The sequence below is a fragment of the Sporomusa malonica genome (assembly GCF_900176355.1).
In the GTDB taxonomy this organism is placed as follows: domain Bacteria; phylum Bacillota; class Negativicutes; order Sporomusales; family Sporomusaceae; genus Sporomusa; species Sporomusa malonica.
On sequence record NZ_FWXI01000016.1, the window covers coordinates 56369 to 114039 of the forward strand.

At 40.3% G+C, this 57671-nt stretch carries 47 protein-coding genes (1 of these 47 cut by a window edge); 46 read left to right on the forward strand and 1 reads right to left on the reverse strand.

Annotation, left to right across the window (positions count from 1 at the left end; genetic code table 11):
• From B9A22_RS16865 to B9A22_RS17075, 42 genes are all read left to right on the forward strand, one after another.
• Positions 1–243, forward strand: partial view of a molybdopterin-dependent oxidoreductase gene (locus B9A22_RS16865; protein WP_084577120.1) — the end only. Its footprint begins 1785 nt before the window's first position; 243 of the gene's 2028 nt are visible here — the last part of the coding sequence; the start codon falls outside the window, past its left edge; its stop codon occupies positions 241–243.
• A gap of 43 nt (positions 244–286) precedes the next feature.
• Positions 287–1150, forward strand: a complete 864-nt coding sequence (locus B9A22_RS16870) for a fumarylacetoacetate hydrolase family protein (RefSeq protein ID WP_084577121.1) — start codon at positions 287–289, stop codon at positions 1148–1150.
• Positions 1151–1681: 531 nt separating this feature from the next.
• On the forward strand, positions 1682–4630 hold the full coding sequence (locus B9A22_RS16880) for a chemotaxis protein CheB (RefSeq protein WP_245824030.1): 2949 nt from the start codon (positions 1682–1684) through the stop codon (positions 4628–4630).
• Positions 4631–4737: 107 nt separating this feature from the next.
• Positions 4738–5949, forward strand: a complete 1212-nt coding sequence (locus B9A22_RS16885) for an ATP-binding protein (protein WP_245824031.1) — start codon at positions 4738–4740, stop codon at positions 5947–5949.
• 64 nt (positions 5950–6013) lie between these two features.
• On the forward strand, positions 6014–7462 hold the full coding sequence (locus tag B9A22_RS16890; RefSeq protein WP_217805974.1) for a sigma-54 interaction domain-containing protein: 1449 nt from the start codon (positions 6014–6016) through the stop codon (positions 7460–7462).
• 395 nt (positions 7463–7857) lie between these two features.
• Positions 7858–9135 carry an L-cysteine desulfidase family protein gene (locus B9A22_RS16895; RefSeq protein ID WP_084577123.1) on the forward strand — a complete coding sequence of 426 codons (1278 nt, stop codon included), beginning with the start codon at positions 7858–7860 and terminating at the stop codon, positions 9133–9135.
• Positions 9136–9490: 355 nt separating this feature from the next.
• Complete coding sequence (locus B9A22_RS16900; protein ID WP_084577124.1) at positions 9491–11272, forward strand: PocR ligand-binding domain-containing protein; 1782 nt, start codon at positions 9491–9493, stop codon at positions 11270–11272.
• 18 nt (positions 11273–11290) lie between these two features.
• Positions 11291–13462 (forward strand): PAS domain S-box protein, encoded by a 2172-nt coding sequence (locus B9A22_RS16905; RefSeq protein ID WP_084577125.1) that lies wholly within the window; start codon positions 11291–11293, stop codon positions 13460–13462.
• A 167-nt stretch (positions 13463–13629) separates the two neighbouring features.
• On the forward strand, positions 13630–14229 hold the full coding sequence (locus B9A22_RS16910; RefSeq protein WP_176215562.1) for a TetR/AcrR family transcriptional regulator: 600 nt from the start codon (positions 13630–13632) through the stop codon (positions 14227–14229).
• Positions 14230–14253: 24 nt separating this feature from the next.
• Complete coding sequence (locus tag B9A22_RS16915) at positions 14254–14616, forward strand: response regulator (protein ID WP_084577127.1); 363 nt, start codon at positions 14254–14256, stop codon at positions 14614–14616.
• Positions 14617–14631: 15 nt separating this feature from the next.
• The gene (locus tag B9A22_RS16920; protein ID WP_084577128.1) at positions 14632–16674 is read left to right on the forward strand and encodes a chemotaxis protein CheA; all 2043 of its coding nucleotides are present in this window, start codon (positions 14632–14634) and stop codon (positions 16672–16674) included.
• Positions 16675–16690: 16 nt separating this feature from the next.
• A complete protein-coding gene (locus tag B9A22_RS16925) occupies positions 16691–17182 on the forward strand; it encodes a chemotaxis protein CheW (RefSeq protein ID WP_084577129.1) in 492 nt (163 codons plus the stop codon).
• 18 nt (positions 17183–17200) lie between these two features.
• Positions 17201–18916: a methyl-accepting chemotaxis protein gene (locus B9A22_RS16930; RefSeq protein ID WP_084577130.1), complete on the forward strand. Its 1716-nt coding sequence runs from the start codon at positions 17201–17203 to the stop codon at positions 18914–18916.
• Between the two features lie 41 nt (positions 18917–18957).
• The gene (locus B9A22_RS16935) at positions 18958–19788 is read left to right on the forward strand and encodes a CheR family methyltransferase (protein ID WP_245824032.1); all 831 of its coding nucleotides are present in this window, start codon (positions 18958–18960) and stop codon (positions 19786–19788) included.
• Between the two features lies 1 nt (position 19789).
• Positions 19790–20818, forward strand: coding sequence for a protein-glutamate methylesterase/protein-glutamine glutaminase (locus tag B9A22_RS16940; RefSeq protein WP_084577131.1), 1029 nt, complete (start codon positions 19790–19792; stop codon positions 20816–20818).
• 49 nt (positions 20819–20867) lie between these two features.
• A complete protein-coding gene (locus B9A22_RS16945) occupies positions 20868–23930 on the forward strand; it encodes a PAS domain-containing hybrid sensor histidine kinase/response regulator (RefSeq protein WP_084577132.1) in 3063 nt (1020 codons plus the stop codon).
• A gap of 2 nt (positions 23931–23932) precedes the next feature.
• The gene (locus tag B9A22_RS16950) at positions 23933–24328 is read left to right on the forward strand and encodes a response regulator (protein ID WP_084577133.1); all 396 of its coding nucleotides are present in this window, start codon (positions 23933–23935) and stop codon (positions 24326–24328) included.
• A 727-nt stretch (positions 24329–25055) separates the two neighbouring features.
• Positions 25056–25760, forward strand: coding sequence for a LytR/AlgR family response regulator transcription factor (locus B9A22_RS16955; protein ID WP_084577134.1), 705 nt, complete (start codon positions 25056–25058; stop codon positions 25758–25760).
• 193 nt (positions 25761–25953) lie between these two features.
• Complete coding sequence (locus B9A22_RS16960) at positions 25954–26586, forward strand: polysaccharide biosynthesis/export family protein (RefSeq protein ID WP_084577135.1); 633 nt, start codon at positions 25954–25956, stop codon at positions 26584–26586.
• Positions 26587–26630: 44 nt separating this feature from the next.
• Entirely contained in the window at positions 26631–28076 is a 1446-nt protein-coding gene (locus B9A22_RS16965; protein ID WP_084577136.1) for a GumC family protein, read from the forward strand.
• 68 nt (positions 28077–28144) lie between these two features.
• Positions 28145–28840, forward strand: a complete 696-nt coding sequence (locus B9A22_RS16970; protein WP_084577137.1) for a CpsD/CapB family tyrosine-protein kinase — start codon at positions 28145–28147, stop codon at positions 28838–28840.
• 19 nt (positions 28841–28859) lie between these two features.
• Positions 28860–30776, forward strand: coding sequence for a polysaccharide biosynthesis protein (locus B9A22_RS16975; RefSeq protein ID WP_084577138.1), 1917 nt, complete (start codon positions 28860–28862; stop codon positions 30774–30776).
• Positions 30777–30830: 54 nt separating this feature from the next.
• Positions 30831–32066, forward strand: coding sequence for a nucleotidyltransferase domain-containing protein (locus B9A22_RS16980; protein WP_084577139.1), 1236 nt, complete (start codon positions 30831–30833; stop codon positions 32064–32066).
• A 21-nt stretch (positions 32067–32087) separates the two neighbouring features.
• Positions 32088–32825: a sugar transferase gene (locus B9A22_RS16985; RefSeq protein WP_217805975.1), complete on the forward strand. Its 738-nt coding sequence runs from the start codon at positions 32088–32090 to the stop codon at positions 32823–32825.
• Entirely contained in the window at positions 32797–33738 is a 942-nt protein-coding gene (locus tag B9A22_RS16990) for an aldo/keto reductase (RefSeq protein WP_084577141.1), read from the forward strand. Before B9A22_RS16985 ends, B9A22_RS16990 begins: the two co-directional genes overlap by 29 nt.
• Positions 33731–34612, forward strand: a complete 882-nt coding sequence (locus B9A22_RS16995) for a beta-1,6-N-acetylglucosaminyltransferase (protein ID WP_084577142.1) — start codon at positions 33731–33733, stop codon at positions 34610–34612. The genes B9A22_RS16990 and B9A22_RS16995 overlap by 8 nt, the downstream gene beginning before the upstream one ends.
• Positions 34613–34628: 16 nt before the next feature.
• The gene (locus tag B9A22_RS17000) at positions 34629–35441 is read left to right on the forward strand and encodes a transketolase (protein ID WP_084577143.1); all 813 of its coding nucleotides are present in this window, start codon (positions 34629–34631) and stop codon (positions 35439–35441) included.
• Positions 35438–36361: a transketolase family protein gene (locus B9A22_RS17005; RefSeq protein WP_084577144.1), complete on the forward strand. Its 924-nt coding sequence runs from the start codon at positions 35438–35440 to the stop codon at positions 36359–36361. The genes B9A22_RS17000 and B9A22_RS17005 overlap by 4 nt, the downstream gene beginning before the upstream one ends.
• On the forward strand, positions 36354–37541 hold the full coding sequence (locus B9A22_RS17010) for a glycosyltransferase family 4 protein (RefSeq protein WP_084577145.1): 1188 nt from the start codon (positions 36354–36356) through the stop codon (positions 37539–37541). Before B9A22_RS17005 ends, B9A22_RS17010 begins: the two co-directional genes overlap by 8 nt.
• Entirely contained in the window at positions 37528–38895 is a 1368-nt protein-coding gene (locus B9A22_RS17015) for a nucleotide sugar dehydrogenase (protein ID WP_084577146.1), read from the forward strand. Before B9A22_RS17010 ends, B9A22_RS17015 begins: the two co-directional genes overlap by 14 nt.
• Complete coding sequence (locus tag B9A22_RS17020; protein ID WP_084577147.1) at positions 38895–39869, forward strand: NAD-dependent epimerase/dehydratase family protein; 975 nt, start codon at positions 38895–38897, stop codon at positions 39867–39869. The genes B9A22_RS17015 and B9A22_RS17020 overlap by 1 nt, the downstream gene beginning before the upstream one ends.
• A 55-nt stretch (positions 39870–39924) precedes the next feature.
• On the forward strand, positions 39925–40749 hold the full coding sequence (locus B9A22_RS17025; RefSeq protein ID WP_084577148.1) for a glycosyltransferase: 825 nt from the start codon (positions 39925–39927) through the stop codon (positions 40747–40749).
• Positions 40750–40760: 11 nt separating this feature from the next.
• On the forward strand, positions 40761–41798 hold the full coding sequence (locus B9A22_RS17030; protein ID WP_084577149.1) for an EpsG family protein: 1038 nt from the start codon (positions 40761–40763) through the stop codon (positions 41796–41798).
• 25 nt (positions 41799–41823) lie between these two features.
• Positions 41824–42750 carry an ATP-grasp fold amidoligase family protein gene (locus B9A22_RS17035; RefSeq protein WP_084577150.1) on the forward strand — a complete coding sequence of 309 codons (927 nt, stop codon included), beginning with the start codon at positions 41824–41826 and terminating at the stop codon, positions 42748–42750.
• Positions 42747–43907, forward strand: a complete 1161-nt coding sequence (locus tag B9A22_RS17040) for a glycosyltransferase (protein ID WP_084577151.1) — start codon at positions 42747–42749, stop codon at positions 43905–43907. The genes B9A22_RS17035 and B9A22_RS17040 overlap by 4 nt, the downstream gene beginning before the upstream one ends.
• Positions 43897–45042 carry a CapA family protein gene (locus tag B9A22_RS17045; RefSeq protein WP_084577152.1) on the forward strand — a complete coding sequence of 382 codons (1146 nt, stop codon included), beginning with the start codon at positions 43897–43899 and terminating at the stop codon, positions 45040–45042. The genes B9A22_RS17040 and B9A22_RS17045 overlap by 11 nt, the downstream gene beginning before the upstream one ends.
• Positions 45043–45065: 23 nt before the next feature.
• A complete protein-coding gene (locus tag B9A22_RS17050) occupies positions 45066–46181 on the forward strand; it encodes a polysaccharide pyruvyl transferase family protein (RefSeq protein ID WP_084577153.1) in 1116 nt (371 codons plus the stop codon).
• Between the two features lie 21 nt (positions 46182–46202).
• A complete protein-coding gene (locus B9A22_RS17055) occupies positions 46203–47219 on the forward strand; it encodes a glycosyltransferase family 2 protein (protein ID WP_084577154.1) in 1017 nt (338 codons plus the stop codon).
• Between the two features lie 4 nt (positions 47220–47223).
• Positions 47224–48231: a glycosyltransferase family 2 protein gene (locus B9A22_RS17060; RefSeq protein ID WP_084577155.1), complete on the forward strand. Its 1008-nt coding sequence runs from the start codon at positions 47224–47226 to the stop codon at positions 48229–48231.
• 4 nt (positions 48232–48235) lie between these two features.
• Positions 48236–49768 (forward strand): lipopolysaccharide biosynthesis protein, encoded by a 1533-nt coding sequence (locus B9A22_RS17065; protein ID WP_084577156.1) that lies wholly within the window; start codon positions 48236–48238, stop codon positions 49766–49768.
• 273 nt (positions 49769–50041) lie between these two features.
• Positions 50042–53092, forward strand: coding sequence for a right-handed parallel beta-helix repeat-containing protein (locus B9A22_RS17070; RefSeq protein WP_084577157.1), 3051 nt, complete (start codon positions 50042–50044; stop codon positions 53090–53092).
• A gap of 219 nt (positions 53093–53311) precedes the next feature.
• Positions 53312–54460, forward strand: a complete 1149-nt coding sequence (locus B9A22_RS17075; protein ID WP_176215563.1) for an acyltransferase family protein — start codon at positions 53312–53314, stop codon at positions 54458–54460.
• Between the two features lie 52 nt (positions 54461–54512).
• Here B9A22_RS17075 and B9A22_RS17080 read toward each other — a convergent pair whose 3' ends face one another.
• Complete coding sequence (locus B9A22_RS17080; RefSeq protein ID WP_084577159.1) at positions 54513–55061, reverse strand: metal-dependent hydrolase; 549 nt, start codon at positions 55059–55061, stop codon at positions 54513–54515.
• A gap of 564 nt (positions 55062–55625) precedes the next feature.
• On the opposite strand from B9A22_RS17080, the gene B9A22_RS17085 reads away from it, so the two are divergent.
• Genes B9A22_RS17085 through B9A22_RS25530 form a run of 4 tightly spaced genes read left to right on the forward strand, consistent with a single transcriptional unit; the run spans position 55626 to position 57550 of the window.
• Positions 55626–56630, forward strand: coding sequence for a hypothetical protein (locus B9A22_RS17085; protein ID WP_084577160.1), 1005 nt, complete (start codon positions 55626–55628; stop codon positions 56628–56630).
• A gap of 20 nt (positions 56631–56650) precedes the next feature.
• Positions 56651–56941, forward strand: a complete 291-nt coding sequence (locus B9A22_RS17090; protein ID WP_139796291.1) for a lasso peptide biosynthesis PqqD family chaperone — start codon at positions 56651–56653, stop codon at positions 56939–56941.
• Positions 56934–57416 carry a lasso peptide biosynthesis B2 protein gene (locus tag B9A22_RS17095; RefSeq protein ID WP_084577161.1) on the forward strand — a complete coding sequence of 161 codons (483 nt, stop codon included), beginning with the start codon at positions 56934–56936 and terminating at the stop codon, positions 57414–57416. Before B9A22_RS17090 ends, B9A22_RS17095 begins: the two co-directional genes overlap by 8 nt.
• Positions 57413–57550 carry a hypothetical protein gene (locus tag B9A22_RS25530; protein WP_176215564.1) on the forward strand — a complete coding sequence of 46 codons (138 nt, stop codon included), beginning with the start codon at positions 57413–57415 and terminating at the stop codon, positions 57548–57550. The genes B9A22_RS17095 and B9A22_RS25530 overlap by 4 nt, the downstream gene beginning before the upstream one ends.
• Positions 57551–57671: the final 121 nt, after the last annotated feature.

Below are 57671 nucleotides of genomic sequence, written 5' to 3' on the forward strand. Positions count from 1 at the left end.
TTAGTTACTGCCTATAATGAACGCGGTGAAGTAACTTTTATTCTGGAAGTTACAACAAGCGTGCCGGCAGGTGTTGTTGTTACTGAAGGCGTATGGTGGCTGGAACATGCCCCCGGTAATCGCTCGGTCAATGCACTTACCTCGCAACGTCTCACCGATCAGGGGCGGGGTAGTACTTTTTATGATGTTAAAGTTAATGTCCGGTCAGCGGACAATGATAAGTCTGATAAATGTGCTGGATAATTGAGTCAACAATTAAGATATAGTAAAAGGAGATGAGCCATCCATGAAATTCGTTAATTTTAAGGTTGGAGACCAAATTCACCTGGGAATTAAGGGTGAGCGTGGGATTATCGATGTACAAGCAACTGCCGCCGCTCAGGGCCTCAAAGTGCCTGGCACGATTGAACAGGTCATTGCCGCCGGTGAGGCAGGACAGTCGCAGTTGGCTGCTTTAATTGAGCAGCAGCCTATGGTCATCCCCGAAGACAAGCTGGTCTATGCTCCTTGTGTTACCAATCCCGAAAAAATTATTTGCGTTGGCTTAAATTATGTCAGTCATCGCGATGAATGCCAGATCGAGACGCCGGCAGCACCGGTCTTATTCAGCAAATTTAATAACGCGCTGGCTGCCCATAAAGAAATGATTACCCTGCCGAAAACGGCCGTGAAATTTGATTATGAGGCTGAGTTAGTTATTGTTATCGGTAAGCAGGCAGCCAGTGTTTTAACTGATGATGCTTTGTCTTACGTGTTCGGCTACACTATTGGCAATGATCTAAGCGCCCGAGATCTTCAATTTCGTACCGGGCAATGGCTGCTAGGCAAGACGTGCGACCAGTTTGCTCCTATTGGCCCTTGCCTGGTAACGGCTGACGAGGTAGACCCGCGTAATCTGGATATTAGCTGCAGCGTAAACGGTGTTGTCCGCCAGTCGGCTAATACCCGGGATATGATTTTTGACTGTGCCACTATTGTCAGTTATCTATCAACCTACATGACCTTACAGCCAGGCGATATTATTTTCTCCGGCACCCCTGGCGGTGTAATTCTGGGTTATCCCGAAGACCAGCAACAGTGGCTGAAAGCCGGTGATACGGTAACTGTCACTATTGAAAACCTAGGCTCTTTAGTAAACACACTGGCGTAGAGACTGTAAATGTTGCCATGAACGATAAACCGAGATGCATAAAATGCCAGCATTATCAGATTACCTGGGATAAGACTTTCCCTTATGGTTGTAAGGCAATGGGCTTCAAGAGCTACAAAACTCCCTCGGCTGTTGTCCTGGAATCATCTGGCCGGCCATGCCTGGCCTTTACGCCGAAGGGCAGTTCCTAACCTGCTATGAAGCCTTTGGAGACTAAAACTGATAGCGATAAAGAAGTGGAATAGATTTGCTTATCTCAAATAATTACTACCGCTGGCGGCAGTGAAAGATGACCGGAAGCCTTGATGGTTCCAGGTCATTTTTACTTTGGGGTATAATTTTGATATTAACGGAAAACAAGGAGGAATCGTCCTTAGGTCGTTGAATTACAAATACTTACAGAAGAAATTTAAAATTGACATTTTGATTGTTTGCTTTCAGATGTAAAGCTATGGCATAGAGATTTGTTTAGCTGCCGCTGTTTGGCATTGGTGTGTAGTGGCGCTTGGATTTATACCAGTGGAGGTTAATTTGGAAAAGAATAATTCCGGCTCGGAATGGCAGGACTGTCCGATAGTCGGTGTAGGGGCCTCGGCCGGCGGTCTGCAGGCCCTGTTGCAGATGTTTGAAAGTGTGCCGGAAGTGACAGGCATGGCTTTTGTAGTCATTCAGCATCTGGATGCGAAAAATGAAAGCACGTTGGCCAGCAATTTGGCCAACGTTACAAGTATGGCTGTTAGTGAAGCAGAAGATGGCACGGTCGCGAGGCCGAATCACGTTTACGTTATTGCACCCGGCTCCGAGTTAACTATCGCTCACGGGGTTCTGACCGTCGGGCCGCAAAATAATGGAGTGAGACGGTATACGCCAATTGACACTTTCCTGGAATCGCTGGCCGAGTATAAGGGAAGCAAGGCAATCGGCGTGATTTTATCGGGAAACGGAGCAGACGGTTCGCGTGGATTAAAGGAGATAAAAGCAGCAGGCGGTTTTACGTTTGCCCAGGAGCCGCAGTCAGCGGGATACGAAGGCATGCCGCTCAGTGCAATAGCTACCGGCATGGTGGATTTTGTGCTAACGCCACCGGAGATCGCCGGTGAAATTTCGCGGATTAGCCGATCACGAATTATTGCCAGCTCAATAACGGGAGCTCGGGAGTTGTTCCCAGACGGGGCTGGCGTGCTTGACGGGATTATTGGTCTACTACGTAAGGCCTGCGGCATTAATTTTGCCGAATATAAGCAACTTACCGTAAAACGGCGTATTTTGCGCCGGATGGTCTTACACAAGCTGGACAAGCTCGAGGATTATGCTGCTTATCTGCGGCAAAATGGCGCAGAGCTTGCCGCATTGCAGCAAGATATGCTGATCAATGTTACGAATTTTTTTCGTGACCCACAAGCTTTCGGTACCCTGAAAACTACGGCTTTTCCATTAATCGTTAGTAATACTACTTCCAGCACGCCCATCCGGTTGTGGGTGCCCGGATGTGCAACCGGTGAGGAAGCCTATTCACTGGCAATCGCTTTGTTGGAGTTTTTGGAGGACAATGCCCTCAATAGGCCAATCCAGATCTTTGCCACCGATATTAACGAAACGGTTATCGAGAAAGCCCGGGCCGGTATATATCCGAAAAGTATCATGACAGATGTTTCTCTGGCGCGGCTCAGTCGCTTCTTTGTCGAGGTGGAACAAGGCTGGCAAGTCAGCAAGACCATCCGCGACATATGCGTATTTGCCAGGCAAGACATGGGACAGGACCCGCCCATTTCCAGGGTGGACCTTATCAGTTGCCGCAATGTAATGATCTATTTTGGGCCGGCATTGCATAAAAGAATGTTTCCGATGTTCCATTATGCTCTGAATCCTGGCGGGTTTCTTATCTTGGGGGCATCGGAGTCCATAGGTGTGTTTGCCGACTTGTTTGACTTGGTGGATAAAAAATACAGGATTTATACGAAAAAGGCGGTAGCCACCCCGTTAATGTCTGACTTTGCCATTGCTGAACATGCGGCGTCGGCACAAAACAATGACAAAGACGATCAAGGCAGTCCGAACGGCGGGTCCTGGTTGGACATTCAAAAAGAGGCTGATCGGATCGTTGTGAATAAGTATGCTCCGCCTGGTGTCATTATCAACAGCAAGCTGGACATTATCCAGTATCGGGGACGTACCGGCGTTTATCTTGAACCGGCGCCCGGAATGCCGAGCGTGAACCTCTTAAAGATGGCCCGGGATGGGCTGTTTCTCGCACTGCGGGCAGCCGTCAACCAAGCCAGAAAAGAGAATGTACTTGTCAGAAAAGAAGGATTACACGTCATGAAGAATGGTCATTCTCTCCCGGTCAACGTAGATGTTGTTCCTATCAATGGGCCATTTCAAAAAGGCGAATACTTCCTGGTATTGTTCAGAGATGCTGTTTCGCATCATCTGACTGAGAGTAACCCTGACAGCGGTGCTCTGGCGCGGCAAGATTTTTATAAGGCGGAGGACCCCGGTGAGATCCTGGGGTTGAAACAGGAGATCGCCGCCACGAAGGAATACCTTCAATCCATCATCGACCAGCATGAAGCTGCCAATGAGGATATCAGGTATGCCAACGAAGAAGTACAATCAAGCAACGAAGAGTTGCAAAGCATGAATGAAGAGCTTGAGACTGCCAAAGAGGAACTCCAGTCAACCAATGAAGAATTGATGACTTTGAATGAAGAACTGCGAACCCGCAATGTGGAGTTAAGCCAGGTCAACGACGATATGCTTAATTTGTTGCGCAGCATCAGCATTCCAGTTCTCATTCTTAGCAGCGATTTGCGCATTCGACGGTTCAATTCCATTGCAGAAAAGGCCTTTAACTTAATAAGCACTGATGTGGGACGACCCATCAATAATATTAAGCCAAACATCGATATTCCAGATTTGGAACAAGCGAGCCTGGAAGTGATTGATACTCTCAACAGCAAGGAGCAAGAAGTGCAGGACCGGTGGGGACACTGGTATTCCATGCAAATACGCCCCTATAAGACTGTGGATAACAAGATCAATGGTGTAATTATTAGCTTCGCCGATATCAACACAGTCAAGAAAAGCTTTGCTGTTGTCCAAGAGGCCCGTGAATATGCCGAGGCGATTGTGGAAACGGTGCGGCATCCTTTAATCGTTCTTGACGCCGATTTGCGGTTGAAAACGGCCAACAAGGCCTTTTATCAGACCTTTCGGCTGACCCCGGAGGAAATGACCGGTCAATCTATTCTCCCAATGAAAGGCGGTCAGTGGGACATTCCGGAACTGCACACCCTGTTGACCGATATTCTGGAGCATGATACTACTTTCGAAGGTTTTGCGATCAGCTGCGATTTTCCCGATATCGGCAAACAAACGATGCTAATTAATGCCCGACGGATTGTAGATGCGCACAATAAGACAAAACGGATTCTCCTGGCCTTCGAAACCATTGCTCCACAGATAGGAAAACCGCAATAATATTGAAAAATCGAATAAGCCAATAACAACCTGAGGGGATAATGCAAGGGGGATATTTACAGCGTACCAAGTGAAGCAAGGCGCGCGAGCCTGCAGGGGGTGGATATATGGCACGATCTGATGAAAGCGGTAAGCGTGAAGTTATTGCTCTTGCCAAGCCGATCCAATCTCCGGACAATGCCGGAACACAGGAAGCTCAATGGCTAAAATATGAACTGCAGGATCGGGAATTGGACTTGGAAATCCAGTGCCAGGCCATGCAAGATATTTTGGGGGAGTTAGAGGAATCCCGTAACCGCTATGCCGCTTTGTATGATTTTGCGCCGGTAGGTTATGTGACCTTCGATGATAGAGCTTGTATCCGGGAGATTAATCTCACCGGCGCGGCGCTTTTTGGCATGGAGCGATCGCGATTGCTTGGTATGCCGATGGCTGTTTTTGTTGATAAAGATAGTTGCAAAAAATTTTTTGATCATCTGCGGTCATGCAGACTAACCGGGAAAAGGGTAACTACGGAGTTAAAGCTTGCAAGCCCAAATGCCGCCGTAACCGATGCTCAGCTTATTAGTATGCAGCTGTTAAACACCAGTGGTCATGATTTACAATACAGGACTATTATTGCCGACACAACCGAGCGCAAGTTTATGGAAAAAGAAATTTCCCGCATGGACAGGTTGCATCTAGTAGGAGAAATGGCCGCCGGTATTGCCCACGAAATCCGGAACCCCATGACAACAGTAAGAGGTTTTTTACAATTCTTCATGCAAAAAAAGGAATTCATACAGTATAATGCACAATTGGATTTGATGATTTCAGAACTGGATAGAGCCAACTCAATTATTACTGAATATCTTTCCCTTGCCAGGAACAAACCGGTCAATCAGTCGCAGCAGAGTCTTAATGCTATTATCGAAACCCTGCTGCCATTAATGGAGTCTGATGCGCTTCTCAAAGGGATGTTGATTGTCACGGAATTATCGGACGACATCCCTGATGTTTGGTTGGATGTTCAGGAAATGCGTCAATTATTGCTGAATTTTTCCAGAAATGGACTGGAAGCCATGTTGCCAGGTGGACAATTGACGGTAGGTACTTTTGCAGAAAATGAACAAGTGGTTTTGTTCATTCAAGATCAGGGCATTGGTATTCCCCCAGAGCTGCAGCAGAAATTAGGCACGCCATTTTTGACAACCAAAGAAAATGGCACCGGCTTAGGGTTACCGATATGTTACAGTATCGCCCACCGGCACAATGCCAAAATCAATGTAAAAACAGGAAATTCCGGCACTACTTTTATGGTGAAATTCTCGCCGCCATAATGATTCACTACAAAGGGCTGTAGTTATTTCTAGATCAGCAATAATCCTGAAGGTGGAATATTTTATGAAGAAAGCAATCTCCAACATTGCGCACATTCAACCTTTTGTACAAGAATACGCGGAAACAATAACTGATGTCCTGGAATTGTATGTTACCATCATTGACGAAGAATGCATCAGAATAGGCGGCACAGGTCCTCATGCCGACAGCATCGGCAGGCCGATACCCTGTGGATCGTTTTTCAGGCAGGTGCTTGCAACCGGTAAACCTGGCTTTATCCATGACATAGTTAGTAAAAGCGCCTGCCAAAACTGTGATACCTCTGTTTGCTGCCAGGAACTTGCCACGATGGGCTTCCCGATTAGTAAGCAAGGTCAGACCGTCGGTGTTATTGGCGTTATTGCCTTTACTGTTGAACAAAAAGAGCGTCTAGAACGTAATGAGGCAAAGTTTCTTACATTTCTCAGTCATATGAGCAGTCTGCTGGAAAGCAAGCTGATTATGCTGGATGACCAATGGCGTCTGCAAAATCAGGTTCAAGAAGTACTGGAGACAGTAAATCAGACATTTGCTTTAGGCAACATGCTTGGGCGGGATAAAAAATTAATCCAGCTATTACTAAAAGCGCAGCAAGTGGCGATAAGTAACTCGACAATTCTAATACAGGGAGAAAGCGGTACTGGCAAGGAGCTATTGGCCAAGGCCATTCATGAGGAAAGCGGGCGTAAAAATCAACCGTTTGTGGTGGTGAATTGCCCTTCAATACCGGAGAATTTGTTGGAAAGTGAACTGTTTGGCTATGAAGCAGGCGCATTCACCGGCGCTAATAAATCCGGCAAAAAAGGGAAATTTGAACTTGCGAATAAAGGTACAATATTTTTGGATGAGATTGGTGACCTTCCCTTGGCATTACAGCCCAAACTATTGCGAGCCATTCAGGAACGTTCGATAGAACGTATTGCCGGTAACCATTCGATGCCTATTGATGTGCGGATTATCGCTGCGACCAACAGAGATTTGGACAAGATGGTGCGTGAAGGGCAGTTCCGTGAAGACTTGTATTATCGCTTAAATGTTATACCGTTGACCATTCCGCCGCTGCGCGTTCGATCGGTAGATATACCGCTTTATATAGACTATTTCTTAGATAAGTTCACGAAAACATTACAAAAAGGAACGTTTAAAATAGACGAACCACTCCGGCGCTGGCTGATGAATTATCATTGGCCTGGCAATGTAAGACAATTGGAACATGTGATCGAGTATCTGGTAAACATTGCCAAAGAAGATGTTCTTACACTGCAGGAACTTCCTCCTAACCTAATGACGGACGAAGGACAGATCAGTGTGGAATTTGGCCTTGAACAACAATTGGCTGAGTATGAAAAACAGCTGCTTCGAACATATGTCCCACCTGGTGCGACCTTGGCTGATAAAAAGCAAGTGGCACAACGGCTTAAGATTAGTCTGGCAACTTTATATAGGAAACTGGAGAAATATCAACTTCAATAGCTATAATAGCTTATTTCGCAAAAATGAGAAGGGTTTCGCATGATTGCAAAAGCGTATTTTATATAACTTAATGACGATTTCCGATTGTTTTATTCTTAACTTTGCGAAACGTTAGTTGCTAAAAGGTAGGCTTTAATCTATAGAGTGCATTAAGAGCGGATTTTGGTACTACAGCATCTTCCCGAAAAACAGAAAAATTAAGAAAACCCGGCTTATGCTGATTATTTAAACCAGCAAAGCCGGGTTTTCATGCTATGAGACAGCATCTTCTGAAAAAATGGCGCGATTTTTGCATATGATTATGGCTAATTGGAGCACTTCTTTAGGCTTAGAGTAGCCATGCAAAGAGTGCTTAGGATATAGAAATACTATTAATTGGAGGTAAACGTAGTTATATGGATACAAAGATATTCAATAATTATATTGAGATATTGAAGGAAGAATTGATACCAGCACTAGGGTGTACCGAACCTATCGCTATTGCCTATGCCGCAGCCAAGGCCAGAGAAATATTGGGATGTTTTCCAGAAAAAGCAGTACTGGAATGCAGTGGTAATATCGTTAAAAATGTGAAAAGTGTTGCCGTTCCTAATGCCGGCGGTCTAACGGGACTTCGAGCCAGTATGCTGGCAGGTCTTGTTGGCGGCAAAGCAGCTAATCAACTTGAAGTCCTGGCCGAAATGACCCCGGAGCATATTATTACTGTTAAAAATCTGCTAGATAGTAATTTCTGTGAAGTGCGGTTACTAGCAACAGATATCAACCTTCATCTGTTATTGCATTTAATGGCAAAGGATGAATATGTGACTGTGGAGATTAAGCACACCCATATCAACATCAGTAAAATCGAAAAAAACGGCCAGGTAATTTATCAAAATGCTGCTGATAATGACAAACATTTAGGCACATTTACTGATCGCACCAGCCTTACTGTGGAAGGCATTTATAATTTTGCTAATACTGTGCCCCTGGAAAAAGTTTGCGATCTTATCGCTAAACAAATTGACTATAATATGTGTATTGCCGAGGAAGGGTTGCAAGGTGATTATGGGATAAATATCGGCCGCACATTACTTGATATTGGACATGATGAGCCGGTACGGACTAAGATTAAAGCCTATGCCGCAGCCGCTTCCGAAGCCAGGATGAGCGGCTGCGGATTGCCTGTGGTCACCAACTCCGGCAGCGGCAATCAAGGTATCGCTACTTCTATCCCTGTCATCGTTTATGCCAGAGAGCATGACCTGCCTGAAGAAAAATTGTATCGAGGGCTATTATTTTCCAACCTACTGACAATTCACCAGAAAACATTGATCGGTCGCTTATCTGCTTTTTGTGGCGCTGTCAGCGCGTCTTGTTCAAGTGGCGCTGCTATTACCTACCTTGAAGGCGGCACTCTTGAACAAATCAATCAAACAATCAGCAATACGCTGGCTAATGTTCCGGGCATTGTCTGCGACGGCGCAAAACCATCCTGTGCCGCTAAAATAGCTTCTTGCCTGGATGCCTCCTATATGTCTCATGTGCTTGCCATGAACGGCAAGCATTATCAGGCAGGGAACGGTATTGTAAAAGACGATGTGGAAGAAACGATCGCTGCTGTGGGCCGCATCGCCCATAATGGTATGCGGGCAACCGATACGGAGATTATCAAAATCATGTTAGAATCTTAATCTTAATAAGAGCATAAGGGGACGAGTGCGTAAATATAGTAAAAAGTGATGTTGAAGCATCCTGACATTATAAAGTAGTCAATAAAACAGCAAGTCCTGATCCAATGCCAGGATTTGCTGTTTTATTGTATTGCAGAAAAAACAGTCAATTACAGAAATAAAAAATTTAAAGAGAAAAGTGTCTTTTTTTGTTGGATTTTATTTGCAGAATTCAAGTGCGTAAATTATAATACTGTTAAATGTAAAATCGAGGGGGCAAATATGGTGTTGCTTTTGCAATTTACTGCGTAGCTAAGATAGTGAACTAATCAAAAAATGTTATGATTTTTACTACGTTAGAGGGGAAATATCAATAATGAAGTTTTTAGATTTAGTTGATATAACCAAATTACAAAAGCTGCTTGATGCCATGCATGCTGCAACTGGAATACCTTCTGCGCTCCTAGATAATGATGCGACTATCTTAACTGCGAGTGGCTGGCAAGATATATGTCAAAAGTTTCACCGTGTTTTTCCGGAAACTGAGGCGAGGTGCAGGGATAGCGATCAGCGAATATCCCGACAGTTATCTGACGGGAAATATGTAGGTTATAAATGTGAAAACGGTTTAAATGATTATGCATGTCCCATTATAATCGAGGGCAAGCATTTGGCATCTCTATTTGTGGGGCAGTTCTTTACCGAGGAACCAAACGAAGACTTTTTTCGAGACCAGGCGCAGAGATTTGGTTTTAGCGAGGACGAATATCTGGCCGCATTGCGAAGGGTGCCGGTCATCCCTGAAGAAAGGGTTGCCAACATAATTGAGTTTTTTTCGCAACTGGCATCGACGATAGCACATCTAGGTTATCAAGTGCTACAGTCTAAAATCGCAATGAACTTTAAAGATACGCTACTTGAGGCTATCCCTAATCCGGTTTTTTATAAAGACCGAAATGGAATATATCTTGGCTGTAACAAGGCATTTGCTGAATTGCTTGGTTTTTCCAAAGAAAAGATCATCGGTAAAGCGGCCAGCGATATTTCACCATCACGCTTTGCAGATAAATATAACGAAATGGATGCGCGTGTATTTGATAATTCACAAGTTCAATCATACGAATATAAACTGATGGATGCGGCAGGAGCCGAACGGAGTGTCATTTTTAATAAAGCTGCGTTTACTAATGTAGATGGTTCGGTAGGTTTGGTAGGGATCATTCTTGACATCACAGCCCGCAAGCAAATAGAGGCTAAGCTTAAAGAAAGTGAAGAACATTACCATTTATTATTTAATCATATGATAAACGGATTCGTATTCCTTCAGGCAACGCCTATGAATAATGAAGCAATGTATGACTTCATTATTCTTGATGTTAACGAAGAATATGAAGGGATTATTGGACAAGCTAAAGAGGCAGTAATCAATCGAAAGATAACTGACATTATACCCTCTACCAACAATGAGACACCAGAGTGGCTTTTGGCTTTAAATAAGGTTCTTAACACCGGAGAAGCTACTTTATTAGAGTATTATTCGAAACAGCTTTCAAAATGGCTGCGCCTTTCAATCTATAGCCCGAAAAAGGGGTACTTGGCAATTGTAGTGTCTGATATAACTCGAGAAAAACGGAGTGAGGAGCAGATACAACAATATGCTTACCACGATCACCTGACAGGGTTGCCAAATCGACGGCTGCTTGACGATAGGCTGTCAGTTGCCATCGCGCAAGCGAAAAGAGAAAATGAGCTTATTGCAGTAATATTTTTAGATTTGGATAATTTTAAGCCTGTTAACGATACTTACGGGCATGATGCGGGAGATGAGTTGTTACAACAGCTAGCAAACCGAATTGTGAGTACTGTGCGAGCAGGGGATACAGTATCACGTATCGGCGGGGATGAGTTTGTGGTCATTCTCCCCAAAGTTAAAACGAAGGTGGAAGCTGAGCAGCTTGCTGTAAGACTGTTGGAAGCTTGTAGAAAACCGTTTATTATAAGGGAAAATAAAGTATTTGTTTCAGCAAGTATTGGTGTGAGTATATTCCCCGACGACGGAATGGATATATCGGAGCTTGTTAGAACTGCTGACATTGCAATGTATCATTCAAAAAGGAAAGGGCGGAATCGGATCTGTTTTGTGCATGAATGTCTATAATTTTTGTGGGGGATAATTATGGCCGAATTAACCTCGCTTCACCAGGTTGCTCTAAAGATAATGAGCCAATTAGACATAAATAATCTACTTGAAGACATAGTGATAAGGGCAATGACAACAGTTGGGGCGACTGATGGGTTTGTTGATTTGTTTGATGATGAATTACAGGCAATGGTTACCCGTACTGGCGTAGGTGCTTACTCCAAGCTAATCGGCAGTACCACAAATTTTACCCAAGGTATTAGCGGCATTGTTTGGAGTTCGGGGTTAACAAATGTCTCGAATGAAGAGCACAATATAGATGTCAACGCTGACTGGCTGGCAGCTAAGCCTAAGTCAGCTATCGGTATACCTCTTAAAACCGGGACCAAGGTAACCGGTGTTCTCGGTGTAGGTTTTTTTCAGGAAAGCCGCCACTTTACACCCGCAGTTATCGAATGGCTTAATAAGTTTGCTGACTTAGTGTCGATTGCCCTTAATAATGCCTCCTTGCACACTGCTGTCCAAAAAGAATTACTTGTTCGCAAATGGGTAGAGGAGGCGCTCCAGACTACACAAGATCGGTATAGAACATTAGTAGATAATATAGGAGTTGGGGTCACACTAATTAATCGCAATATGGAAATCATTTCAACGAATACCCAATTAACAAAATGGTTTCCTAACATTGACATTAATAAACGCCCAAAATGCCATCAAGCTTTTGAGAGCAGGTTTGAAATCTGTGAGAACTGCCCAGTGTCAAAAACCTTTCATGACGGAAGTATTAATGAAAAGATAACCACGCCAGTCGTAGATGGGGTGACCAAGTGTTATCGTGTAGTGTCGTGGCCTGTAATGGGTAGGGATGGCATTGTTAGCGAAGTAATTGAGATGGTAGAAGACATTTCTGAGAGACGCCAAACTGAGGAGCAATTACTGAAACTATCCCGTGCTGTAGATCAAAGTTCTAGCGGTGTGCTTATTACTGATGTACACGGAAATATCGAATATACAAACAGGAAGTTTAGCAAAATAACAGGCTATAGTTCTGAGGAGGTCTCCGGGAAAAGTACCAGGTTACTAAAATCAGGTTTGGTGTCTGAAGAGATTTATAAATCGCTATGGAATACGGTCCTCGCAGGTAAAGAATGGCGTGGCGAACTGTACAATCGGAAAAAAGATGGCAAACTCTACTGGGCGTGGGCGTCAATCTCACCTATCAGAAGCAGTAGTAATGAAATAACCCATTTTGTGGCCATTCAAGAGGATATAACCCTAAGAAAGAAGATGGAAGAAGAAATAAAGAAGACGAATCTGCAGTTACAGGAGACTTTAGATACGCTTGGGCGTACCCAATCTCAATTGATTCAACAGGAAAAGCTTGCGGGAATAGGACAGCTAGCGGCTGGGGTAGCTCATGAAATCAATAACCCGCTTGGGTTCGTAATAAGTAACTTTGATACACTTGCAAAATATTTAGACCGAATTGGCGATACATTAACCGTCTACCGCGATTGGAAGTCGGATATGGAAAAAAGTTCAGACCCTAACATCCAGGATTGGGTTAGTAAGCTGGATAAAACAGAAAAGGAGAAAAAGGTTAAGTTAATCTTAGAAGATCTGCCTGACTTAATTAAAGAATCTAACAATGGCCTTGACCGCGTTAGCAAGATCGTAAAAGAACTCAGAGCTTTTTCGCGGGTAGATAATCAAAATAATTTCGAAGACTACGATGTAAATGCAGGCATAGAAAGTACACTGCTGGTTGCAAGAAACGAAATAAAATACTGGGCCGAGGTCGAGATAGAACTTGGGAATATTCCGTTAATACAAGCAGTTGGCGGGGCAATAAATCAGGTTTTTCTGAATATATTCGTTAATGCAGCTCAGGCTATTAAACTCAAAAATACTGAAAGTCTTGGCTTGATCCGTATTAAAACTTATAGTGACGAAAAAAACATCTATTGCGAAATTACGGATTCAGGAATAGGAATTCCCGCGGATCAAGTGAATAAGATATTCAATCCGTTTTTTACAACCAAACCTGTTGGGCAAGGAACTGGTCTGGGATTAAGCATATCCTACGATATTATTATTACAAAACATCATGGTGACATAAATGTAACTAGTCGTGTAGGGGTGGGGACAACCTTTACTATAAAGCTGCCTATTAAACAAGTAGCTCATTGGAGTAAGGAACCGGAATAGTAGTTACCATTTAGAATAATGAAAAAGCAAAAAAATATATCACTGTACGATTTTAATATACAATTTCGTACAGTGATTTTTTTATTTATATATTGACATGAGCTATTGTTCTATGTAAAATTTAACCAAGAGGGCGAGTGCTCGCTCGCAATCGTATGGAGGCTAATATGGCGATATCATTACTTCATCGTAAAGAAAGTGTCGTTTTGACGGCTATTGAAATTATCGATGATTTGGGAATTCAAGGTTTGTCTACCAAAGAGTTAGCAAAAAGGCAGGAAATATCAGAAGGAACCTTATTTAAACATTTTAAAAGCAAAAATGAGATTATACTTGCCGTTTTAGACCATTTCTCAAAGTTTGATCTTGATATTTTTGAATCTACCTTGGCGCGTAGAGCTGAGAGTGAAAGAGCTATTGATATGATTCGTTTTTGGGTAGATGCTTATGCTACTTACTATGAGAATTATCCAGCGATCACCGCGGTAGCTCAACTATATGATGTATTTAATTATGATGCGGTACTTAATAGCAAGGTAAAAGATATTTATGGCAAACGGCTAGGTTACCTCAAACAGATTATCGAGGATATTCAACATGCAGGAGAAATTAAGGCAACTATTGATGCTAGAATACTTGTTGATATTATTATCGGCAGCTTTAGAACAATTTGTTTAACTTGGCGTATGGAGGGGCGTAATTTCTCTTTAAGAGACAGGACGCTGTCATCACTTGATGTCATTGTAGAATTATTAAAGGCAAAATAATAAATTCAGTGAGGTGTGGTTTAAATGAAACGAGTTTTAATTGTAGACGATGCAGCCTTTATACGGCTTGCCTTGAAAACTATGCTGGAGAAACATGGTTTTCAGGTAGTAGGAGAAGCTGAAAACGGGGCCATTGGCGTAAAAAAGTACGAAGAGCTACAGCCTGACCTAATTACAATGGATATCACCATGCCTGAAATGACTGGAATCGAGGCACTTAAAGCTATAAAACAAAAAGATTCGAAAGCCAAGGTAGTCATGGTGTCCGCAATGGGGCAAGAGTCTTTTGTCAAGGATGCAATAATGAACGGGGCAAGTCATTTTCTAGTTAAGCCGCTAGTTGAAGAAAAGGTTATTAGTACTCTAACAAAAGTAGCCAACATGTAGAGAAGTGGTGAAAAGATGACAGATGGCTATACCTATGAGCCTATGCTAGAAATGTATATCTTTGAGACAAGTCAGTTGATCGAACAATTAGAGCAGGCCATTCTTGCAAGTGAAACTTCAGGTTGCTTTGACTCAACTGCTATTGGCGCGATATTTCGAATTATGCATACAATTAAAGGCTCTTCTGCAATGATGCTAGTCGATCAAGTATGCAATATCGCTCACGCAGTCGAAGATGTATTTTTTTTCATCCGTGAAAATAAAATAACTAACCTAGACTGTATTGTTTTAACAGATATTTTGCTGGAATGCTTAGATTTTATTAAAGCAGAAATGGAAAAACTGAAGGCTGGACAAGCAGCCGATGGCCATGCTGAGGAACTAAATTGTAAGATTAAAGAGTTTCTAGCGAATCTTGAACGGGAAAATCCTTCAGTAAAATCTATGGAAAAACCAGCCAAGAAACAACAGCAATATTTTATTATGCCGAGTAGAGCAAGCACTACAGAAAAGCAATATTACCAAGGGATCATCCGCTTTGACGAAGGCTGCGAAATGGAGAACATTCGAGCGTTTACTTTGGTGAATAGTTTACACGACATTGTATATGACATTGCCTATAGCCCGCAGGATATATTTGATAACGACGATACTGCTGAAGTCATTCGTCAAAATGGCTTTAAGGTCTCGTTCGCCTCAGAAAAGACATATGAGCAAGTACGGGAAGTTTTGTTAGACAACACAATGTTTCTAAAAGAACTGGAATTAACAAAGCTCGATAATGGCATTGGCAAAGAATTTATTGACTTAGGAGCAGCTGACAGTGGTCCGAAGATACCTAATATTCCAGCAAAAAGTGAGGACAAGGTAGAAGAACTGCAGGCACAAACAAATCATCAGAACATTATTAATGTTAATGTTGCTAAATTGGATCGGCTGATGGATTTGGTGGGCGAACTGGTGATTTCAGAGTCAATGGTGACGCAAAACCCAGATCTCAACGGTTTGGATATCGATAACTTCAAAAAAGCAGCACGCCAACTGAGGAAAATTACCAGCGAGCTGCAGGATACTGTCATGTCAATTCGCATGGTACCACTATCCACGACCTTTCATAAGATGCATCGGATTGTGAGAGACATGCGTAAAAAGCTTGCTAAAGACGTCGAATTAGAGATTATTGGGGAAACCACGGAAGTGGATAAAAACGTAATAGAAAACATCTCTGATCCTGTCATGCATCTGCTAAGAAATGCAATCGATCATGGAATAGAGCAAGCGGATGAAAGGGTTGCAGCAGGCAAACCGGCACAAGGGACAGTTACTTTGGAAGCGGTTAGTGTCGGTAGTGAAGTTCTGATTATCATCCGCGATGACGGTCGCGGCCTCAATAAAGAAAAGATACTTAAACGAGCCAAAGAGAAGAACCTGCTTGTAAGACCGGAAAGTGAGTTGACTGATAAAGAAATTTACTCATTTATCTTTTACCCTGGGTTTTCAACCAAGGATAGTGTTACAGAGTTTTCCGGCAGGGGTGTGGGGATGGATGTTGTTACAAAAAATATCAACTCAATTGGCGGAACGGTACTAATCGATAGTGAATTAGGAAAAGGTACTTCAATTACTCTAAAAATCCCATTAACATTGGCGATTGTTGACGGTATGACAATTGGTGTAGGACAAGCCCGTTACACTATTCCAATTACATCAATCCGAGAATCATTGAGGCCTCATGAGAAGGACATTATTTGTGATCCTGAGGGAAATGAGATGATGATGGTACGAGGGCACTGTTACCCAATAGTAAGGTTACACGAAATGTATAAAGTCAAAGCCGATGTTATAAACATTGCTGATGGAATTATTGTTATTGTTGAAACTGAACAGAAAACACTATGCATATTTGCTGACAGACTAATCGGTGAACATCAGGTAGTTGTAAAGGCGCTGCCTTTGTACATCAAGAGGATTCGGCCAATTCCAGGTATCGTTGGCTGTACACTGCTAGGCGACGGCAGTATCAGCCTCATTTTAGATGCCGGCGGAATTGCGGTTTAATGAGAGGAGCAGGAGAATGGCTGATATAGCTGGCCAAGCAAATGATGGAATGGACGAAGATACCCAAAAAGGTAAATTTCTTACGTTCTCTTTAGGTAATGAATATTACGGACTAGAAATTTCGTATGTCACAGAAATTATTGGAATTCAACCGATTACTGAGATTCCGGAACTTCCCGACTATGTCAAAGGGATTGTGAATCTACGCGGCAAAATTGTGCCGGTAATGGATGTCCGGCTGCGTTTCAAAAAGCCGTTCCGGGAATACAATGACCGGACCTGCATAATTGTGATCGATATTAAAGATATTTCAATTGGACTTATTGTGGATAGTGTATCTGAAGTATTAACTATTCCTGACAATAATATCGTTCCGCCACCTGATATGAAAGCTGCTCAAAATAAATATATTAAGGGAATTGGTAAGGTGGAGAGCGAGATTAAATTGCTGCTTGACTGTGAAAAACTGTTAACTGACGATGAAGCGACTAATTTCAGTAATCTATAAAAAGAGGGGAATGACAGCATGAATTGGTTTAATAATCTAAAGATCGGCAAAAAACTCATCATCTCATTTATTGCAGTTGCTTTTCTGGCTGGGGTCGTAGGTATTGTGGGGATTGTTAATATTAAGAAGGTTGATGATAACTTTGCGGATTTATTTATTAATTATGGCGTTGCCTCTGGTGATATTGGAGAGCTGGGTATCGCTTACCATGATAATCGTAGCGCAATACGGGATATCCTCATCGAAAAAGGAAAAGATCGAAGCAAATATATAAACAAAATTAAAGAGAATGATCGGACCATTGCCAAATCAATGCAGCAGGTTGAAAAGACCCTCCAAACAGAAGAAGGCCGGAGAATTTTTGCCGTAATGCAAGAAAATCTCAATAAGTACAATGCTGCTAGAGAGCGAGTCATTGCCATGGCTTTGGCCAATCAAGAAGATCAGGCGTATATATTATTTTGGGCAGAAGCAGGCGCTCCGGCGGGCGAAGTTTCTAAGGCAATTGATCAACTATTTCAATTAAAAGAAAGCGGTGGCGAAAAACTCTCAGCCGAATATTCGGCAACGACGCATACAACGGTTATCGTTATGATACTCGTAATTCTAGTTGCCGTGATTGCCGCAGTCGGGTTGGGAATATTTATCGCTCGCAGCATTAGTCGGCCAATCGGACAATTGGTTGAAGGGGCTAATCATATTGCAAACGGTGATTTAAACATTACTGTCGAGGCAACGACAAAAGATGAAATCGGTACTTTAGCCTCAACGTTCCGCACTATGGTCGATCAAATAAATGAGGTTATGCTTAACATTTCATCCGCAGCTGACCAAGTGGCTGCCGGGTCAAAACAGGTTTCAGACTCGAGCATGAGCTTATCGCAGGGAGCAACCGAGCAAGCGAGTTCGATCGAACAACTGACAGCATCGATTGAGGAAATTTCTGTTCAGACCAAGCAGAATGCTCAAAGTGCCAACCAAGCTAATGAACTTGCGGAGAATGCAAAAACAAATGCGGCCCAGGGTAATTCGCAAATGCAAGAGATGCAAAAGGCCATGATAGAGATTAATGAATCATCCAGTAATATTTCTAAAATAATCAAGGTGATTGATGAGATTGCCTTTCAAACAAATATTCTTGCGCTGAACGCGGCCGTTGAGGCGGCACGCGCTGGCCAGCATGGTAAGGGCTTTGCCGTAGTTGCGGAAGAAGTACGTAACCTCGCAGCTCGATCAGCAAATGCTGCCAAAGAAACGACGGCAATGATTGAAAGCTCTATTAAAAAAGTGGAGGACGGCACTAAGATTGCGAATGAAACGGCTCAGGCGTTAAATAAAATTGTCGGTGGGGTTACGGAGGTTGCCGCTTTGGTCAATAACATTGCTGTAGCGTCCAACGAGCAAGCAGCCGGTATTGCTCAAATTAACCAGGGGATTTCCCAGGTTTCACAAGTGGTGCAAAGTAATTCGGCAACCTCTGAAGAAAGTGCGGCAGCCAGTGAAGAACTCTCTAGTCAAGCCGAAATGCTCAAGGGAAATGTGAGTCGATTTAAACTCAAAAGAGAAAAGTATTCTCAAAAAGGGTATAGTGAACTTAATCCGGAAGTGCTAAAGGTACTTGAAGCCATGGCTGAAAAGAAACGTCGGCAAAAGCCTTTTGAGGATACTGATTCTGAGGCTGGTTCAAAGAAAATCAAAATTGCATTAAGTGACCAGGAGTTTGGAAAGTATTAAACCAAATTGAGGAGAGCTTTCGCTCTCCTCAATTTTAAAAGTTGGGTGATAGAATGCTGGCGATAACTGATAAAGAGTTCACGCAGTTGGCAAGTTATATTAAGCTAAATTACGGGATTCACCTGCCTGAGCACAAAAAAACGTTAGTAGTGGGGCGTTTGCAGAACTTACTCCTGAGAGACAAACTGAGCTCTTTTAGTGAGTATTATGACCAGGTAATTAATGATAAAACAGGTAAGTCTGCTAACTTGTTAGTCAATCTAATTACCACAAATCATACTTTTTTTATGCGCGAGTCTGACCATTTTGTCTACTTTAAGGAGAAAGTGTTGCCCTATCTGTCACGTGTTGTTCAAGATAGGGATTTACGGATATGGAGTGCAGGCTGCTCATCAGGAGAAGAGCCATATACGGTAGCCATGTTTCTTGATGAGTATTTCGGCGCTAATAAGAAATTATGGGATACAAAGATTTTAGCCACAGATATATCCTCAAAAGTCCTGGAAACTGCGCAAAAAGGCATATATAGTAATGAAGCTTTACTATTGCTCCCTAAGCATTGGCAAGCTAATTACTTTGAAAAGATAGATGACGAAAGCAGCAGGGTAGTTGCCAGCATCAGACAGGAAATTATCTTTCGTAAGTTTAATCTCATTAATCCGGTGTTCCCCTTTAAGAAGAAGTTTCACGTAATTTTTTGTCGGAATGTGATGATCTATTTTGATGCACAAACCAAAAATGCACTTATCAATGCCTTCTATGCTTCATTGGTAAACGGTGGTTACCTCTTTATTGGACATTCGGAGTCTGTTAATCGCGAGATGTCAAAATTCCAATACGTAATGCCTGCTGTGTATCGAAAGGAACTATAAGATGGGTAAAATTAAAGTGATCGTTGTTGATGACTCTATGTTATATCGCGAAGTATTAGCAAAAGGACTATCGGCAGATATGGATATTGAGGTTGTTGCTAAGGCAGTCGATCCTTTTGACGCTCGTGATAAAATTATCCAATTTCGACCAGATGTTATGACACTTGATGTGCAAATGCCCAAAATGAATGGTATTGAGTTTCTACGCCGGTTAATGCCCCAATATCCCTTGCCTGTAATTGTAATTAGTTCTATTAGCGAGGCTGTTTTTGACGCCGTTACTGTTGGGGCGGTTGATTTCGTGGCCAAACCTGATATTCAGTCCCCCAAAGGGGTCGAGAATTTCATTAATGAATTGATTATCAAAGTCAAAATGGCGGTGTACGCAAAACCAGCGCAGCTTAAATCAACAGGGGGTTCTACGCCTAGACTGAATAATCATGGACTGCCTGACAGCAGTAAAATTATTGCAATTGGTGCTTCTACCGGCGGAACCGAGGCCATTTATAATATATTGAAACAATTGCCGCCCAACATGCCAGGTATTGTGATTGTCCAGCATATCCCTCCCGTGTTCTCGCGGATGTATGCTGAGCGTTTGAATGGTTCAACCGCATTTCAAGTAAAGGAAGCTCGGACAGGGGATACTATTTCTCCAGGAGAGGTATTGATCGCCCCAGGAAATGAACATATGAAGATCAAAAGATATAGTGACGGATTTAGGGTTAAATGCTATGAGGGTGAAAAGGTAAGCGGACACTGCCCTTCGATTGATGAACTCTTTTCCTCTGTTGCCCAGGAAGCTGGCGCTAACAGTGTCGGAGTTATCCTTACAGGGATGGGGTTTGATGGGGCAAAGGGGCTTTTAGCCATGCGTAAGCAGGGAGCAAGAACAATTGGACAGGATGCGGAAACTTCCGTAGTCTATGGCATGCCCAAAGTCGCCTATAATATCGGCGCAGTAGAAAAACAGGTTGCGCTACAGAATGTACCGCAAGTCATCTGCTCAATGCTGGGATATGGTAAATGACTCGTAATCCAAAGCCAATTTTATTGTGAAAGTGCGGGTGACACGCAAGATGGTTCGCAATTTCTTAAATAATAATCAGCTTATTTTAGCTTTATCAAGTATTGGTGATGGCGTTATCGTGTCTGATTTATTGGCAAATGTCGTATATATTAATCAACACGCTGAAACGATAATTGGGCAAAAATCAGATGAGGTCATTGGTAGAGACTTTGACGAGGTTTGTAGTATTATACACTGTGAAACCAGGCTGCCGATGCGCAGCCGGATTTTAGAGGTAATTCGGACTAATACTGCGTTGGGTTTTGAAAAACATGCGTCTATCTTGCGTAACGGAGAACTGGTATATGTTTCATCAACCTGCTCCCCTTTTGTCGATACAACGGGAAAAACAATTGGTACGATTACTATCTTGCGTGATATTACAAGATTTAAAAAGTGGGAACTGCATTGTGTTAATGAAGAGAAGAACCTGCGCAATATTTTTAATTCCACACCAGTGGGGATGGTTCTTTTAGATAGCTCTTTCAAAATTACAGATATAAACAAGACCGCTCTGAATGTCAGCAATAAGTCCAAGAGTGAAGCATTAGGCGAGTGCTTTGGTAATGCACTGCGGTGTGCGAATAGTACAAACCAATGTGGGGGTAGTCCTGATTGTCAAAGTTGTGAGATCAATTTTGCCATTCGGCGATCTTATCAATTCAACGTTCCAGTAGATAATATCGAGTGTCAAAAAACGCTAAAACGCGGCGATGAAAAAAAGCTAATTTGGCTGAAAATCGGTGCTACACCGGTGATTATTAATGGTGAGCGGAATGTTGTTGTCACAATTGTAAATATAACGGATGAAAAGGAACGCGAATTGACTGTTGCGGAGGCACGGGATTTTTATTTTTCCATGTTTGAGGGAATACCGGCCATTGTTTGGCGTACAGGAATGCAACAGGAGTACCTATATTTGAATGACTACTGGACAGATTTCACTGGACGCAAACTAGAAGAGGGGGCTCTTTTTCGCTGGCTTGAATTTGTCCATCCAGATGACCGAAAAGCATATTTTGATGCATCTTTGCAAGCGCTGCTGAAATCGGAAACCTATCAATCAGAGATTCGCATGTTACATAAAAGCGGAGAATACCGATGGCTATATTGCATAAACCGCCCCTTTTACGATTTAGCGGGCAATACAACTGGCTTTATTGGCATGGGTTTAGACATAAATGATAGAAAGACAGCAGAAAAATCTTTAACCCGATATAAAACGCTTTTAGAAAAAGCACGTGATATCATTCTTTTTGTCGGAATGGATGGACATATTATTGACGCCAATGATGCAGCAGTGCAGGCTTACGGGTATTCGCGAGAAGAGTTACTATCCTGTACCGTTTGGGATATACGGCAGTTGAAGGATTCGATTACAAAACAAATGCTGGCTGCTTATCGAGAAGGTGCATTCTTCGAGACAATGCACAGAAGAAAAGATGGAACTATTTTCCCGGTCGAAGTAAGCTCAAAAGGAACTATGATTGGAGATCAGGAAGTTCTGCTAAGTATCATACGAGATATTACTGAACGAAAAATTGCGGAACAAGAGCTAAAGGCAGCAAAGGAAGCCGCTGAGGCGGGGAGTAGGGCTAAAGGTGAGTTTCTCGCCAACATGAGTCATGAAATTCGTACCCCAATCAATGGTATTGTAGGAATGATTGATTTAACGCTTATGACAGGCTTAGATAACGAGCAGCAAGAGAATTTAATTACGGCTAAGTCTTGTGCAAATTCGTTAGTGGGCATTATCAACGATATTTTAGACTTTTCAAAGATAGAGGCTGGAAAACTCCATATCGACAGCATTAATTTTTGTCCTAAAGATATTGTTGAAGAAACGATTAGGGCCCATGCGATAAAAGCAGCAGAAAAAAACATTGATTTAAACTATATGTTTGCATCAACAATTCCACCAGTGTTAATAGGAGACCCTAACCGGTTGCGGCAAGTGCTTAACAATTTGATTAGCAATGCCATAAAGTTTACCAGAACCGGCGAAATCACTGTATCAACTAAACGATCACTTGTTGACAACGGCGAGGTCGAGTTGCTTTTTTCTGTCACAGATACGGGGATTGGTATTTCACCGGAGGATATTTCTAAGCTATTTGAGCCGTTTAGCCAGGTTGATGGGTCGATTACCCGTAAGTTTGGGGGAACTGGTCTTGGACTTGCTATTTCTAAGCAGTTGGTAGAAATGATGCATGGTTCTATTGGGGTAAAAAGTCAAGTCGGCGAGGGAACTAGCTTTTTCTTTACCATCCAGTGTGGAATCGGTGATAAAATTCAGGAAAGACAAAAACCGGTTACAGCATCTTATAAAACGTTATTTCCGAAAAGGATCCTCTTAGCTGAGGATAATATTGTCAATCAAGATGTGATTATGCGATTATTAAAACAAATCGGGCATTATGTTGAAGTAGCTAATCATGGCCTAGAGGTATTGGACTTATTAGAGCGTAATCAAAATCAGTTTGATTTGATTTTAATGGATATTCAAATGCCTCATATGGATGGCTTAGAGGTAACAACGCTTATTCGAGCCCGTGAAACAGTTATGGGGGGACATATGCCAATAATCGCTCTGACTGCGCATGCTTTGTATGGTGATAAGGAGCGGTTTATCGATTTGGGTATGGACGGCTATTTAGCAAAACCTACTTCGATTTTGGCCTTGGCCCAAGAGATCGATGGTATTTGGCGGAAAGATGGGCAACTAGAGGAACTTAATGATTTGAAGGTTAACGAACAGGGAGAGTTTTACTCTGTTAAAACAACAAAGCAAACTTCTAGAATAGACAAGCTCTCTCTAGCAGAGCTATCCTACCGAGTAGAACAATTCCGGCTGTCCTTAGAGCGTGTTGATATTCCAGCAATTGAGGAATATGCGCACAGACTAAAAGACGAGTTTAACAAAATGGGGATTGATGAACTGAAAAATTTAGCCTTCAAGGTAGAACTTGCGGCTAGGCGTGAGAATTTACAACAGATTACTGAAGTTGGAACACAGTTGCTGGACAACTTTTCGACATTAGTGCGAACCTATCATTATGCTAAGGAGGAGTGAAAATGAGGATACTAATTGCCGAGGACGATTTAACAAGTAGAAAATTTTTAGCAAAGTTTTTGTCTCAATATGGTGAATGTGATGTAACGGTTGACGGATTGGAGGCACTTGACGCTTACTTGCTGGCGTTAAAGGAAAACCAACCCTATGACCTCATCTGCTTGGACATTATGATGCCCAAAGTAGATGGCGTAAAAGCACTAAAGGCCATTCGGGATCTTGAAAAGCAAAAGGGAGTCAAACCTGAAAATCGTGCAAAGGTTATCATGGTCACTGCGCTTGCCGAAACCCAGTATGTACAACATTCCTTTGACATAGGCTGTGAGGCTTATGCTGCAAAACCAGTTGATACTGACAAGCTTGTGGAAGTTTTGAAAAAATTAGAGTTGATTCAGTGAAACAATGCGCCTTAGTAAGCCGTAATGTGCTACTTGGGCGCATTTTCTAATCTTCTAATCTTTTATTAGAGTTTCTATAAATCAATTGTGTATCTGATTGAATTGGAACTGGTTCCGCTGGCCTGGGAGGCTGACGGAACCTTTTGCTGTTATGGGACGGTGGTGGAGATCCACGGCATGAGATGAATTTTATTAAGAGTTAAGGCACTATTTGTCATATGGAGGATAGTGCTTTTTTATTTCAACTAAAATTTTTGGTTATCGCTCTATTATTATTATCAAATTATTTTTTAGCTCAAGTCATGCTGATAATTGTAATTTGTTTGCCGAGCCCTGAAAAAAAACTGACAATTTATTTTTAGTTTTAACAAGAGATGATTTTAGTTTTATAGGATATAAGTCCTAGCCAGTGTAAGTTGTTAATAACTTTGAGAGGTTAGTTAAAAGAGTGTCGAAAGCGGTATTAATAAAATTATTGCAAATAATCGCAGTAGTTAGTAATATTTACATCACCGGATAAATTTACAATTATTACCAAATAAAAAGCCGTTAATATTTTATACCGAAGCAGGCAACATCTGAACATAGGTGTTTAGTCCTAGTAGTAGCGTGACAAATGGCTTTCTGTTTACCAGCGTTTAAGGGCGAGGCCTTTACAGATGCAAAGGTAAGGTATTACAGGGTTTGAATCATGAAAGAATATCCGCTGATTTAGGGGGATGGAAAAATGGTCAACATCATATTAGTTGATGATCCACGTTGTTCGTTGGAAGAACTGGCATGCGAGCTAGGTTCCCGAGTAGAAATTGCCGGTAGCTTTATCAATTTGTTTGAAGCTGTGGAAAAGATAAAAGAAATGAAAGTAACTGGTAAGCCTTTTAGTGGCGAAACCCCTGAGACCGATAGGCTAAAAGCAGCCTGCATGAGATTAAAATGCGCTTCGGATACCGGAACTGTCCTTATATTGGCGCATGCCCAATCTGCTTTAGAATCGTCTAAAAATACTGACGTAAAGGAAGAGCGACTAAATAAACAAATCGCTCGAAAAAATCCTGACCGGATAACCTTGTGGGAGGGAGAACGGATTGTAGTGGTAAGCATTGAAAAAATTTCCTGCTGTTTCTTGCAAAAGGGGAACCGCAAAGTCACTGTTGTGGCTGAAAACAAAATCTATCAAAGCAATTATACGTTAAATGCCTTTTTAGATAAGGTTGGCAGTGAAAGATTAGTGCGCTGCCACCGAAGTTTTGCTATTAATCCTGACTATTTAGCAGAGATGATTCCAGGAGAAAACAATACCATGATTGCTAGGGTCGCTGGCTACAATAGAGAGATTCCGGTCAGCAGGCAGTTCAGCCCTACGCTTAGGACTATTGTCGGACTACGTACTAGGACTGACTGTAAGAAATATAGTACACTTAATAATCTTTAAATTGTTTATGCTGATATAAGTGCATCTTGTAAATCAACTCATGACTGTATAAGCGCAACTCATACCAAATTGCTTGCGGCATAAATTTTGTATATCTATAATAAAATTATAAATATACAAAATTTACCAAAGGGGAGATGTAGTTTATAGGATTTGCGGGTCTGGGACGAAAAAAGTTTGTGGAGGTTCATCAATGAGGAAAACAGTGAGTATTGCCTTAGCTCTTCTCATGATGCTGAGTGTAGTCAATATTGCCTGGGCAGAGGATTATCGCCTAGGACCGGGAGACGTACTGTCCATTAACGTGCTGGGGTTCGATGAACTGCAGGTCGAAGATCTGGTTGTCAGGGCAGATGGCAAGATCGCATATCCATTGATCGGTGAAGTACAAGTCAGTGGACATTCGACTAGTGAGTTAACTGAAACTATCACGGCGGGTATTAGCCACTATACAAATGATCCAAAGGTTACAGTAAACGTAACCAAATTTCGCACGACCCGTGTTTATGTTTTAGGCGAGGTAGCTAGGCCTGGGATGTATGAGCTTGAAAAGCAACACTTGCTACTTGATGCGATCGGAGCTGCTGGTGGCTATACCAAGGACGCTTTGAAAAAGAAAGTCTATATCCTGCATAAAGATTGTAATAATCAACCGCTGGAGATTAACCTGATTAAACTTCTAAGACAGGGAGATATGACTCAGAACTGTGTGTTAAATGATGGGGATGTGGTGTATTTTGCTCACAGCGGGCGGATCGACTTTAGTAGAGATATACTGCCATTTTTCAGCGTTGCCTATCAAATTAAGAAATTTAATGATGATTAGCTTGCGTACGCGCGATTGCTTAAAATCACACGGAGGAATGTGACATGACTCAGATAATCAGCGATTTGCGAAAGTGCAGATGGCTTATCAAAGAAAGATATGGCCTAATATTAACTACCTGTTTGCTGGGAGTGGTTCTCGCTTTGAGTGTCAACCTTACCACTCCGCCCACATACGAAGCTGTAACCAGTCTGCGGGTTAATCAGTCCCAAGGTGTGCCCTTACTTGCAGATATGGCAGGAGGATCACATCTCAATATCAAACAAGCCATGGCTAATTATGCAGCCCTGCTCAAGAGCCGTACGGTTGTACAAGCAGCCATCGACCAGATCTACCAAGATAAAGGTATTTCTCCCCAATATGAACAGCTGATCCCCAATATCACAATTAAGCCCGCCAAGGAAGCGGATATCTTATACATCACGGTACAGTCTAGCTCACCGAAGGAAGCGCAATTGCTTGCTAACACACTCGGTGAAACTCTCGTTTCTTTGTTGGCAAACGAACAAGGCGTAGTCAGGGAATTCATCGGTCAGCGACTGAAGGATTCTAAGCAGGAACTGGAGCAAGCGGAAGGATTACTGGAAAAATATAAACGAGACCAAAAGATGCTTGGTTCTGATATTCAGTCTAGGGCTATGGCAGAAAAGCTTTCCGCGCTCGATAAAATGGTAGCAGAAAACACTGTGAATCTAGTAACTGCTCAGGCGAAACTTGGCAATGCTGAGCGGCAATTAGCTGGACAAAAACCTGGCCTTGTGGCCGATAACTCACTAATTCAACAACATAAGTCCAAATTGGCAGATTTAGAAGTAGAATTAGCAAGTATATCTCCTAAATATGCAGATAATCATCCGAAAGTAGTGTCGCTCAGGGCGGCTATAACAGAAACCAGATCCAAACTGAATGCGGAAGTGGCGCGAGTTCTTAACTCAGAAGCTGCTTCTGGAAATCCAATCAACCAAGCACTGCTGCAGGAAAAAATAATGGCGGAAGCTGATATAGCTGCTGCCTCGGCGCAAAAAAGGGTCATCGGAAACATCTTGGCCAATAGTGAAAAGGATATGGCGTCTCTTCCAGCTAAGGAGCAGGGGATAACACGGTTGATGCGAGATGCGCAAGTGGCTCAGGAAATATATATTATGCTAGACAAACGCTATGAAGAGGCGCGAATTAATGAGGTAATGCAGCCTAGAGACGTCAAGGTGCTGGATGCAGCTATTGCTCCTGAATTACCGATTAAATCTCGAAAGATGCTAATTTTGTTAATTGGGGCGGTGCTTGGACTACTTGTAGGAGCAGCAATAGCATTTTTAGTTGAATACGCCAAACGGCCAATTCTTAATGATCAGGAGGCTAAGGGGCTTCTGGGATTGCCAGTTCTAGGAATTATACCGGATTTTGGAGCAGATATTAATTTTCCAAGAGAGTCGTTTGGGAATAAAGTCCGTAGATTCTTCTTCTTAGATAGGCTTAAATTAAAAAGATAATCTCCTGAAAAGTGTATAAATGCTTTACGAGTAAGGAGTAAAACTGTGGATGCGAGGTTAGATGTTAAATGATGGATGTCAGAACGTTGGTTGTAAATCATAGTCCTAAATCTATTTGGGCTGAGGCGTTTCGCGCGTTTAGAACAAAGATATTACACTCCAAAAAAGACAGTATTGTAAAGAGTATATTATTTACGAGTGCCAGTGCGGGAGAGGGGAAATCTGTGACGGTTGCTAACACAGCCGTTGTGTTAGCGCAGACAGGCAAGAAAGTAATTATACTGGATTGCGATTTACGCAAACCTGTTCAACATGAAATTTTTAAGAAAAGAAAAACAAATCGTGGTTTGACAAACTTTTTGAATGGGGAATGTTCAATATCAGATATAGTACAAGATACCGGTATCCCGAATCTTCGGTTGATTACTAGTGGTCCAATACTGTTCAACCCATCTGAGCTTCTGGACTCTGATAAAGTTGAGGAAGCAATATTCTCACTCAAGAGCCAAGCTGACTATATAATTGTCGATAGTCCCCCGGTTTTGCCGGTTACTGATGCTTGTATTCTGGGATCGAAGGTGGACGGAATTATATTAGTGGTAGGAGTGGGAAAGGTTCAGCCTGAGATGGCTCTAAGGGCTAAGGAGCACCTGGAAACAGTGAATGGCAATATATTAGGCGTAATAATTAACCGTTCCGACACATTTGTAGAGCAAAGTGCTTATTATCATTATTGTGAGAACGTAGAGAAAGCTGCAAATTGATCGGTTGGGGGATGTTCTAATGCGGCGCAAATTATCCTTAGGGATTTTGCTGTTAATTGATACAGCTATTGTTAGCTTAACACCGCTTTTGGCGCTAATGATTCGTTTTGAGGAAACGGCTTTCGATGCTTTGTTTATCACATTTCTGTTTCCTTTGATGCCAGTGATTATCTTTGCTCGCCTTATAACTTTCTATGCCTTCGGTTTATATCATCGCTTGTGGCGTTATGCCAGTATTAATGAGCTACTAGCAATAGGCACAGCAGTGACACTAAGTTCGGTAATTATCGTAACGTATACCTCGTTCATTGGCCCTGACATACCAAAAAGCGTTCACTTTATAAGCTGGTTCTCAGCTATTATTCTGATTGGTTTATCAAGATTATGTGTGCGTATAATTTCTCATATGAGACAGATAAAGGGCAAAAAAGACACTTCTAATGTACTAATTATCGGTGCCGGCGATGCTGGGGCAATGATAGCTCGGGAAATAAAGTACAGGTACAACGGTAATAAAATTATTATCGGTTTTATTGATGATGATCCTTATAAGTACAACCAAATGATATTTGGAGTTAAAATCATTGGCAATCGATCGGTAATAAGACAAACAGTGAGAGAGTATCAAGTGAATGAAATTATCATTGCAATGCCTTCCATCGGTGGAAACATAGTTCGGGAAATATTAAGCGAATGCAGACAAACAGCGTGCACTGTTAAAACTCTCCCTGGTATGTATGAGCTTATTGATGGTAAGGTTACGGTCCAACAATTGCGGGATGTAAATTTGGAGGATTTGTTAAGAAGAGATCCAGTTCAGCTTGATTTGAGTGAAATTACTGGATTGATCAGCGGAAGGAATGTTCTCGTAACTGGGGCCGGCGGATCCATTGGCTCAGAATTATGCCGCCAAATCGCGAAGCTAGCCCCTAAGAAGCTTGTTCTTTTAGGAAAAGGTGAAAATAGCATTTATGAAATCGACAGAGAACTACGAATGAAATTTCCGAATATCGATATCAGGCCGATCATCGCGGACGTACGCGACCGCAAGAGAATCAATAAGGTATTCGTTGCTAATAAACCGCAGGTGGTGTTCCATGCTGCAGCTCATAAACACGTTCCCCTTATGGAGCTTCAACCAGAGGAGGCAGTACGAAACAATATCTTTGGTACTAAAGTTGTCGCAGAAGCAGCAGACAGGGCCCGATCAGAAGTCTTTGTCATGGTTTCAACAGATAAAGCAGTTAATCCGTCCAGTATAATGGGTGCTACTAAAAGAGTGGCTGAGCTCGTCATTCAAAGCGTCAGTAAACTTAGTGATACAAAATTTGTTGCTGTTCGATTTGGCAACGTGCTCGGAAGCCGGGGCAGTGTAATACCTCTGTTTAAAACACAGATAGCCGCAGGTGGGCCAATCACTATTACTCATCCCGATATGGAGCGATACTTTATGACCATTCCCGAAGCCGTACAATTAGTTCTCCAAGCTGGATCAATGGCCAGGGGGGGAGAAGTTTTTGTATTAGATATGGGTAAACCGGTTAAGATTGTCGATTTAGCTCATGACCTAATAGAACTTTCCGGGCTAGTACCATACGAGGATATAAAAATTGAATACACAGGAACAAGGCCTGGAGAAAAGCTATTTGAAGAATTGCTTACTGCCGAAGAAGGCATCGACGCAACTAAACATGAAAAAATTTTCATTGCGAATATAAGAACTATTGATGATAAACAGTTCCAACAGTGGCTAACCGCATTAAGACAGGCAATTCAAGATGATGACGTAGTCGAAATTATCAAGAGAATGGTACCAACGTATTCGGCGGGAAGTTCATCTAACCGTAAGCAAGTCAATAATCAAGACAGTGAAACAAAGGTTAAAAACAAAGAGTATACGGGAGGATATCAGACAGCAACCGGATTGATACACTGATTCAAGCGATAAGAATGGCTTAAATATATTGGCGGTATATAGGGGGGGGATCTATTGAAATTTGATGCGGGTAATATTTATAACGAATTATCGCCAGAACTCAGGTTGGTATTACTGTGTTCCAGTTTAAAGCGTAATGATAATGACCAAGACACCATAGATACGCTAATTGACTGTGGGATTAATTGGCCAATGTTTATCCATTTAGTTTTGCACCATCGGGTCTATCCCTTGGTATATCGATACCTGAGTACATTAGAGCATTCTAATGTACCGGATAAAGTATTAGCGGCTTTGTACAAATTTAAGAAGGATAATGATTGTAAGACTTTGCAGATGTCAGCAGAATTCGTAAGGATACTCCGGGCATTAGAACAAAAGGAGATCTTCGCGATAGTCATGAAAGGATTTCCTCTTGCGTATCAGCTTTATGGTGACATAACACTAAGGATGTCAAGAGATTTGGACCTTCTTGTACATCCAGAAGATGTTGACGAGGCTAGACGGGCAATCGAAAGTAACGGATATGTTTGGAAACATCCGTTGGCGCATACGACACCTGCGCGATTTAAAAAATGGATGGAATCCAATAAGCATTTAGTGTACTGGCACCCTGAACTGGAAATATGTATAGAGCTTCACTGGCGGCTGGATAGTTGGGGTATGGACTTCCCGTTGAATGTGGTAAAAAATAATATGACTTCAATGCAGATGTTTGGTCAGTCTGTAAATATTCTTGACAAGGAAGAATTACTTTTATACTTGGTTATACATGGTGCTGTTCACGCATGGTTTCGCGTTAAATGGTTGGTTGATATTGATCTCATTGTTAGGAAAGGCGATTTTTCTTGGGAAAGGTTATTCCTGCTAGCCGATAGTCTGAGCGTTAAGAGTGTCCTAAATCAAGCAATTATCTTATTGCGAGAACTCTTACAGACATCTTTTCCCAAGGAGATTATTTATTTGGCTGAAAAGGATAGGGCAGCTCAAGCTTTGGCCGTTATGGCACTGCGTTTTATAAAAGATAATGGTCTCTGCAGGAAGATAACACTTAAGGAAAAGGCCTCAATTTTATATAAGCATAAAAGGTATGAATATAGCTTACATTCTGGATGGCGGGGACGAGCATTATGTATTTCTAGGTGTTTTATACCGTCAGTAAACGATTTAGAACTGATCCTGTTATCGGAGAGGTTATATTTTCTCTATTATATTATATCGCCAATAAGGTGGATTTATGGAAGAACGCGTAATGTTATAACAAATATGGCACGTGGTTTGAGTTGGTAGAAAAATTGTAGGGAGTTCTAAATGATGGAAGGCGTTGGCCAGCAAGGTAGCGAGAAGCAAGCTTTCAATGATATTAATACTGCCGCTTATGCGGGAGTATATAACCGTGTATTTAAGCGCGTTATTGGTTTTTCGCTTGCGATTTTGCTGTTAGTACCATTAATTCCTCTATATATTTTAATTGCAATAGCAATTGTTATTGAATCCGGGTTTCCAATATTTTACAAAGCTGATCGAGGCGGCTATCGAGGAAGTTCGTTTCAAATTTATAAATTTCGTTCTATGGTACGGAATGCCGATCAAATTGGCGGTGGAACTACAGCCCTAAATGACAGCAGAATTACTAAAATTGGCAGTTTCCTTAGAAAGACTAAGCTGGATGAAACTGCACAGCTGCTTAATATTATTAAGGGTGAAATGAGTTTCATAGGGCCAAGGCCAGAACTTCTGAAATATACAAATCAGTATCAAGGCACAGAAAAATATATATTAGAAGTTCGCCCAGGGATTACAGATTATAGTTCCCTTGAATTTATAAATTTAGATGATATAGTCGGCAGCAGTAATGCCGATGAGGTGTACGAAAATAAGGTGCTTAAAAGGAAGAACCAATTAAGAATCAAATATGCTACGACTGTTTCTTTTAAGACAGATGTAAAGCTGTTCTTTCAAACTATCTATATGACAAGCCAAAAAGCCTTAAGCGTTGCTTTTGCGATGGAGGTATGGCATGGAAAAAATAGTGCTAAAAAATTCTGATCTAGCAGTATCACGTTTGTGTATGGGTGGATGTCCTATGGGGGGATACGGTTGGGGAACTGTATCCAAAAGTGACCTAATTGCTACTGTTAGAAGGGCACTAGAGATCGGGATCAATTTTTTTGATTCTGCAGATACCTATGGTCTTGGCGAGGCGGAAAAAACATTAGGGGAAGCGCTAGCAAGTAATCGACAGCAAGCAGTAATAGCCACTAAATTTGGCGTACGAGTTGAAAACGGTCAGACTTTTTATGATAATAGTCCCCAGTGGATTAATAAGGCGGCTGAAAATAGCCTTAGACGCTTAGGTACAGATTATATTGATCTGTATCAAGTTCATTACCGTGACGGAAAAACGCCTATTAGTGAAGTCATTGATAGCTTGACAAGGTTAAAAGACAAAGGCTGGATTAGATATTTTGGGCTATCGAACATACATATCGGGGATATTGCCGAATTAGAGTCCGAATCAGGTAGGTTTGTTAGCTTTCAAGATGAATATAGTCTTGCCTGTAGGAAGAACGAAGCGGACGTGTGTGAAATTACGAAGTTACTTGAACTAACGCCTTTGACATGGGGAAGTCTGGGACAAGGTATCCTAACCGGAAAGTATGATGAGACTGCAATTTTCAGCTCTGATGACAGACGTTCTAGAGATATATACGTTAACTTTCATGGCAGGAAGTTGTTAAAAAACCTAGAGATAGTCAACGAAATGCGAAAAATATCTGCTGAGATTAATAAGCCTGTTTCAGGTATAGCAATTAGATGGATATTAGATTACTTGCCTGAATCTGTTGTGATCACTGGAATCAAGAATACTCAGCAATTGTTGTCCAATACAAAGGCGCTTGGCTGGAATCTAGATAAGAGGTTTGTAGAAAGACTGCAAAGGGTGTCACTGGATGTATGAACAGAAAAAACATGCCTATTTAATAATGGCCTATAATAATTTTTATGTGTTAGAAAAATTGCTTTTATTACTGGACGACAACAGGAACGATATATATGTTCATGTAGACAAGAAAACTAGCGACTTTGATAAAAACTATTTTGACAAGTTAAATATATACTCAAACATATTTTTTATTGAAAGAAGAAATGTTTATTGGGCTGATTACTCACAAGTAGATGTTACTTTGGCTTTATTAAGAGCAGCCACTAAAAACAAACAATATCATTATTATCATCTATTGTCAGGGTCAGACTTACCTATTAAATCACAGGACTATATACATGATTTTTTTAGAAATAAAGACTGTCAATTTGTGGGTATAGTACCTCGGATATTTTGGTATTCCATCAGAAGAGTTAAATATTATTTTCCATTTTTAGATAATCGATATTATAGAAATTCTAAAATTTTAAAAGCCTTCGTCGCCGTACTAGTACTTATACAGCAATTTTGTCAAATTAATCGGCTCAAATACTATGAGCTAGATATTTATAACGGTTGGACTTGGTTCTCTATTAGTCATAGTTTTGCTAGCTACCTTATTGAGCAAGAAAATACTATTGCCAAGATGTTTCAAAAGGCAATGGCACCTGACGAATTATTTATACAGACTATGGCATTCAACTCTGATTATAAAGATAAGATTTTTGATATTACAGATCTGAAAAATGGATCAATGCGTTATATAGATTGGAAAAGAGGCACACCATATGTATTTCGTTCGTCTGACTTTGAAGATTTAATAAATAGCAGGTATTTGTTTGCAAGAAAATTTGATGAAAATGTCGATAGAGACATTATAGATAGAGTATATCATCAAGTAAAAAAATAGATTGGTGGGAGATAGCGTGAATAGTAAGGAACTTGCCTGGAGAATAAGACGCCACGGAGTTGAGATGACTCACACTTCAAAAGGATCACATATTGGTTCTATATTATCAGTAGCTGATATTATAGCAGTTTTATATACAAATATTCTCAAATACGACATAGCAAATATAAGATGGGAAGAACGTGATCGGGTAATCCTCAGCAAAGGGCATGCCGGCGCTGCCATCTATGCCGCTCTTGCAGAATGTGGTTTTTTTGATGTTGAAGAATTAAAAACCCACTATGCCAACGGTAGCCGCCTTTCCGGTCATGTCTCCCATAAAGGTGTTCCCGGGGTAGAGTTTTCCACAGGATCACTAGGTCATGGATTGCCAGTTGGCTGCGGTATGGCCATGGCGGCAAAAAAAAATAATCAGAATCATCGGGTATTTGTTATCTGCGGCGACGGCGAATGTGATGAAGGCTCTGTTTGGGAAGCCGCTCTGATTGCACATCATTATAGACTAGATAATCTAAGTGTAGTTATCGATAATAACAAAATGCAAAGCTTAGACTTTTGTGAAAACACAATTGCGCTTGAACCATTTGCCGACAAATGGGAAGCATTTGGCTGGCATGTGCTCGACATAGACGGGCATGATCATAGTGCACTAAAAAATGCCTATGATACTACATGTCATAATAAAGACAAGCCGACAGTCATCATTGCCAATACCATAAAGGGGAAAGGAATTTCATTTATGGAAAACAACATTCTTTGGCATTATCGTACGCCCCAAGGCGAAGAATATGATGCCGCGGTTGTGGAGTTGGAAGGTCAACGTCCATGAGAGACCAATTTACAGCGACATTAAAGACAATAGCAGAAAAAGACAAGAATGTAGTACTTGTGACCGGTGATTTAGGTTTCGGCGTTCTCAAAAGCTTTTGGGAAGAACTACCTCACCAATTTATCAATGCTGGAATATCGGAACAAGCGATGACTGGAATGGCAGCCGGTATGGCGATCGAAGGAAAAACTGTTTTTACCTATTCTATTGGTAATTTCCCTACATTACGGTGTATAGAGCAGATTAGAAATGATTGCACCTATCATAACGCGAATGTGAAAATAGTCTGTGTCGGCGGCGGTTTTGTCTATGGATCGTTAGGTATGAGCCACCACGCCACCGAAGATTTGGCAATGATGCGCGCATTACCGAATTTGGTTGTAATGGCTCCCGGTGATTTGGTTGAGGCGGAATGTGCCACTAAGGCAATATATGAGTACCCGGGAACCTGCTATTTGCGACTGGGGCGAGGCGGTGAAAAACGGATACACAATAGAATTGATAACTTCCAAATAGGCAAAGCCATCAAAATACTGGAGGGAGAGCAGGTTGTGTTATTTTCTACAGGCGCTATTGTTGATGAAGTGCACGAAGCGTGTGACATATTGAAAAAAAGTGGTATTACACCTGCCTTTTATACCTTCCCCACGGTCAAACCCATTGATTTGGCAGTAATTAGGGAATGTGCAGGACGGTATGATTTGATTGTCACTGTGGAAGAACATAACATTGTTGGCGGTTTCGGTAGTTCGGTAGCCGAGGTGCTGGCAGAGTTGAAGTCCAGAAAGGCGAGAATGTTAAAGATAGGCTTAAATGATACATATTCCTCTATAGTCGGCACTCAGCAGTTTTTAAGAGACTATTATGGCATGAGTGCCAGAAAGATTTCTCAAATAATAAAGGGTGTAGTTAATGAGTAAAAAAATATGTATTGTTACCACTACGTCTTTACCTATTAACCAGTTTATTAGATTTAGCTTTGAAGAATTTCATACTAGTGGATATGATGTCAGTATTTTATGCGATATGGATGATGAATTTGTAAAGTCATTACCGGAATATGTGAACCCAATACATATTTCCATGAAAAGAGGTATTAGTATTGTTGGAATAATAGCAACTCTAGAAATGTATAAAATTTTCAAAAAAGAGAAGTTCAATCTAGTTCAATACTCTACTCCTAATGCTTCTTTTTATGCAAGTATTGCTAGTTTTTTTGCAAGAGTACCTATTAGACTTTATTGTCAATGGGGTATGATATTTGTTTCTTTTACTGGATTAAGGAGATCTATATTTAAAAGTATTGAAAAAGTAATATGCAGATTGTCCACTGATGTGCAGCCGGTTAGCCACGGTAACCTATATCTTGGCCGAGAAATGAATTTCTATAACGAGAAAAACAGTAGAGTTGTTTGGAATGGCAGTGCTTGTGGAGTTGATTTAACTAAGTTTGATATATCAAAAAAGAAACAGTTTAGACAAGAAATAAGAGCTAAGTATAAAATTTCCCAAGATGATATTGTAATCGGATACTTGGGCCGGCTTATGAAGGATAAAGGCTTTGATGAATTGATTAGTTCTTTTAAACTTCTTAAAGAAAAATATCCTTACTTAAAAATGCTTTTTGTAGGTCCCACAGAAAGAACCTACAACGAGAATCCTGAACTCATAACATACTTCTATGAGTGTACTGATATTATAAAAGTAGGCAACGTACCTGATACGGAACGTTATTATTCAGCCATGGATCTATTTGTTTTTCCTAGTTACCGAGAGGGATTCGGCAATGTAGTCATAGAGGCGCAAGCTATGGCCCTGCCGCTTGTTATTTCAGATGTACCAGGGCCTACTGATGGGGTAGTAGTGGATGAAACTGCCTTTATTGTGCCGGTAAAAACAATAGAACCATTAGCTGATAAGATTGAAACTTTAATTTGTAATGAAAACTTGCGTCTGTCAATGGGTAATCGAGGTAGAGCACTCGTTGAGGCAAGGTTTGATAGCAAAATTTTACTTAAGAAGATAATAGAAAACCGAAACTGGTTGATACAGGGATTACGAGGCAACAGCTTGGAGGGAAAACGGCATGAGTCTCTTTGAGAAAATTGTTAAGCGGGAAGAAAAAATATCGCTTGTTGGTCTTGGATATGTTGGTATGCCCATTGCGGTTTCCTTCGCTCAAAAAGTGGATGTTATTGGCTTTGATGTGAATAAGCACAAAATCGAGCAATATAAAAGTGGCTTTGATCCGACGAATGAAATAGGTGATGAAGCGATTAAAAATACGACAGTGGAATTTACATATGATGAAGCAAAATTACGGGAAGCAAAATTCCACATTGTTGCGGTACCGACGCCAATTCATAAAGATAAAACTCCCGATTTATCACCTCTGCAGAGCGCAAGCAGGGTTGTTGGACGAAACCTCACAAAAGGCTCGATAGTGGTTTTTGAATCGACTGTTTATCCAGGAGTCACCGAAGACATTTGTATTCCGATCTTAGAACAAGAATCCGGATTCCAATGTGGCGTTGATTTCAAAGTAGGTTACTCGCCAGAACGCATTAATCCTGGAGATAAGCTGCACCGACTGGAAACGATAGTCAAGGTGGTTGCCGGTATAGACGAAGAATCACTGGACATTATTGCAAAAGTTTATGAGCTAGTTGTACAGGCTGGTGTGCATCGCGCGGAAAGTATTAAAGTTGCGGAAGCAGCAAAGGTGATTGAAAATAGCCAGCGTGATATCAATATTGCCTTTATGAATGAGTTATCCATTATTTTCAACAAAATGGGTATTGATACAAAAGCAGTATTGGCAGCAGCTGGTACGAAATGGAATTTTATGAAATTTACCCCTGGCCTTGTAGGGGGGCATTGCATTGGCGTTGATCCTTATTATCTGACCTACAAGGCGGAAGAACTGGGCTATCACTCCCAAATCATTTTATCAGGACGAAGGATCAATGATGAGATGGGAAAGTATATTGCTGAAATCACCGTTAAAAAGATGATTCAGGCTAACAAACATATTAAAGGAGCCAAGGCAGCGGTATTAGGCTTTACTTTTAAAGAGAATTGTCCAGATAGCCGCAATACAAAAGTTATCGATATTATTCGGGAATTACAGAATTATGGCGTCCAAACAGTAGTGGTCGATCCTGTTGCAGACGTAGAAGAAGTTAAGAGCGAATATGGTATGTCTCTATGCAGCATCGATCAGATTGGTGAGGTAGACGCAATTATTCTTGCCGTAGCTCATGATAAGTTTATAACCTTGGAGTTGGAGAGCCTGAAAAAATTATATAAAACTGGACGTCCTGATATATACAATGAGGTAGCTGCGACACTGAGCAACGATTTTGTTAGTTCACAGTGTGTTCTTATTGATGTGAAGGGGATTTTTAGTTCCAAACAAGCAAAAGACATGAACTATGTTTACTGGAGGCTATAATGGGGTACGGCAGAGTGGAATTACCCACTGGGACTCGGTTTTTGGTAACAGGATCAGCCGGGTTTATCGGTTCCAATCTTGTAGAAGCATTGCTTGGCCTGGGACATAAAGTCTGTGGTCTTGACAATTACTCCACCGGAAAAAAAGAGAATGTAGAAGAGCTTCTTAGCAATCCATTATATGAGTTTATTGAAGGTGACATCAGGGATTTTAATGTATGTAGGGAAGCGTGTCAGAATATCGACTATGTACTACATCAGGCAGCATTAGGGTCAGTCCCGCGTTCCATGATCTATCCATTAATATATGAAGATAACAATGTCAAAGGAACTTCCAATATCATGGAAGCAGCAAGACTGGCCGGAGTAAAACGTGTTATCTATGCATCGTCATCTTCTGTTTATGGAGACTCATTGAAATTACCCAAGGCAGAAGGTGATGAGGGAAATGTTTTATCCCCATATGCGTTAACCAAAAAAGTGAATGAACAGTACGGTGCTCTTTATACCCACGTATATGGGCTTGAGTGCATTGGGCTGAGATATTTTAATGTATTTGGGCGAAGGCAAGACCCAAATGGCGCCTACGCAGCCGTTATTCCAAAATTCCTTAAGCAATTACTCAATAATGAAACTCCTATCATCAACGGCGATGGTAGGCAGTCACGAGATTTCACCTATATCGATAATGTAATCGAAGCAAACATAAAAGCCTGTCTCGCACCTAGTGAAGCGGCAGGACAAGCTTTTAACATTGCGTACGGAAGCAGAGAGTATTTAATTGATATTTATTATGACTTGTGCAGAGCTCTTGATAGACAAGTCAATCCAATATTTGGCCCTGACAGAGCTGGAGATATCAAGCATTCGAATGCTAATATTTCGAATGCCAAACAATTGTTGGGGTATGAACCTGACTACGATTTTGCAAAGGGTACAGTTCTTGCTATTGAGTGGTACAAGAATAATTTATAGTTCGTAATAAGGTGTTTTTTAAATTTTGTTAGAACTACTGTGAGGATATAAGGTAATGCATAAAGTGAAAATATCAGTTATCATGGCCGTTTATAATTGTGAAGACAAAATTTCAGAGGCAATTGAGTCAATCCTGGCACAGACCTACCAAGATTGGAGCTTAATTATATGTGATGACTGTTCAACAGATGATACTCATAAAATTGTATTATCATATCAACAACGATATCCAAACAAAATTATTGCATTAAAAAATAAAATAAACTCTAAGCTTGCCTATTCATTAAATCATTGTCTTCAGTATGCCGAGGGCGAATATATTGCCAGAATGGATGGTGACGATATTTCGCTGCCGGAGCGGTTGGAAAAACAGCTGGAATTTTTGCTAACTCATCCAGAATACGATGTTGTTAGTACAGCTATGATTCCTTTTGATGAGAATGGAGAACGCGAGCCGAGAATAAGCAAGGAAATACCTAACAAATATGACCTGCTAAAAAACCCTTGTTTTAATCATGCTACTATACTTATGAAAAAGAGTGTCTATGATGCTTTGAATGGCTATGTGGTTTTACCGCGAACTACGCGTGGTCAGGACTATGATTTATGGTTCAGATTTTTTGCGGCAGGGTATACAGGCTATAACATGACTGCAGCCCTTTACAAGGTGCGCGAGGGTATTGGTGATTTGAAACGTAGAACTTTTAAAACCAGACTTCAAGCTGCAGAGACTGCCTTGTATGGCTATAGATTGCTTAATTATCCACTTCGATATTATATTTTTGCTTTTAAACCTATTATTGCTGGGATAATACCACAGCGGCTAATGTATATGTACCACAACATGAAATTCTCGGTAAATAGTAATAAGGCAGAATAAGGTGGAGTTTTATGAGTGTATATTATCTAACGATTTTAACAACCGGGATTGCTGCATGGATAGCTCAGTTGTCAGAACAACGAATGCTAAAGTCCTTTTTTGTTTTTTTCACAGCCATAATTTTGGCATTGGTAGCTGGCTTGCGATGGGGAGTAGGAGCTGATTACTTTCAATACGCTTTAAACTACTCAGGATATTCAGCAAGCAATTTAACAGAGTTAGTCCAATTTGAGATAGGTATTAGAGTTATCTCTGTAGTGTCTCAATATTTATATGACGACTATGCAACAATGTTTTTCATAGCATCACTTTTAACAATAGGTTTATTCGTTTTCACAATAGCGAAAAATAGCAACATGTTTGTTTTCAGTATTTTATTATTCATCTTCATCGGAAGCTGGAATGGGACCTTTAATGCTGTTCGCCAATTTTTGGCCTGCGCTGTTTTATTTGCTGGTCATAGGTATATAATAGAAAGGAATTTTTTGAAATATCTTTTAGTCGTTGGTATAGCTACAGCATTCCATGTGAGTGCCATAATCATGTTACCGCTCTTTTTTATTGCTGCGCGAAAAGTGGATTTTAAACAAATACTGTTGTTAACTTTTGCCGTTATCATCTTAATTTTTTCTTATGATTACTTATTTACAGTAGCTGGCATTCTGAAGGATAGCACAATCGAAATGGATTCTTATATGACAACACAAGTAAGTATTTGGCGTGTTGCTGTTAATTTTGCGCCTTTGGGATTATTGTTACTACGAACTGGTAATGACAAAATGATTACGGATTTTAACTTCTACTTAAACATGTTAATCATAAATGCAGCAGTAATGGCTGCAACAATGAATAGTGCGTACTTAGCCCGTGTTGGTATTTATACAACGATATATACTACAATTGCGTTGCCTAAAATACTTGAGCGTTTTGATTCAAAAACAGCTATGATACTAAAATTTATTATTGTATCATGCTACGCTATCTACTGGTATATAGAGGTCAGTGCTAATCCGAGTTTGAATGATTTCACGTGGATATTTGAAAGGTGAAAATAGTTAGAGAGAAGGAAAGCTGATGATTAAGCAGTGGTTGCGGAAGAATCCGGCTACATTTCTGCTCGTAAACATATATCATTACTTCAAAGGAAAGTGGCATATAGGAAAGTATACAGACGAGCAGGCAATTACCAGATATTATTTAATGAAGTCAGGTCAAATACCAGATTTGAACAATCCAACAAAATTCAGCGAAAAACTGCAATGGCTAAAATTACACGATCGAGATCCGCTAAAGGTGCAGTGCGCGGATAAATTCTTAGTGCGCGAATATGTTGTAAAATGTGGCTATGAACACTTACTAAACACGTTGTATGGGGTATATGAAACCACTAGCCAGATTAATATTGATGAACTTCCTGATAAATTCGTTCTTAAGGCGACACACGGTAGCGGCTGGAATCTTATTGTAAAGGATAAAAGAACGATTAATTGGTTTCTTTGGCGACTGATTATGCGAGTGTGGTTAAAACAAAATATCTATTGGAGTGGCCGCGAGTGGGTATATAAGAATCCGCAACCGCGTATTATTGCCGAAAAATACCTTGAGGATGAAACAGGCGAGCTACGAGACTATAAATTTTATTGTTTTAATGGCGAGCCTCGATTCATGCAATTAGAAGTTGGAAGACACTCAGGGACAAATACACGAAATTTTTATGATATGGGCTGGAAGCTTATGCCCTTCGGTAAAGAAATTCCACATAATTCCCAAGTTGATGTGCCACGTCCAAACGCCTTTGATGAAATGAAGTTAATTGCAAAAGCGCTATCAAAACCTTTCTCCTATGTTCGTGTAGATTTATATCAGGTATATGGCAAAGTTTTTTTTGGCGAGCTGACTTTTTTTCCGGCAGGAGGTGCGCCGGATTTTATACCGGCATGCTATGACGAGATCGTTGGAAACTATTTGTCACTTGGCGTAAAGGAGTTAGATGCAACATGAAAATCGTTCAGGTTGTTGGAACGATGAATCGGGGTGGCGCCGAAACAATGATAATGAATGTCTTTTACTACTTAAAAGAAAAACATCAATTCGTTTTTTTAATTAATAAAAAAAAGGGCGATACAGCGATAGGAGATTACGATGAGCTGATACGATGTTACGGGGGAGAAATACATTATATTGATGCCATGTGGGATGTAGGCTTACGGCGATATCTTTCGGAATTTAAGAGTATCATGCAAAAAATTGGCCAAGTAGACGTGGTTCATTCTCATTTAAACTCCAAAGGTGGTGTCATTGCCAAAGCTGCATATATGAGTGGTATTCCCAAGGTTATTGTGCATTCACATGCTGTGCTTAAATTCGACGGGCCATTATTGTTCAAATTAAGAAGCTATACGGAATTACTATATCAAAAAATATTAATTAACCGGTATGCAACAGACTTCTGTGCGTGTAGTCCAAAGGCGATGGATAGTCTGTTCAATAGGGAAAATAGGGAGAGTAAGAGGGCTTTTGTAGTTAATAATGCTCTCATACTGGAAAAATGTGTCGAGTATGATAAAGCCAAAGCAAATGAGTACGAAAAAAAATGGCGTACAAGTGGAGATATTAAAGTGCTAGGTTGTGTCGGCAGAATCGCAAAGGTTAAGAATACACTGTTTTTAATTGAATGTCTGCATCAACTTCATTTACAAGATTACCCTGCTGTGTTAGTACTGGTTGGCAGCAAACAAGAAAGGGACTATGCGGATCGTGTCTTTGAAACCATTAATTCATATAACCTACAGAACTATGTATTTTATATGAACAGTGTTGCAGATGTACAAAACGTTTACCCAGCATTTGATCTGTTTCTTGGCGCATCACTTCGCGAAGGATTGGGGATGGTTGCTATTGAAGCGCAAGCGGCAGGAGTACCCTGCATGCTTTCTGTGGGTTTTCCAGAAACCTCTGACATTGGGATGGGTTTAGTGCAATTTCATAATGGTTTCAATGCATCTATCTGGGCTAAAGCAATTATCAATTCAAGTATGAAAAAGATTCAGGATCGGGTCATGATTAGAGATGCGCTGAGACTGAGTGGATATGATATGCGATTGGAAGCAGAGAAATTGGAACAGGTATATATAGGAGTTACGCAGGATGCTGGATGAAGTACGATTGATGATATTGGGGGATATATGTCCCACCGAAGATTATAGAAGTCTATTTGACAGTAAGGATCCTTCTGTGCTTTTACACAACGTTCTCCCCGTGTTGAAAAATTCCGATCTTTGCATAGCGAACTTGGAGGCTCCTGCAATCAGCAGTCCGTCGCCTATCACGAAATGTGGTCCTGTACTTTCCGCACAACCCTCAGACCTCGCCTTAATAAAACAGGCAGGTATACATATTTTATCCCTGGCTAACAATCATATCCGGGACCATGGCAATGCCGGTGTTATCAGTACATTGGGACTTTGCCATCAGGAGGATATTGGGACACTAGGAGCTGGCAAAGACAAGCAAAGTGCATCTAAGCCGTACGTCGTATCTATTAAGAACAAAACCATTGGTATAATTGCATGCGCTGAAAAAGAGTTCAATTCTGCCACAAATATTGGTGCGGGAGCCAATGTCTATGATTCGTTGGAAACAATCGCACTAATCCGGGAAACAAAACAAAAATGTGACTTTCTTCTTCTGCTGTACCATGGTGGAATTGAATATCATCCGTATCCATCTCCCCGATTACAGCAGCGATGCAGAATGATGTCCTTAGCAGGTGCGGATGTTATTCTTTGTCAGCACAGCCACTGCATAGGTACTATAGAAGAGTTCGAAGGTGCGACCATAGTGTATGGTCAGGGGAACGCTATATATGGATATCGGGAAAAACAGCAATGTTGGAATGAAGGTCTTGCAGTAGAAATCAAGCTTAACGGAGAGAAATATGAGGTTAGCTATATTCCCTTCCAGGCTCAAAAGGATGGAATTCATCTTTTGGAAAGTAATGATACCTTAAAAAGAATAGATGACATCATGCAGCAATCAAGTATTCTGCACGATGAAAGAGTCATTCAAGAAAAATGGGATGAATTTTGTGAAAAACAGAAAGCTTTATACTTACCGCTTGTATTGGGGCGAGGAAGAGTTTTTAATAAATTAAACCGCCTTTTTTGTAATAAATTAATAGAATCTTTATATTCAACAAAAAACTTGATGGTTGTAAAAAATCTTCTGCAATGCGATGCCCATAGGGAAGTGATGTTAAATATCCTTGAAAAAGAAACAACAAATAAAAACTAATAAGTGGATAGAGGGGGGACTTTATGAAAAATATAGGAATATTGACTTTTCATGCTTCGCATAATTATGGTTCTGTTTTGCAAGCATACGCATTGTCCAAACAACTTATGCTGATGGGGAATCAAGTCGAAATTGTAAATTTGCGTGTTGAAAAACAAAAAAAAAAATATAAGATTTTTAGAACACAGACTGGTATAGCAGGTGCGATCCGAACTGCATTTACGGCTCTAATTTATACTAAACTTAAAAAACGTTTTGATAAGTATGAAGATTTCATTGCTAACACATTGCCGACGACAAAAAAACAATATACAACAGGTAAACAATTAGCAAAAGAAAACTTTGACTATGATACATATGTTTGTGGCAGCGATCAAATATGGAACCCAGCTTGCCCTGACTTTGATACAGCGTACTATTTAGATTTTCTTAAAAACAATGTCAATAAAATAGCTTACGCCCCAAGCCTGGGAAAAACAAAATTTGATGAGCAGACAGTAAAACGTATATCCCAATTATTGAAAAACGTTAATCATATTTCTGTCAGAGAAAAACAAGGAGCTGAATTCTTAAGAACACTGACTAATAAAAGTATTGAGGTCGTATGTGATCCTGTTGTTCTACTAGAAAAACAATGTTGGGAAGAAATTATTGTTGAACCAAAAGTTAAAAAACCGTATATCCTATCTTACTTTTTATCAAACAATCACGGTGATAGAAGCATGTTGGATTACTTACAACAAAAAACTGGCTTCGATGTAATTGTTCTAAATGAATATATTCGCGATTATTTTAAACCCTACCAGTACGCTATTGATGCAGGGCCTGGTGAATTTCTTGGGCTATTTAAAAACGCGTCTTTGATATATACAAATTCCTTTCACGGCACCGCTTTTTCTGCAATATTTAATAAGCCATTTTTTACTTCTGTTGCTAAGGACGCAAATGCTGCCAATAATAATGATAGCAGGAAATTTGATTTTTTAGAGAAGCTTAACTTATCACATCGGATAATTACCGATACACTACCCGATATAGAGACTATCTTGAATCTCGATTATAAAGAAGTGAATCGAAAAATGCGGGAATTTAGAAAACATTCATTAACATATTTACAAAATGCAATTTCGAGCTGCTAAAAAGTTTAATGGAGTGAAAATATGCCAAAAGTATCAATTATAGTACCTGTCTATAATGTACAAGAATATTTACGAAGATGCATAGACTCAATCTTAAAGCAGACCTTTACCGATTACCAACTAATTCTTGTAAATGATGGTTCGCCGGATCAATGTCCGGCTATTTGTGACGAGTATGCAGCAAGTGATAAGCGAATAGAAGTAATACATAAAAAAAATGGTGGCTTAAGCAGTGCGCGATTAGCCGGATTTCAATTGGCAAAAGGAGATTATATATGTTTTGCTGATAGTGATGATTATTTAGACGAATGTATGATTGAAAAACTGTACTCATCTTGCGTCAGCGAAGATGCCGACATTGCATTATGTGGCTATTACACAGCAAATGATAATCAAGCTAAAGCGCATAAGTTGCCATTTGATACGAATATAATTCAAAAAGACGAAATAACCAGTAATTTTGTGCTTCCAATAATTGGACATATTTATTCGCTCGGCTATATTAATTTGCCGGGTTTTTTGTGGTTACGACTTTTTAAGAAAGAAATATTAGATAAAAAATGCTTTGTATCTGAACGGGAATTTTACACGGAAGACGTTATTTTCAATTTACTTATTGCTCCTAAATGTCAAAGAATTGCTATCGTTAATATACCTTTATATTACTATTGGCAAAATTTACAATCGCTCACAAATAAGTATAGAAAAAACTTATGGAAATTGTTATTAAATCGCTATTATTTTTATGTCGATTATTGTCAACAAAATAAGCTAAGTGAAAAAGCTAAAGATCGCTTGGATTTTAATTTGTTTGGCAGTATTTCTTTTGGTATTGAAAATGCATGTAGAATTACTAATGATAAGAATTTGTCATTGGCTGAAATTAAAAGTATTCTTGACCATTCGGAGACTACCAGACTATTTAAACGAATTAAGAGTAATTTAATGACACAAGGTCAAAAATTATTTTACTTTATGTGCAAATATAAAATGTATCAGGTGTTATACCATTATAAAAAATTAAGAATGAGTAGGTGAAGGGATGCCGGTAATTAGTGTGATTGTGCCAGTGTATAAAGCGGAAAGACATCTAATTAAATGCATAGATTCAATTCTTGCTCAAACTTTTTCAGACTTTGAGCTGATTTTAGTGGATGATGGTTCCCCTGATAGCTGTCCGGGCGTTTGTGATCAATATAGGGAAAAAGATACTCGTGTAAAAGTAATACACCAGAACAATAGTGGAGTCAGTATTGCACGGAACGTAGGAATTTACCACGCCCAAGGCGATTATATTGTATTTGTCGACAGCGATGACTATGTTGGCAAAACTTATCTTGAAAGGCTTTATAAAGGATATGAGTTAGAGGCAGATATTGCTATTTGTGGTTATTATACTGTTTATAATAACCAGCGAGATTTAGCATGTATCGATGAAACATTGCCTGCTGAATACTTAGGAGTAATTAAAGATTGTTTTAAAAACATTATTAAAAATAGGTTGCTTTATTCACCCTGGAATAAGATGTATAAATTGAAAATAATTAAAGAAAACCATATTCTATTTGACCCCAATATGTCACTGGGTGAAGACTTGTGTTTTAATATTGCTTATTTATATTTTTGTAATAACTGCTTTCTCTGCAATTTACCTTTGTATCACTATATAAAATCAAACTCTTCGCTTAGTAGGATTACTTCTATTTCTTATTTTACTATCCAAAAACATCTTTATACAGTAATAGAGGAATTCATCTGTAAAAAGAACATTGATTATGATTTATCAAATGAGATCGGTAGTTTACTAAATGATACAATTGGTAGTTTGGCGATTTTAAAAAACAATAGCAATAAACATTTAATTAAGGTTCAAATGAGGAAAATTCTGCAGGATTATTTGGTAAAAAAATATACAGAAAAAATTCCATCAAATATAAATTTGGCAAAGATACTAACTTATCTCTTATTAAAAACTCAATCTATTACAGTAATTTTGACTTATTTTACAATCAAAAATAAAATTGGAAAAATGTTTAACGAGGACAGATGAGTTAATGCGAACATATAATACGCTGAGAAATACCGGGTTTGCTATTGCGGTGCAGCTTCTAACCCAAGTTTTAGGCTTTGTAAACCGAACAATCTTTATATATTTTTTAGGAATACACTATCTGGGTGTAAGTGGTTTGTTCAGCAATATACTTATGATTCTTTCGTTAGCAGAATTAGGTATTGGTTCAGCAATTGTTTTTAATCTTTACAAACCTTTAGCTGAAAAGGATATCACCAAAATAAAACAGCTGGTGAATTTCTATAAAAAAACATACCGGATTATTGCCACTATTATCTTAATATTAGGTATTTCGTTAGTTCCTTTCTTGGATATACTCATTAAAGATAAGCCAGATATACCTGATTTGGAAATCATCTATTTATTATATCTCGCAGGAACAATATCAACATATTTTTGCGCTCATAAAAGGTCATTAGTGATTGCTGATCAGAAAGAATACATAAATACACTGAATAGACAAGTATTTACAATTATTCAAGCTTTTGTTGACTGCATAATTTTAGTGTTTACTCATAATTTTATTCTATATTTATTTCTAAGAGTCATTATAACAACATTATCTAATATCAGTATTAATATGAAGGTTGATAAACTCTATCCATACTTGAGTGATAAAAATATATCCCCAATAAATGATGCTGAAAAAAAAATAATCTATAAGCATATGAAAGCCATGATGTATCATCAATTAGGCGGTGTTGCAGTATTTGGAACAACTAATATTTTAATCGCAGCTTTTGTTGGCGTAGCTTATGTCGGATTATATTCTAATTATTTATTAGTTACTGGAACTTTAATAACTGGTATCGGCTTATTGTTTAATTCTGCAACAGCAAGTGTTGGACATCTAAATGCTACATCAGACAAAAATAAAAGCTATGATGTTTTTAAGAAGATGTTTTTTTTAAATGCTGTTTTATATTCAACGGCAACAGTATGTTTATTGAATTTACTAAATGAATTCATTAATTTGTGGCTAGGTCAAAGCTATATGTTAGACAGTTTTTGTATCAACTTAATAATTGTTAATTTTTATATAATGAATGTTCGTCATGTTGTCATGATATTTAGAAATACTATGGGGCTATTTTATGAAGATCGTTATCGGCCTCTAATCGTTGTTGTCGTTAATTTGGCTGCGTCCGTTCTTTTGCTAGATGTAATCGGATTTCCTGGTATACTGTTAGGATCTTTTATTAGTACAGCTGCCATTACCCTTTGGTGGGAACCGTATATTTTGTATAAGTATGGTTTTAAACTAAAACTGAAGATGTATTTTATTGAATATTTAAAATTTATAGTTGTCATTTTTGTAGCTGGTTTCATTAGTAATTCATTCTGCCAAAATTTTGAGTCAGCTTCTTGGGGAATTTGGTTTATTAAAGCTGGGCTATCTTGTGCTGTTTCCATAATGACCATATTACTTATTTTTAGGCGAAGTAATGAATTAAAGTTTACGTTCGATTTCATGTTTAGTTTTGCAAGAAGATTAGTTGCACAACTACATGGTTAATTGGGGGCTCGTAATCTGGAGATTTCGGCCCTTAAGTGCAAGGTAAGAAGTTACTTGTCCACTTGCTTGAGTTTCTAATTGCCCTGCCTTGTTATCAAGGTGGGGCTTATTTGTTGCTTGCGAGAAAACTTAGCCCTGTGCTTGAGAAAGCCTCAACAATAGACTAATGATTCTCACAAAACTCTTATATCCGGCATATACATAAAAAGAGACATATAGTCAAAGCCATGTAAGACTCCGGTATGAAATGGATAGAGGGTGGGGGGATTTAAATTGTCAGACCCTAAAATTGATGTCGTTCAAGCTGCAAACAGGGCTAATGAATCCAGAGAATCGAGCATGGCTGCTGAAAACGGAGCAAGTGAAGCAGTTTTAGCGGCTATCTCATATAAACTTTACGCGATAAACTTGACAACGTGGGGAATTTACAATGACGGAACACATCCGAGTGAAACGGAAAAAGGAATAAACGCTGCTATAATTTGGGCGAAAAATAATGGTTATGAAGGTGTATATTTAAAAGAGGGGATGTATTTAATCGAACCAACGTACTATGCTGATCCTGTAAATAAAACCGGCGCGAGAGGGGTCCCACTGCCTTTTCCGGCGTCATCCGTGAAAGGCGGCGAAAGAGGTATACAACCTGCCAGTAATTCTATTTTTGAAATGCACAGGAATTGTATTATAAAGACAAATCCTAATAACGCTCATGTAACTGTTTCGATATCGATATGCGATAAGGATAATGTAACAATAATTGGCGGTCAAATAGCCGGTGACAGAGATACCCATTTATTCACTTACTACGCTGGATATGGAATAGGCGGTATGAATCATGGATTAGTGGCGCAACGGTCAAAAAATATAAAGGTTTATGATACAAAGTTTGTTAATCATGGCGGCGATGGTGTTCTTCTTTTAGACAATATGGGTATGTATCGCATGAATAGCGATATTTACATGAAAAATGTTGTTTGTGATAACAACATGAGACAGGGTATGAGTATTGTTGGTGGCGACAGCATGGTTTTTGAGGACTGCGTTTTTTCCGGTTCTAATGGGCAATCTCCCGAATACGGAGTTGATATTGAGGCGGCTTATTCATCTACCAATATTGTATTTAGACGTTGTAGATTTACTAAAAACAACCGGGGTGGCCTCATTAACGCAAGTGGAACAAACCTTGTATTGGAAAATTGTACGTTTACGCAGGGTTTGGGCTATCATCCAGCTTATGGGATTCAAATAAAGGACTGTACATTTGATAACCAGGATTATGTCGATTACTACAAAAAATATCCGTATCTTTTAACTCCAGGTAAGGCGTATGCAGTTGGTGATAGAGCAAGGTTGGATTATCCGATAACTAGTGAAGGTTTTACTTGCATTAAGGCAGGTAGTACCTCCGGGGCGATGAATAGAAAAAATAATTGGCCCCCAGCAGAAATTCAATCATCTCTGCTAGGTATAGTTTATACTTATGGTACCACTGAATGGGTACATTCAGATAACTTTTATTCATATGGTGATGGTGGCGGGGTTGTTCCATCAGCGCAGCCATTTTTACCAGCGTTGCCAATCAATAGTAGGGAAAACAACAGAGCATACAGCGTAGGCAATCAAGTAAGATTGTCAGATGGAACAGCTGTTGTCTGTACTGTTACTGGAAGCAGTGGAGCATCTGCTCCCAATACAACCGGAAAGTATTTAGGTGATACTATAACAGATGGCAATGTTACCTGGAAAATTGTAGACAATGTATTTCCTAAGACGTATAGGAAAAACTCCGCGGTGTATGCCGAAGGTGATCTTATTTGGTGGGGTGACGATACGATATGGGAATGTGTAACTGGCGGAACAACAGCTGCTGCTGAGCCGACTTTAAAGGATTTGCCTTTTGATGCTATCCTCATTGCTCATGCATCTACATCGCGAATAAAAAAAGTAGCTTTTGATGCTAATGCTCCCGATTGGACGCCAAATATGACTAAGAATCTAAATGACAAAGTAAATATAGCAGGAACGACTTGGCAATATGTATCTAGACAGCCCTACAACATTATCTTCGGGAATTGTTCAACAGGAGATAAAGAACCAAGAGTTACTGACTTAGCAAAAGAACTATTGTTAACAGACGGAACTGTGGTGTGGAAAAAAGGTAATAGCGGCATAAACTGTCCTGTTGCTACAACTTTAGCAGAAAGGTGCATAGTTGAAAATACAAAACTAATGTTAAGCGGTCCGATTGTAAAGGCAACTAATAATCTGGTGATTAACGGCGATTACATGGTAACGGCTAGACAACTATTTAGTACAGGAAATGTAATTAGAAATGATGGAATCCCTACAAAGAAGGTTACTTATGCGGCAAATGAGGGTAATTCTTTAGGGGATATAATACACAATTCAATAATAAATATAGTTCCTGATTTTGACTTTGCGATACCCCAAAAAAGACTAGTTGAAAATCTAGTCATAAAAAATTCAACTATTAATAACAGTAAAGGCATTCTCCATAACTGTACTCTTGTTTTCAGCGAACCAATAGTGGGTACAAATTTAGGCCCGTCAATTAATATGATTGGCGGCGAAATATCTGCGTATTTATACCCTTCAACACGACTTTTTGCGCCCTATCGTTCTCAATTTAGTTTGCAAGGTGTTATTATAAACATAACTCTAAATACTGGTTCCTATTTTTTTAAAGGTTACACAAAAGCAGCAGATGGGTTTTATTCAAAAATTCAAGACTGTATCTTCAATATTACTCCACTGGGAACAGATGTTACGCTATTTTCTCTTGGATATGGTGATGGAAATGTGCAACTGGCCAATAACAAATTCTTTAACAGTGATCACAGCAAATCAATTAATGTAATATTGCCTACAGGAGACGCTGTAAATACATTTAACCGCTGCAATTATTTTGATGTGAACTACTATTCAACAGATATAAACAGCGGCAATAATATTGGTGGATATGCCGTGAGAACAACTGTAGATTCATCAGGTGTTCCGGTAAAAGGTAGTTATGCGTTGGGAACACGAATCATGAACATCACTCCTGCTATCGGTTCGCCTAAGTCCTGGTTGGTAACAACGGATGGTCTTGCCTATTCGAAAACAAGGGAAAACTCCACCGCTTACGCTGTTGGAACATTCGTTAAGTGGCCTTCTGGAAATAACATCTATGAGTGCATAGGCGCCGGCACTACAGCGGCATCCGCTCCGGCAGCAGGACGCGGTACGGTCATCGATGGAACGATAGTATGGCTTTATCGCGGAAATAAAACCGCTGTATTTACAAGTGAAGGGAAGCTATAACTCTCAACATCAAGAGCCACCACATAATAATTGTGGTGGCTCTTGATGTTGAGAGCTGGCTTTTGAAAAAAAAATACATCATGGTAAGAGGGATAAGTCGTCCCTATGTAGAAAAAGGTATATGTAAAAATTTGGAAATAATTTACGAGAAACATCAGTACATGTTCGTCGGTTATAAAAACTTCGGTGAGCGGTATACTTTATTGGAGGAGATTAAGAGTGAAAGTTGTAAAAAACGACTCCAGGATTGCTTTTCTGGATGGGCTGCGTGGTGTTGCTATTTTACTTGTTGTCCTGTTTCATGCATATGCCAATCGGCCAGACCTTGTTCCGTTTGGGGATACGTTCGCTAAGTTTCCCGTTTTCGCTTACGGATGGCTAGGAGTTCAGTTATTCTTTATAATTTCAGGGTTTGTAATATTTATGACACTGGAAAAGTGTCATAGTTTTCAAGAGTTTATTTTGCGCAGATGGCTTCGTCTTTTCCCGGCCATGCTAATTTGTTCTATTATTATTTTGGGGACGGCACCTTTTTTGCCCGAAAGGCCGGCCGGAGTAGTATTCTATCGTGACCTATTACCTGGCCTAACTTTCATTGCACCAGATTGGTGGGCGAAGTTACTTGGATTTCAAATAAGGAGTATCGAGGGCTCTTTTTGGTCCTTATATGTAGAAGTCAAATTTTATGTTATCTTTGGAACCTTGTATTTTGTTGCGGGTTGGCGGAAAGCGCTAGTAGCTCTGATTGGTTTTTTTTGCTTATCAACGATTATCGTGGTAGTAAAAAAAGCTGCTCCTACTTTGGACATGCATCTAATGAGTAAAATATTAGGTCTTGCTGATGCCCGGTACTATGGGTGGTTCGCGGTTGGTGCTCTCTATTATAAATACTTCCGTGAACAAAGAACGACGCTGTTATTATACGCTATGATAATTGGATTCATTTCTGCACTGGTAGAAGTGCAGTGGCATCCAAGATACAGCGGTCTCGGCTGGCAACCGACGTTTTTTGTGATTCTCATTGTTGTATTTTTTACGGTTGCGATTACGAATACGCGAGTACAGGCATTGTTAACTCGTCCTAGCTTACTCTTTATAGGCTTTATTAGTTACCCTTTGTATTTGCTACATGACAATATGATGGTCGCAATGATCATAAAAATGGGTCATCAAATACCCTTAGTGTATGGAATCTTAATTCCTCTGCTTCCGATTGCAATGGTTATGGGGATAAGTTGGTTTGTTGCTAACTATATCGAACCCTGGACAAGGGAACAAATCCGACTACCCTATAATCGACTATGTACATTAATCGGCGCAGTGCGTAGCGTTAACTCTGCGCCTTCGAAACAAGAAATTCTTAAATGATACGTTGGTAAAGTAACACTCTCTCAATATCCTAATTATCTTCAAATGACTTTTATGAAGATAGGCCATCGCGGCGAGTATATGATAGCTTACCAGTCTTTAGAAATCTAACCAATCTGTTATTTAAGGCCAATATTATAAAAGAAACTAGAAGTATACCTCCGCCTACAACTTCTAGTGCAAATACCTGGCGAATAGGGACCCCATAAAAGTGTATTATTTGACCCCAGGGTTCGTAGGGGGCTTTAGGTAAATTCGGTATGAAAGCTGGCCAAAAAAAAATTTTAGGGAAGAACCACATAAGATCAAAAACGTCGTGTATTACTGCACCTATCCAGAGAGCCCAGAGAGTAGTCTTATGCTGGTTGTTTCGTAAAAGTTTACCCACGCTGTAAAGTGAAACTAAAAAGAGAAAGGAATGCCCGAAGCCTTTTCCAAATATGGGTTCAGTGGCAAATAGGATTCTTAAAGGTTTATCAATTAAATCAGGTAAAATGGAGCCAACTAACAATACCCTGTAATCCAGTGAATTAATTCTAAATAACCAAGCTGCGGTTCGTACTATGGAGAGCGTTATTCCCATGTGTCCAAGTGGAAGCATTTAATACACTCCAATCCGGGCTAATTAACAACAGTATAAACGATAAATAGGATTCGTAGTAGTAGAGTTACTTAAGCCAATAGACTACATCTGGTGCTTGAAGAAGGCAGCAGCACCTACAATGATCATATTAAATTTTTGGTGGACGCCCCTAGTGCTACTGTCGCCGAACAGAACAGAAGCAAGGGCGTCTTTCCTATACAAGGGGCTGGGTAAACGCTGAGGGTAAAACACGGCATTTCTTAGTAAAAATAATACACTTATGCAGCCAAAAAAATAGAACCTTCAGGGGCTTTGAACAGTGCAAAGGAGCAATCCAACATTCTTAGGAACATCACTCGGTCATTTTAGGTTAAGATAAGTGCAACTCATGTTCCAAATATTGCATGGATAATTTTGGTAATTTATACTTAGAATAGATTGTTAGGACTCCTTCTATAATTATTTTGGAAGGTTAATTTCAATTAAGGGATAATTATCTCCGAAATAGGTAATAATTACCATTAAGAAAAGCGTATAATGGTGTAGCTTATGAGGTTATGATGCGTCGGGAGGATAGCTTTAATGTCTTTTGCGAATCAAGCTGCATATTTTAGAACTGAGGAGCTGGAGATTAATCGAGAAGAAAGAACCGGTAAGTATCGCTACAAAGTATTTGGTCTTCACATTATGTCCGATATTCAACTGCCTGAGCTTCTTATCGATACTGAGGGGGGAGATAGTTCCTGGGTCAATATTAGTCTTGGCAAAACACCAACCAGCATTTCTGAACCCGTAGAAAAGACTGAAAGCTACCAAATTGCAGCAAACCAATTTCTTTTCCAAGTGCCAGGGGTAGGCTGTTACTATGTCACAAAGGGGAACTCAATCACTGTACAGCCAGCCGAGCACGCAGAGGAATGTTTTGTTCGACTATTTCTACTAGGCACTGCCCTTGGTGCGCTGCTTATGCAACGGAGTAGCTTCCCTATTCACGGTAGTGCCGTGGTTATTAACGGGGGATGTGTGGTTTTTACCGGAGTATCGGGTGTTGGGAAATCAACTCTGTTAGCAGCCTTTAGAGAACAGGGATATTCCTTTTTAACAGATGATGTTGCTGCAGTGATTTTGGATGCTGACGGTGTTCCATGGGTACAGCCCGCCTACCCCCAACAAAAATTGTGGAGAGATAGTGCGGATACTTTAGGCGTCAACACAGTTTCTCTTGTACCCGTCTATAGTGGAGTCAATAAGGACAAGTTTACTATACCGGTGCACAAGCGATTTTGGCAATCACCTATGCCGCTTGTTGCTGTTTATGAACTAGAAGTAGGACAGTCTCAAAATGTAACCATTAATTCTTTTTCGGGTTTAGATAAACTGTCAGTGTTAATAAACCATACCTACAGACCCTGGCTGATTGACGGATTAGGTCTGAAAGTAGCGCATTTTAAACAATGTGCGGCAATAGGAAAGCGAGTGACCGTTTCACGATTGACTAGGCCTGAAGGGGTGTTTTCCCTGGAGGAACAGGTACACCTTGTGAAACAGGATTTAGGGCGAATGTGTGCTGGGGCATATAATATCTAATTCAAACAGGGGGTGTAAAGGTGGTATTACCCAAGGAAATTCTCGATGATACTATTGTTGTCCAAGCCCCAGGGCTTATAGCTGCCGATATGGATGGGGAAACGGTCATGCTAAACATTGAAAAAGGTACTTACTTTGGACTAGATGGTATCGGCAGTCGCATTTGGGAGCTAATTGAAAAGCCGCACACGGTTCGGATGGTGGTGGTAGGCCTATTAAAAGAATACGATGTGGAAGAAAAAACCTGCCAAGATGATGTATTAACATTTCTGAACCAACTTTTTGCCCAAGGTCTTATTCAAATTGATTAGACTGGTAAGAAGATTTTTAGGTTTTTCTTGGCAGGAGCAATGGATATGTGTAGAAGCCTTCTGTCTGACGGGGGTTACGCGGTTAGTTATTTTATTGCTGCCTTTTCGCTGGATGTCAATGGTTTTGGGGAAGCATATGCAAGAATCACCCATAAAGGAGGGTGTTGCAGAGGCTGCACTAGCAGGACTGATTGGCTGGGGGGTTGAAACGGTGAGTCGCTATACGCCGTGGGAGAGTAAATGCCTAGTCCAGGCCATCGTAGGCAAAATGATGCTCCGGCAGTACGGAATAGCGAATACGCTGTACCTCGGAGTGGGCAGAGATGCGGGAAACAGCCTTGTGGCCCATGCATGGCTAAGGTGTGGTGATACGATAATAACCGGCCGTCAAGGGCGGGAACGGTTCACCATGGTTGGTAAGTTTGCTGACCATATGAATACAAAGGAGATGCAGAAAGGAGGTGATACAATATGAAAAAACAATGGTTCGCGCCCAAAATAGCAGAGATTTCAATTAAAATGACAGAAGTACAAGTGAAAAAATCAGGAAGTGGTGATCTTGACAAGCCTGGAATGTCTGATTGGTTTGATTGCCCATGCTGCTCGTAAACTCAGGCACTAAAGCTTCGATGAGAACTTGTAGGATGATGTAGGTTCTAGCTTGGCGCATAGATGGTGGTAGGGCGTTAACTAAGAGGTCCTCTAGTACCATGCGCTGGGCTTGAACCGC

Excerpts from the sequence above, each read along its gene's own strand:
- B9A22_RS16870 (WP_084577121.1), top strand. The coding sequence starts at position 287 with ATGAAATTCGTTAATTTTAAGGTTGGAGACCAAATTCACCTGGGAATT.
- B9A22_RS16885 (WP_245824031.1), top strand. The coding sequence starts at position 4,738 with ATGGCACGATCTGATGAAAGCGGTAAGCGTGAAGTTATTGCTCTTGCC.
- B9A22_RS16890 (WP_217805974.1), top strand. The coding sequence starts at position 6,014 with ATGAAGAAAGCAATCTCCAACATTGCGCACATTCAACCTTTTGTACAA.
- B9A22_RS16895 (WP_084577123.1), top strand. The coding sequence starts at position 7,858 with ATGGATACAAAGATATTCAATAATTATATTGAGATATTGAAGGAAGAA.
- B9A22_RS16900 (WP_084577124.1), top strand. The coding sequence starts at position 9,491 with ATGAAGTTTTTAGATTTAGTTGATATAACCAAATTACAAAAGCTGCTT.
- B9A22_RS16905 (WP_084577125.1), top strand. The coding sequence starts at position 11,291 with ATGGCCGAATTAACCTCGCTTCACCAGGTTGCTCTAAAGATAATGAGC.
- B9A22_RS16910 (WP_176215562.1), top strand. The coding sequence starts at position 13,630 with ATGGCGATATCATTACTTCATCGTAAAGAAAGTGTCGTTTTGACGGCT.
- B9A22_RS16915 (WP_084577127.1), top strand. The coding sequence starts at position 14,254 with ATGAAACGAGTTTTAATTGTAGACGATGCAGCCTTTATACGGCTTGCC.
- B9A22_RS16920 (WP_084577128.1), top strand. The coding sequence starts at position 14,632 with ATGACAGATGGCTATACCTATGAGCCTATGCTAGAAATGTATATCTTT.
- B9A22_RS16925 (WP_084577129.1), top strand. The coding sequence starts at position 16,691 with ATGGCTGATATAGCTGGCCAAGCAAATGATGGAATGGACGAAGATACC.
- B9A22_RS16930 (WP_084577130.1), top strand. The coding sequence starts at position 17,201 with ATGAATTGGTTTAATAATCTAAAGATCGGCAAAAAACTCATCATCTCA.
- B9A22_RS16940 (WP_084577131.1), top strand. The coding sequence starts at position 19,790 with ATGGGTAAAATTAAAGTGATCGTTGTTGATGACTCTATGTTATATCGC.
- B9A22_RS16945 (WP_084577132.1), top strand. The coding sequence starts at position 20,868 with ATGGTTCGCAATTTCTTAAATAATAATCAGCTTATTTTAGCTTTATCA.
- B9A22_RS16950 (WP_084577133.1), top strand. The coding sequence starts at position 23,933 with ATGAGGATACTAATTGCCGAGGACGATTTAACAAGTAGAAAATTTTTA.
- B9A22_RS16955 (WP_084577134.1), top strand. The coding sequence starts at position 25,056 with ATGGTCAACATCATATTAGTTGATGATCCACGTTGTTCGTTGGAAGAA.
- B9A22_RS16960 (WP_084577135.1), top strand. The coding sequence starts at position 25,954 with ATGAGGAAAACAGTGAGTATTGCCTTAGCTCTTCTCATGATGCTGAGT.
- B9A22_RS16965 (WP_084577136.1), top strand. The coding sequence starts at position 26,631 with ATGACTCAGATAATCAGCGATTTGCGAAAGTGCAGATGGCTTATCAAA.
- B9A22_RS16970 (WP_084577137.1), top strand. The coding sequence starts at position 28,145 with ATGATGGATGTCAGAACGTTGGTTGTAAATCATAGTCCTAAATCTATT.
- B9A22_RS16975 (WP_084577138.1), top strand. The coding sequence starts at position 28,860 with ATGCGGCGCAAATTATCCTTAGGGATTTTGCTGTTAATTGATACAGCT.
- B9A22_RS16985 (WP_217805975.1), top strand. The coding sequence starts at position 32,088 with ATGATGGAAGGCGTTGGCCAGCAAGGTAGCGAGAAGCAAGCTTTCAAT.
- B9A22_RS16990 (WP_084577141.1), top strand. The coding sequence starts at position 32,797 with ATGGAAAAAATAGTGCTAAAAAATTCTGATCTAGCAGTATCACGTTTG.
- B9A22_RS16995 (WP_084577142.1), top strand. The coding sequence starts at position 33,731 with ATGTATGAACAGAAAAAACATGCCTATTTAATAATGGCCTATAATAAT.
- B9A22_RS17005 (WP_084577144.1), top strand. The coding sequence starts at position 35,438 with ATGAGAGACCAATTTACAGCGACATTAAAGACAATAGCAGAAAAAGAC.
- B9A22_RS17010 (WP_084577145.1), top strand. The coding sequence starts at position 36,354 with ATGAGTAAAAAAATATGTATTGTTACCACTACGTCTTTACCTATTAAC.
- B9A22_RS17015 (WP_084577146.1), top strand. The coding sequence starts at position 37,528 with ATGAGTCTCTTTGAGAAAATTGTTAAGCGGGAAGAAAAAATATCGCTT.
- B9A22_RS17020 (WP_084577147.1), top strand. The coding sequence starts at position 38,895 with ATGGGGTACGGCAGAGTGGAATTACCCACTGGGACTCGGTTTTTGGTA.
- B9A22_RS17025 (WP_084577148.1), top strand. The coding sequence starts at position 39,925 with ATGCATAAAGTGAAAATATCAGTTATCATGGCCGTTTATAATTGTGAA.
- B9A22_RS17030 (WP_084577149.1), top strand. The coding sequence starts at position 40,761 with ATGAGTGTATATTATCTAACGATTTTAACAACCGGGATTGCTGCATGG.
- B9A22_RS17035 (WP_084577150.1), top strand. The coding sequence starts at position 41,824 with ATGATTAAGCAGTGGTTGCGGAAGAATCCGGCTACATTTCTGCTCGTA.
- B9A22_RS17040 (WP_084577151.1), top strand. The coding sequence starts at position 42,747 with ATGAAAATCGTTCAGGTTGTTGGAACGATGAATCGGGGTGGCGCCGAA.
- B9A22_RS17045 (WP_084577152.1), top strand. The coding sequence starts at position 43,897 with ATGCTGGATGAAGTACGATTGATGATATTGGGGGATATATGTCCCACC.
- B9A22_RS17050 (WP_084577153.1), top strand. The coding sequence starts at position 45,066 with ATGAAAAATATAGGAATATTGACTTTTCATGCTTCGCATAATTATGGT.
- B9A22_RS17055 (WP_084577154.1), top strand. The coding sequence starts at position 46,203 with ATGCCAAAAGTATCAATTATAGTACCTGTCTATAATGTACAAGAATAT.
- B9A22_RS17060 (WP_084577155.1), top strand. The coding sequence starts at position 47,224 with ATGCCGGTAATTAGTGTGATTGTGCCAGTGTATAAAGCGGAAAGACAT.
- B9A22_RS17065 (WP_084577156.1), top strand. The coding sequence starts at position 48,236 with ATGCGAACATATAATACGCTGAGAAATACCGGGTTTGCTATTGCGGTG.
- B9A22_RS17080 (WP_084577159.1), bottom strand. The coding sequence starts at position 55,061 with ATGCTTCCACTTGGACACATGGGAATAACGCTCTCCATAGTACGAACC.
- B9A22_RS17085 (WP_084577160.1), top strand. The coding sequence starts at position 55,626 with ATGTCTTTTGCGAATCAAGCTGCATATTTTAGAACTGAGGAGCTGGAG.
- B9A22_RS25530 (WP_176215564.1), top strand. The coding sequence starts at position 57,413 with ATGAAAAAACAATGGTTCGCGCCCAAAATAGCAGAGATTTCAATTAAA.